General features: G+C 70.6%; 58 protein-coding genes and 1 riboswitch (2 of these 59 only partly in view). Of the genes, 27 read left to right on the forward strand and 31 right to left on the reverse strand.

Going from position 1 to position 55411, the window contains the following annotated elements; all coding sequences use genetic code 11:
• On the reverse strand, positions 1-70 hold the beginning of the coding sequence (locus O3W51_RS06000; RefSeq protein WP_138350940.1) for a Fur family transcriptional regulator. The gene continues 341 nt to the left of window position 1, outside the view; only the first 70 of its 411 coding nucleotides appear in the window; it begins with the start codon at positions 68-70; the stop codon falls past the left edge of the window.
• 140 nt (positions 71-210) lie between these two features.
• Here O3W51_RS06000 and O3W51_RS06005 point away from each other — a divergent pair, with 140 nt between their 5' ends.
• Positions 211-1671, forward strand: coding sequence for a catalase (locus O3W51_RS06005; RefSeq protein WP_269284326.1), 1461 nt, complete (start codon positions 211-213; stop codon positions 1669-1671).
• Between the two features lie 264 nt (positions 1672-1935).
• Here the strand turns inward: O3W51_RS06005 and O3W51_RS06010 are convergent, their stop codons facing one another.
• Together O3W51_RS06010 and hisN are read right to left on the reverse strand one after the other, a co-directional pair.
• Positions 1936-2346, reverse strand: a complete 411-nt coding sequence (locus O3W51_RS06010; protein WP_138350938.1) for a CBS domain-containing protein — start codon at positions 2344-2346, stop codon at positions 1936-1938.
• 102 nt (positions 2347-2448) lie between these two features.
• Positions 2449-3249, reverse strand: a complete 801-nt coding sequence (hisN, locus tag O3W51_RS06015; RefSeq protein WP_138350937.1) for a histidinol-phosphatase — start codon at positions 3247-3249, stop codon at positions 2449-2451.
• Positions 3250-3382: 133 nt separating this feature from the next.
• Here hisN and O3W51_RS06020 point away from each other — a divergent pair, with 133 nt between their 5' ends.
• Positions 3383-4063, forward strand: coding sequence for a TetR/AcrR family transcriptional regulator (locus O3W51_RS06020; protein ID WP_138350936.1), 681 nt, complete (start codon positions 3383-3385; stop codon positions 4061-4063).
• Positions 4064-4173: 110 nt separating this feature from the next.
• A complete protein-coding gene (locus O3W51_RS06025; RefSeq protein WP_269284332.1) occupies positions 4174-5760 on the forward strand; it encodes an MFS transporter in 1587 nt (528 codons plus the stop codon).
• A 58-nt stretch (positions 5761-5818) separates the two neighbouring features.
• Here the strand turns inward: O3W51_RS06025 and O3W51_RS06030 are convergent, their stop codons facing one another.
• The 4 genes from O3W51_RS06030 to O3W51_RS06045 all read right to left on the reverse strand — a co-directional run bounded on the left by O3W51_RS06030 (position 5819) and on the right by O3W51_RS06045 (position 9479).
• Positions 5819-6142, reverse strand: a complete 324-nt coding sequence (locus O3W51_RS06030; RefSeq protein ID WP_138351078.1) for a DMT family transporter — start codon at positions 6140-6142, stop codon at positions 5819-5821.
• A 161-nt stretch (positions 6143-6303) separates the two neighbouring features.
• A complete protein-coding gene (rsgA, locus tag O3W51_RS06035) occupies positions 6304-7308 on the reverse strand; it encodes a ribosome small subunit-dependent GTPase A (protein WP_138350934.1) in 1005 nt (334 codons plus the stop codon).
• Positions 7309-7315: 7 nt separating this feature from the next.
• Positions 7316-8653: a 3-phosphoshikimate 1-carboxyvinyltransferase gene (gene aroA, locus O3W51_RS06040; protein ID WP_138350933.1), complete on the reverse strand. Its 1338-nt coding sequence runs from the start codon at positions 8651-8653 to the stop codon at positions 7316-7318.
• A 112-nt stretch (positions 8654-8765) separates the two neighbouring features.
• A complete protein-coding gene (locus O3W51_RS06045) occupies positions 8766-9479 on the reverse strand; it encodes a M50 family metallopeptidase (protein WP_138350932.1) in 714 nt (237 codons plus the stop codon).
• 54 nt (positions 9480-9533) lie between these two features.
• Between O3W51_RS06045 and O3W51_RS06050 the strand changes: the two genes are divergently transcribed.
• The 9 genes from O3W51_RS06050 (at position 9534) to def (ending at position 17274) form a co-directional block, all read left to right on the forward strand.
• The gene (locus O3W51_RS06050; RefSeq protein ID WP_138350931.1) at positions 9534-10349 is read left to right on the forward strand and encodes an SOS response-associated peptidase; all 816 of its coding nucleotides are present in this window, start codon (positions 9534-9536) and stop codon (positions 10347-10349) included.
• A gap of 14 nt (positions 10350-10363) precedes the next feature.
• Positions 10364-11029, forward strand: coding sequence for an alpha/beta hydrolase family protein (locus tag O3W51_RS06055; RefSeq protein WP_138350930.1), 666 nt, complete (start codon positions 10364-10366; stop codon positions 11027-11029).
• A gap of 241 nt (positions 11030-11270) precedes the next feature.
• Positions 11271-11936 (forward strand): sigma-70 family RNA polymerase sigma factor, encoded by a 666-nt coding sequence (locus tag O3W51_RS06060; protein WP_187145327.1) that lies wholly within the window; start codon positions 11271-11273, stop codon positions 11934-11936.
• On the forward strand, positions 11933-12256 hold the full coding sequence (gene rsrA, locus O3W51_RS06065) for a mycothiol system anti-sigma-R factor (RefSeq protein ID WP_138350928.1): 324 nt from the start codon (positions 11933-11935) through the stop codon (positions 12254-12256). The genes O3W51_RS06060 and rsrA overlap by 4 nt, the downstream gene beginning before the upstream one ends.
• 207 nt (positions 12257-12463) lie before the next feature.
• Positions 12464-13864, forward strand: a complete 1401-nt coding sequence (locus O3W51_RS06070) for an HD-GYP domain-containing protein (protein ID WP_269284510.1) — start codon at positions 12464-12466, stop codon at positions 13862-13864.
• Positions 13861-15330, forward strand: a complete 1470-nt coding sequence (locus O3W51_RS06075) for an HD domain-containing protein (RefSeq protein WP_138350927.1) — start codon at positions 13861-13863, stop codon at positions 15328-15330. Before O3W51_RS06070 ends, O3W51_RS06075 begins: the two co-directional genes overlap by 4 nt.
• Before the next feature lie 89 nt (positions 15331-15419).
• Positions 15420-15542 (forward strand): biotin/lipoyl-binding protein, encoded by a 123-nt coding sequence (locus O3W51_RS06080; protein ID WP_269284347.1) that lies wholly within the window; start codon positions 15420-15422, stop codon positions 15540-15542.
• Positions 15543-15559: 17 nt separating this feature from the next.
• Positions 15560-16555, forward strand: a complete 996-nt coding sequence (locus O3W51_RS06085) for a tetratricopeptide repeat protein (protein WP_138350925.1) — start codon at positions 15560-15562, stop codon at positions 16553-16555.
• A 62-nt stretch (positions 16556-16617) separates the two neighbouring features.
• A complete protein-coding gene (gene def, locus O3W51_RS06090; RefSeq protein WP_198356993.1) occupies positions 16618-17274 on the forward strand; it encodes a peptide deformylase in 657 nt (218 codons plus the stop codon).
• Between the two features lie 89 nt (positions 17275-17363).
• Here the strand turns inward: def and O3W51_RS06095 are convergent, their stop codons facing one another.
• The 4 genes from O3W51_RS06095 to O3W51_RS06110 form a co-directional block, all read right to left on the reverse strand.
• Positions 17364-18395: a ribonucleotide-diphosphate reductase subunit beta gene (locus O3W51_RS06095; RefSeq protein WP_138350923.1), complete on the reverse strand. Its 1032-nt coding sequence runs from the start codon at positions 18393-18395 to the stop codon at positions 17364-17366.
• Complete coding sequence (locus O3W51_RS06100) at positions 18395-20752, reverse strand: ribonucleoside-diphosphate reductase subunit alpha (RefSeq protein WP_244809401.1); 2358 nt, start codon at positions 20750-20752, stop codon at positions 18395-18397. Before O3W51_RS06100 ends, O3W51_RS06095 begins: the two co-directional genes overlap by 1 nt.
• Positions 20753-20922: 170 nt before the next feature.
• Positions 20923-21000, reverse strand: a riboswitch (cobalamin riboswitch).
• 96 nt (positions 21001-21096) lie between these two features.
• A complete protein-coding gene (locus O3W51_RS06105; RefSeq protein WP_138350921.1) occupies positions 21097-21591 on the reverse strand; it encodes a GNAT family N-acetyltransferase in 495 nt (164 codons plus the stop codon).
• Positions 21592-21646: 55 nt separating this feature from the next.
• Positions 21647-21850: a hypothetical protein gene (locus O3W51_RS06110; RefSeq protein WP_138350920.1), complete on the reverse strand. Its 204-nt coding sequence runs from the start codon at positions 21848-21850 to the stop codon at positions 21647-21649.
• Between the two features lie 88 nt (positions 21851-21938).
• Here O3W51_RS06110 and O3W51_RS06115 point away from each other — a divergent pair, with 88 nt between their 5' ends.
• Positions 21939-22913 carry a helix-turn-helix domain-containing protein gene (locus O3W51_RS06115; RefSeq protein ID WP_138350919.1) on the forward strand — a complete coding sequence of 325 codons (975 nt, stop codon included), beginning with the start codon at positions 21939-21941 and terminating at the stop codon, positions 22911-22913.
• A 36-nt stretch (positions 22914-22949) separates the two neighbouring features.
• On the opposite strand, the gene mctP is transcribed toward O3W51_RS06115, so the two are convergent.
• The 3 genes from mctP to O3W51_RS06130 all read right to left on the reverse strand — a co-directional run bounded on the left by mctP (position 22950) and on the right by O3W51_RS06130 (position 25827).
• Positions 22950-24602, reverse strand: a complete 1653-nt coding sequence (gene mctP, locus O3W51_RS06120; protein WP_138350918.1) for a monocarboxylate uptake permease MctP — start codon at positions 24600-24602, stop codon at positions 22950-22952.
• Positions 24599-24865 carry a DUF3311 domain-containing protein gene (locus O3W51_RS06125; protein ID WP_138350917.1) on the reverse strand — a complete coding sequence of 89 codons (267 nt, stop codon included), beginning with the start codon at positions 24863-24865 and terminating at the stop codon, positions 24599-24601. The genes mctP and O3W51_RS06125 overlap by 4 nt, the downstream gene beginning before the upstream one ends.
• Before the next feature lie 179 nt (positions 24866-25044).
• Complete coding sequence (locus O3W51_RS06130; RefSeq protein WP_138351076.1) at positions 25045-25827, reverse strand: GntR family transcriptional regulator; 783 nt, start codon at positions 25825-25827, stop codon at positions 25045-25047.
• Positions 25828-26147: 320 nt separating this feature from the next.
• On the opposite strand from O3W51_RS06130, the gene O3W51_RS06135 reads away from it, so the two are divergent.
• From O3W51_RS06135 to O3W51_RS06160, 6 genes are all read left to right on the forward strand, one after another.
• On the forward strand, positions 26148-27443 hold the full coding sequence (locus O3W51_RS06135) for an extracellular solute-binding protein (RefSeq protein WP_138350916.1): 1296 nt from the start codon (positions 26148-26150) through the stop codon (positions 27441-27443).
• Between the two features lie 114 nt (positions 27444-27557).
• A complete protein-coding gene (locus O3W51_RS06140; RefSeq protein ID WP_138350915.1) occupies positions 27558-28565 on the forward strand; it encodes a carbohydrate ABC transporter permease in 1008 nt (335 codons plus the stop codon).
• Positions 28562-29416, forward strand: coding sequence for a carbohydrate ABC transporter permease (locus O3W51_RS06145; RefSeq protein WP_244809403.1), 855 nt, complete (start codon positions 28562-28564; stop codon positions 29414-29416). Before O3W51_RS06140 ends, O3W51_RS06145 begins: the two co-directional genes overlap by 4 nt.
• Positions 29413-30957 carry a glycoside hydrolase family 3 protein gene (locus tag O3W51_RS06150; RefSeq protein ID WP_138350914.1) on the forward strand — a complete coding sequence of 515 codons (1545 nt, stop codon included), beginning with the start codon at positions 29413-29415 and terminating at the stop codon, positions 30955-30957. The genes O3W51_RS06145 and O3W51_RS06150 overlap by 4 nt, the downstream gene beginning before the upstream one ends.
• 41 nt (positions 30958-30998) lie before the next feature.
• Positions 30999-32069 carry an SIS domain-containing protein gene (locus O3W51_RS06155; RefSeq protein ID WP_138350913.1) on the forward strand — a complete coding sequence of 357 codons (1071 nt, stop codon included), beginning with the start codon at positions 30999-31001 and terminating at the stop codon, positions 32067-32069.
• A gap of 429 nt (positions 32070-32498) precedes the next feature.
• Entirely contained in the window at positions 32499-33947 is a 1449-nt protein-coding gene (locus tag O3W51_RS06160; protein WP_138351074.1) for a sensor histidine kinase, read from the forward strand.
• Between the two features lie 131 nt (positions 33948-34078).
• On the opposite strand, the gene O3W51_RS06165 is transcribed toward O3W51_RS06160, so the two are convergent.
• Positions 34079-34336, reverse strand: coding sequence for a WhiB family transcriptional regulator (locus tag O3W51_RS06165; RefSeq protein WP_138350912.1), 258 nt, complete (start codon positions 34334-34336; stop codon positions 34079-34081).
• Between the two features lie 317 nt (positions 34337-34653).
• The gene (locus O3W51_RS06170; protein ID WP_138350911.1) at positions 34654-35622 is read right to left on the reverse strand and encodes a diacylglycerol/lipid kinase family protein; all 969 of its coding nucleotides are present in this window, start codon (positions 35620-35622) and stop codon (positions 34654-34656) included.
• A 48-nt stretch (positions 35623-35670) separates the two neighbouring features.
• On the opposite strand from O3W51_RS06170, the gene O3W51_RS06175 reads away from it, so the two are divergent.
• Positions 35671-36090, forward strand: coding sequence for a hypothetical protein (locus O3W51_RS06175; protein WP_244809405.1), 420 nt, complete (start codon positions 35671-35673; stop codon positions 36088-36090).
• 73 nt (positions 36091-36163) lie between these two features.
• Here the strand turns inward: O3W51_RS06175 and O3W51_RS06180 are convergent, their stop codons facing one another.
• The 5 genes from O3W51_RS06180 to O3W51_RS06200 form a co-directional block, all read right to left on the reverse strand.
• Positions 36164-37129: an RNA polymerase sigma factor SigF gene (locus O3W51_RS06180; RefSeq protein WP_232484647.1), complete on the reverse strand. Its 966-nt coding sequence runs from the start codon at positions 37127-37129 to the stop codon at positions 36164-36166.
• A 109-nt stretch (positions 37130-37238) separates the two neighbouring features.
• Positions 37239-37652 (reverse strand): anti-sigma regulatory factor, encoded by a 414-nt coding sequence (locus O3W51_RS06185; RefSeq protein WP_138350908.1) that lies wholly within the window; start codon positions 37650-37652, stop codon positions 37239-37241.
• A gap of 182 nt (positions 37653-37834) precedes the next feature.
• Positions 37835-38404 carry a GNAT family N-acetyltransferase gene (locus O3W51_RS06190; protein WP_138350907.1) on the reverse strand — a complete coding sequence of 190 codons (570 nt, stop codon included), beginning with the start codon at positions 38402-38404 and terminating at the stop codon, positions 37835-37837.
• Between the two features lie 9 nt (positions 38405-38413).
• On the reverse strand, positions 38414-39136 hold the full coding sequence (locus O3W51_RS06195) for an AAA family ATPase (RefSeq protein WP_269284369.1): 723 nt from the start codon (positions 39134-39136) through the stop codon (positions 38414-38416).
• A gap of 28 nt (positions 39137-39164) precedes the next feature.
• Positions 39165-40064 carry a 1-aminocyclopropane-1-carboxylate deaminase/D-cysteine desulfhydrase gene (locus tag O3W51_RS06200; RefSeq protein WP_244809407.1) on the reverse strand — a complete coding sequence of 300 codons (900 nt, stop codon included), beginning with the start codon at positions 40062-40064 and terminating at the stop codon, positions 39165-39167.
• Positions 40065-40193: 129 nt separating this feature from the next.
• Between O3W51_RS06200 and O3W51_RS06205 the strand changes: the two genes are divergently transcribed.
• Complete coding sequence (locus O3W51_RS06205) at positions 40194-41123, forward strand: MurR/RpiR family transcriptional regulator (RefSeq protein ID WP_244809409.1); 930 nt, start codon at positions 40194-40196, stop codon at positions 41121-41123.
• A gap of 113 nt (positions 41124-41236) precedes the next feature.
• Here the strand turns inward: O3W51_RS06205 and sodN are convergent, their stop codons facing one another.
• Entirely contained in the window at positions 41237-41632 is a 396-nt protein-coding gene (gene sodN, locus O3W51_RS06210) for a superoxide dismutase, Ni (protein ID WP_138350904.1), read from the reverse strand.
• Positions 41633-41772: 140 nt separating this feature from the next.
• On the opposite strand from sodN, the gene sodX reads away from it, so the two are divergent.
• Positions 41773-42195 (forward strand): nickel-type superoxide dismutase maturation protease, encoded by a 423-nt coding sequence (gene sodX / locus O3W51_RS06215; protein WP_138350903.1) that lies wholly within the window; start codon positions 41773-41775, stop codon positions 42193-42195.
• Here sodX and O3W51_RS06220 read toward each other — a convergent pair.
• Positions 42099-42728, reverse strand: a complete 630-nt coding sequence (locus O3W51_RS06220) for a CGNR zinc finger domain-containing protein (protein ID WP_138350902.1) — start codon at positions 42726-42728, stop codon at positions 42099-42101. The genes sodX and O3W51_RS06220 overlap by 97 nt on opposite strands.
• A gap of 79 nt (positions 42729-42807) precedes the next feature.
• Here O3W51_RS06220 and O3W51_RS06225 point away from each other — a divergent pair, with 79 nt between their 5' ends.
• On the forward strand, positions 42808-43593 hold the full coding sequence (locus tag O3W51_RS06225; protein ID WP_138350901.1) for a class I SAM-dependent methyltransferase: 786 nt from the start codon (positions 42808-42810) through the stop codon (positions 43591-43593).
• Positions 43594-43679: 86 nt separating this feature from the next.
• Here O3W51_RS06225 and O3W51_RS06230 read toward each other — a convergent pair whose 3' ends face one another.
• From O3W51_RS06230 to O3W51_RS06240, 3 genes are read right to left on the reverse strand one after another with little or no spacing between them, the layout of a single operon-like run.
• A complete protein-coding gene (locus tag O3W51_RS06230; RefSeq protein ID WP_138350900.1) occupies positions 43680-44447 on the reverse strand; it encodes an amino acid ABC transporter ATP-binding protein in 768 nt (255 codons plus the stop codon).
• Complete coding sequence (locus tag O3W51_RS06235; protein WP_138350899.1) at positions 44444-45400, reverse strand: amino acid ABC transporter permease; 957 nt, start codon at positions 45398-45400, stop codon at positions 44444-44446. The genes O3W51_RS06230 and O3W51_RS06235 overlap by 4 nt, the downstream gene beginning before the upstream one ends.
• A gap of 30 nt (positions 45401-45430) precedes the next feature.
• The gene (locus O3W51_RS06240) at positions 45431-46387 is read right to left on the reverse strand and encodes an ABC transporter substrate-binding protein (protein ID WP_138350898.1); all 957 of its coding nucleotides are present in this window, start codon (positions 46385-46387) and stop codon (positions 45431-45433) included.
• 506 nt (positions 46388-46893) lie between these two features.
• Here O3W51_RS06240 and O3W51_RS06245 point away from each other — a divergent pair.
• Entirely contained in the window at positions 46894-48090 is a 1197-nt protein-coding gene (locus O3W51_RS06245; protein WP_138350897.1) for an NAD(P)-dependent malic enzyme, read from the forward strand.
• Between the two features lie 80 nt (positions 48091-48170).
• Here O3W51_RS06245 and O3W51_RS06250 read toward each other — a convergent pair whose 3' ends face one another.
• Positions 48171-48911: a hypothetical protein gene (locus O3W51_RS06250; RefSeq protein ID WP_269284382.1), complete on the reverse strand. Its 741-nt coding sequence runs from the start codon at positions 48909-48911 to the stop codon at positions 48171-48173.
• Complete coding sequence (locus O3W51_RS06255) at positions 48908-49414, reverse strand: SigE family RNA polymerase sigma factor (protein ID WP_138350895.1); 507 nt, start codon at positions 49412-49414, stop codon at positions 48908-48910. The genes O3W51_RS06250 and O3W51_RS06255 overlap by 4 nt, the downstream gene beginning before the upstream one ends.
• Before the next feature lie 183 nt (positions 49415-49597).
• Between O3W51_RS06255 and O3W51_RS06260 the strand changes: the two genes are divergently transcribed.
• Positions 49598-50563, forward strand: a complete 966-nt coding sequence (locus O3W51_RS06260; protein WP_138350894.1) for a zinc-binding dehydrogenase — start codon at positions 49598-49600, stop codon at positions 50561-50563.
• A 59-nt stretch (positions 50564-50622) separates the two neighbouring features.
• On the opposite strand, the gene O3W51_RS06265 is transcribed toward O3W51_RS06260, so the two are convergent.
• The 3 genes from O3W51_RS06265 to O3W51_RS06275 all read right to left on the reverse strand — a co-directional run bounded on the left by O3W51_RS06265 (position 50623) and on the right by O3W51_RS06275 (position 52853).
• Entirely contained in the window at positions 50623-51615 is a 993-nt protein-coding gene (locus O3W51_RS06265) for a PadR family transcriptional regulator (protein WP_269284387.1), read from the reverse strand.
• Position 51616: 1 nt separating this feature from the next.
• Complete coding sequence (locus tag O3W51_RS06270; RefSeq protein ID WP_138350892.1) at positions 51617-52498, reverse strand: DUF4097 family beta strand repeat-containing protein; 882 nt, start codon at positions 52496-52498, stop codon at positions 51617-51619.
• A gap of 169 nt (positions 52499-52667) precedes the next feature.
• On the reverse strand, positions 52668-52853 hold the full coding sequence (locus tag O3W51_RS06275; protein WP_138350891.1) for a DUF6104 family protein: 186 nt from the start codon (positions 52851-52853) through the stop codon (positions 52668-52670).
• 169 nt (positions 52854-53022) lie between these two features.
• Between O3W51_RS06275 and O3W51_RS06280 the strand changes: the two genes are divergently transcribed.
• On the forward strand, positions 53023-55134 hold the full coding sequence (locus tag O3W51_RS06280; protein WP_244809410.1) for a VMAP-C domain-containing protein: 2112 nt from the start codon (positions 53023-53025) through the stop codon (positions 55132-55134).
• Between the two features lie 100 nt (positions 55135-55234).
• Positions 55235-55411 carry the beginning of an AAA family ATPase gene (locus O3W51_RS06285; RefSeq protein WP_269284399.1) on the forward strand. 873 nt of this gene lie beyond the right edge of the window, so the window shows 177 of its 1050 coding nt (coding positions 1-177); the start codon lies at positions 55235-55237; its stop codon lies beyond the right edge, outside the window.

Consider the following 55411-nt stretch of genomic DNA (forward strand, 5'->3'; position numbering starts at 1 on the left):
CGGCCACGACACGCCGCTGGGCGGTCAGCCGCCAGCCGCGTTCGCGCAGTCGTTCCAGAAGGTCACTCATACGCAGCAGCGTAACAGCGCTCGGTCCGGGGTCCGAATGAGTCCGGGGATGGTGCTCTTCTTGACTTAGACTCTGTCTATCGTAGGATCGATTCCGGCGACAGCCGAGGGACAGGTCGATCAGGATCCAGGGAGACGCACGTGACGGTTCAGGAAACGGGCCCGCTGACCACCGAGGCCGGAGCACCGGTGGCGGACAACCAGAACAGCCAGACGGCAGGTCCGGGCGGCCCGGTGCTGATCCAGGACCAGTCGCTGCTGGAGAAGCTCGCGCACTTCAACCGTGAGCGCATCCCGGAGCGCATCGTGCACGCCCGCGGCGCCGGCGCCTACGGCACCTTCACGCTGACGTGTGACGTCTCGGAGTGGACCCGGGCGGCGTTCCTGTCCGAGGTCGGCAAGCAGACCGAGACCTTCCTGCGGTTCTCCACCGTGGCGGGCAACCTGGGCTCGGCGGACGCGGTGCGCGACCCGCGCGGTTTCGCGCTGAAGTTCTACACCGAGGACGGCAACTACGACCTCGTCGGGAACAACACCCCCGTGTTCTTCATCAAGGACGCCATCAAGTTCCCCGACTTCATCCACACCCAGAAGCGCGATCCGTACACCGGCTCCCAGGAGGCGGACAACGTATGGGACTTCTGGGGCCTGAGCCCCGAGTCGACGCACCAGGTGACCTGGCTCTTCGGCGACCGCGGCATCCCGGCGACGCTGCGCAACATGAACGGCTACGGCTCGCACACCTACCAGTGGAACAACGCCGCGGGCGAGGTCTTCTGGGTCAAGTACCACTTCAAGACCGACCAGGGCATCAAGAACCTGACCACGGACGAGGCGAACCGGCTCTCGGGCATGGACCCCGACTCGCACCAGCGTGATCTGCGCGAGTCGATAGAGCGCGGCGACTTCCCGTCCTGGACGGTGCAGATCCAGGTCATGTCGGCGGCCGACGCGGCGAACTACCGCTTCAACCCGTTCGACCTCACCAAGGTGTGGCCGCACGCGGACTACCCGCCGATCGAGATCGGCAAGCTGGAGCTCAACCGCAACCCGGAGAACATCTTCGCCGAGGTCGAGCAGTCGATCTTCTCCCCGGCGCACTTCGTGCCCGGTATCGGCCCGTCCCCGGACAAGATGCTCCAGGGCCGGCTGTTCGCGTACGGCGACGCCCACCGCTACCGCGTCGGCATCAACGCCGACCACCTGCCGGTGAACCGCCCGCACGCCACCGAGGCACGCACCAACAGCCGTGACGGCTACCTGTACGACGGCCGTCACAAGGGCGCCAAGAACTACGAGCCGAACAGCTTCGGCGGCCCGCAGCAGACCAACGAGCCGCTGTGGCAGCCGCTCCCGGTCTCCGGTGCCACCGGCACCTCCGAGGCGCCCTCGCACGCCGAGGACGACGACTTCGTGCAGGCCGGAAACCTCTACCGCGCCATGTCCGAGGACGAGAAGGAGCGCCTGGTCGACAACCTGGCGCAGTTCATCTCCAAGGTCTCGCGCGACGACATCGCCGAGCGCGCGGTGAACAACTTCCGCCAGGCGGACCCCGACTACGGCAAGCGGCTGGAAGCCGCGGTCCAGGCCCTCCGCGGCTGACCGGACGCTTGTCGTAACGACCTGGGGGGCGAGGCGGAGTGGATTAGCGAGCGGCGTCATGCGGCTTCGCGTCCAAGGTGGAGGAGGGAGGCGACGCGGAGCGTCGTCGACCGACGACAACGCCGGAGGCGGAGTCGCAGGGCGTCGGGAGCCCGCTCCGTATCGCTCCCCAGGTCGTAAACCGAAGAGGCCGGACGCCATGGGGCTCCGGCCTCTTCGCCGTCCCCGGCCGGCGCGGCCGTGAACGCGGGTCGTGGGCGGGGGTCAGCCGGCCAGTGCGCTCTGCGCTCCGGCGGTGGCCCGGTCCGGGGCCCAGCAGCGGATGATGTCGCGGACCGACACGATCCCGACGGGGTCGCGGCCGTCCAGCACGATCAGATGCCGGAAACCGCCGTGCACCATGGCGGACGCGGCGTCCTCCAGGGTCCACTCGGGCGTCGCGAAGACGACGTCGGTGGTGGTGTGGTCGTGGGCGGTCTCGACGTCCGGGTTCAGGCCGGCGCCGATGGCGTTGAGGATGTCGCGCTCGGTGAGGATGCCGACTCCCCAGGTGTCGGAGTCGAGGACGACGGCCGCGCCGATGCGTCGGACGGCCATCAGGCGGGCGGCCTGGCGCAGTGTGTGGGCGGGTCCGATGGTCAGGACGACGGTGCTCATGGCGTCTCGGACGAGCATGGGCTACCCCTAGAGAATGCGTTCACAAGTTCACAAGCTCGGGCATTCTCATGTTCACATGCTCTGTCCGGCTCAGCAAGGGGAGGCGCGCCGCCGTTTCGTTCAGCCCGTGCGCCCCAGGTATCCCAGCAGCTCCTCGTGGAGGAGCCCGTTCGAGGCCGCCGCGTTCCCGCCGAACGGGCCGGGCTCGCCGTCCAGGCTGGTGTACCGGCCGCCGGCCTCCTGCACGATGACGGCGGGCGCCGCCATGTCCCACAGGCTCAGCTCCGGCTCGGCGCAGATGTCGACCGAGCCCTCGGCGACCATCATGTACGGCCAGAAATCGCCGTAGCCGCGGGTGCGCCAGCAGTTCCGGGACAGGTGCAGAAAGCCGTCGAGCCGGCCCTGCTCCTCCCAGCCGCTGAGCGAGGAGTACGCGAAGGACGCGTCCTCCAGCTTGTTGATCTTCGACACATGCAGCCGGGTGGCGGCCGACAGGCTGCGCCCGGTGTACGCGCCGCCGCCCTTCGAGGCCCACCAGCGCCGCCCGAGCGCCGGCGCGGAGACCACGCCCACCACACCCTCGTCACCCTGCTCGCCGCGCACCATCAGCGCGATGAGGGTCGCCCAGACGGGTACCCCGCGCACGTAGTTCTTGGTGCCGTCGATCGGGTCGACGATCCACCGGCGCGGGCCGTTGCCGTGGCTGCCGTACTCCTCGCCGAGCACCGCGTCCCGGGGCCGGGCGCGGCCCAACTGGCTGCGGATCAGCTCCTCCGCCGCTTTGTCGGCCTCGCTCACCGGCGTCATGTCGGGCTTGGTCTCGACCTTGAGGTCCAGAGCCTTGAAGCGCTCCATGGTGGTGGCGTCGGCGGCATCCGCGAGGATGTGGGCGAGGCGCAGGTCGTCGTTGAAGTCGGGCATAAGGCGAACAGTAGCGATCGCAACCGGCCGAGGTCACGCGGACGGTGCGCGGAGCCTTGACAGCGGTCTGCGACGCGTCAATTCTTTGCCCACGGCCGCTGTCCGGGACATATGCGGGCCCTTGGAGGCAATGATGCCTACTGCGCGGGAATCATTACTGGACGCGGCTCTGGCCGCACTGGGCGCCCGGCCCTGGGCGGCGGTGCGGATGGTCGATGTGGCGCTGTCGGCCGGGGTGTCCCGGCAGACCCTCTACAACGAGTTCAGCAGCAAGGAAGGCCTCGCCCGCGCGCTCGCGCGCCGCGAGGCCGACACGTTTCTGGCCGGGGTCGAGAACGCCCTGGCGGAAGCGGAACGGCAGGGCGCGGACGCGGGCGACTGCTTCGCCGCCGCCGCGGCCTGGACGCTGCACAGCGCGCGCCGCAGCCCACTGGTCCGCGCCACTCTGACGGGCTGCCGCAGCGAGCGGCTGCCGGCCGCGGCGGTCGCCGGGATCCCGCTCCAGCGCTCGCCGCATCCGACGCGTACCGCTGCCGCGCACGCTTCGCCGTCGTACGCCCCGGCGTCGCACACCCCGCCTCCGGCGCCGGAGGTCGCGCCCTCGCCCGCCGAAATCGTCACCGAGATCCGCAACCGGGCGGTCGGCGCGCTCGAACACGGCTACCCGAAGCTGGATCTGGCCGACATCGGCTGGGCGTGCGAGGCCGCGGTCCGGCTCACGCTCGCCTACGTCGTCGCCCCTTCGACCTCCGACGAGGACGCCTGCCTGCAGGTCGCGCGGCTGGTCCGCGGGCTGCTGGCACGCGGCTGGTGAGCCGCGGGCGGACCGGTCAGCGATCGGTGCGCGAACGGTCAGCGCCCCCTTGGAGTCTGTGAGCCAGGACGCCGCAGCGTCCGGCCCACACCACCCAGAGGGAGCACGACATGACGGGGACCGGTACGTCGAACGGCACGGCCTTGGCCGGCCGCAAGGAATGGACGGGCCTCGCGGTCCTCTTCCTGCCCACGCTCCTCATCTCGATGGACATCAGCGTGCTGTTCTTCGCGCTGCCGTTCATCAGTGAGGACCTGGCACCCAGCGGCACCCAGCAGCTGTGGATCATGGACATGTACGGCTTCGTCCTCGCCGGCATGCTGATCACGATGGGGGCGCTCGGCGACCGGATCGGCCGGCGCCGCCTGCTGCTCATCGGCGCCACCGCCTTCGGCGTCGCCTCCGTCGTCGCCGCCTACTCCGGCAGCGCCGAGGTGCTGATCGCCACTCGCGCGCTGCTCGGTCTCGGCGGCGCCACCCTCATGCCCTCGACGCTCGCGCTGATCCGCAACATGTTCCACGACGCCAGGCAGCGCAAGACCGCGATCTCCATCTGGACCGGCGCCATGGTCGGCGGCGCCACCGTCGGGCCGATCGTCGGCGGCTTCGTCCTGGAGCACTTCTGGTGGGGCGCCGCGTTCCTGATCAACGTGCCCGCCATGGTGCTGCTGCTGGTCCTCGCCCCGGCGCTGCTGCCCGAGTACCGCGCCCCCCGGGCCGGCCGGTTCGACGTGCTCAGCGCGTTCCTGTCGCTCGCCGCCGCCCTCCCGGTCATCTACGGGATCAAGCAGATGGCCGTGCACGGAGTCGGGCCGGTGCCCGCCCTGTCGGTCGTGGTGGGGCTGGCGGTGGCCTGGGTCTTCGTCCGCAGGCAGCGCACCTCGGCCAACCCGCTGATCGACGTCGAGCTGTTCCGGCAGCGCACGTTCAGCGCGTCCCTGCTGATCAACGTGCTGGCGATGTTCGCCTTCATCGGCGTCACGCTCTACACCAACCAGTATCTGCAACTCGTCCTCGGCAAGAGCCCGTTCCACGCGGCGCTGTGGTCCATGGCCGTCATGCCCGCCATCATGATCGCGATGACGGTCTCCGGCATCCTCGCCGACAAGGTGCGCCCCGCCTATCTGCTGGCCGCCGGGCTGCTGCTGACGACGGCCGGGGCCCTGGTGCTCACCCGGGTCCGGACGGACTCCGGCATCGCGGTCGTCCTGACCGGCGCCGCGCTGGTCGCCGCCGGGCTGCTGATGGGCAGCACCCTCACCGCCGACCTGATCCTGGCGGCGGCGCCGCCCGAGCGGGCCGGCTCCGCCTCCGCCCTGTCCGAGACCGGCAGCGAGTTCGGCGGCGCGCTCGGCATGGCGATCCTGGGCACCATCGGAACGGCCGTCTACCACGACCGGATGAGCGGTACACCGGCGGAGGCGCACGAGACCCTCGGCGGCGCGGTCGCCGCGGCAGCGCAGCTCCCCGGCAGGACCGGCACCGAACTGCTCGACACCGCACGGGAAGCGTTCACGGCGGGCGTCCACGCCGCCGCCTTCGGCGCCGCGATCGTCACGTTCACGGCCGCGGTCCTCGCGGTGGTCCTGCTCCGCCAGGTGCCGGCGTCCGCGCCGGCCGCCAAGGGCACGGAGAACGACGGGGATTCGGCCGGGGAGCCGGCCGGCGGGAACGCCTCGGAGGCGGTCGCGCGCTGAGTCCGCGCGACGAAGGTGAGGGGGCCGTCCGGCGACACCGCCGGACGGCCCCCTTCGGTCAGTGCGAGGAGCCCGACAGCTGCAGACCCACAACGCCCGCCAGGACCAGGCAGATTGAGACGATCTTGAGCGTCGAGACGATGTCGCCGAGGAAGACCATGCCGTAGATGGCGGTTCCCGAGGCGCCGATCCCCGTCCACACCGCGTACGCGGGACCGACGTCGAGCTTCTTCAGGGACAGGGTGAGCAGGCCGAAGCTCCCGAGGGCGAAGACCGCGAAGGCGATCGTCGGCCACAGACGGGTGAACCCGTGGGAGAGCTTGAGACAGACCGCGAAGCCGGTCTCCAGGATGCCTGCGACCACCACGAGCAGCCATGCCATCGAGGTGCCTCCCGTTCCGTCGCCCTGCCTGCCGTCCGAGGCGCTGCTGTCGGACTGATGGATCATCACACAGCATGCCCCGAAATGGCGGCAACGTTCCTCGGGTGAAGAGGCAAACGGGCGAACGGACGAACGAGAGCGCCGGGGACGATCGCCAGGGATCAGTCGCCCTCGCGGCGTTCACGGGTCGCGAGCAGCCGGCGCAGCGAGTCGAGCCGGGCCGGATCGGCGTGACCGGCGGCGACCCACGCGTCCAGCGCGCACTCGGGTTCGTCATGGCTGCAGCCGCGCGGGCACTCCTCGGTCCCGGCCACCAGCTCGGGGAAGGCCAGGATGACGCGCGACGGATCGATGTGGTGCAGGCCGAAGGAGCGCACGCCCGGGGTGTCCACGACCCAGCCGTCGGCGTCGCCGGGGAGCGGGAGGGCCAGCGCCGACGTGGTGGTGTGCCGGCCGCGGCCGGTGACGGCGTTGACGATGCCGGTGGCGCGCTGCCGCTCGACGAGCGCGTTCACCAGGGTGGTCTTGCCGACACCGCTGTGCCCGACGAACGCGGTGATCCGGCCCTTGAGACGCTCGCGGACCGCGTCCACCCCGCCGGTCAGGAAGTCGTCCCGGGTGGTGACCACATAGGAGACGCCCAGCGTCGCGTACGTCTCCAGCAGCGTGTCCGCCGACGCCAGATCGGACTTGGTCAGCACGAGCAGCGGCTCCAGGCCCGCGTCGTACGCCGCCACCAGACAGCGGTCGATCATGCGGGGGCGCGGCTCGGGATCGGCCAGCGCGGTGACGATCGCGAGCTGGTCGGCGTTGGCGACGACCACGCGCTCGTACGGATCGTCGTCGTCGGCGGTGCGCCGCAGCACGGACTTGCGCGGCTCGACCCGCACGATGCGCGCCAGGGTGTCCTTGCCGCCGCTCAGGTCGCCGACGACCGCGACGCGGTCGCCCACCACGGCGCTCTTGCGGCCCAGTTCGCGGGCCTTCATCGCGACGATGGTGCGGTCCTCGATCAGGACGTGCAGCCGGCCGCGGTCCACGGTGAGGACCATGCCCTCGGCCGCGTCCTCGTGCTTCGGCCGGATGTTGGTGCGGGGACGGTTGCCCTTGGTGTTCGGGCGGACCCGGATGTCGTCCTCGTCGGGGTTCTTGCCGTAGCGACGCATGGCGCGGTCAGCCCCGCCCCGCCGTGACGGGGGTCCCGAGCATCTCGGTCCACAGTTCAGGGAACTCCGGGAGCGTCTTGGCGGTGGTGGCGACGTTCTCCACCAGGACGCCGGGCACGGCCAGGCCGAGCACGGCCGCCGCCGTCGCCAGCCGGTGGTCCTCGTAGGTGTGGAAGACCCCGCCGCGCAGCGCGCGGGGCCGGATCCGCAGTCCGTCCTCGGTCTCGGTGGCGTCGCCGCCCAGACCGTTGATCTCGGTGACGAGCGCCGCGAGGCGGTCCGTCTCGTGCAGCCGCAGATGCGCGACCCCGGACAGCACGGACTCCGACCCGGCCAGCGCGGCGACCGCCGCGATGACGGGCGTCAGCTCGCCGACCTCGTGCAGGTCCGCGGTGATGCCCAGGATCCGGCCGGTGCCGGTGAACGTCAGCCCCTGCTCGGTCAGCTCGCACGCACCGCCCATGCGGGTGAAGATCTCCCGCAGGGCGTCGCCCGGCTGGGTGGTCCGCTCGGGCCAGTCCGGCACGGTGACCCGGCCGCCGGTGACCAGCGCCGCAGCCAGGAACGGCGCCGCGTTCGACAGGTCCGGCTCCACCGTCAGGTCCCGGCCGAGCAGCGCGCTCGGTGCTACCCGCCAGACGTTCGGCTCGCCGCCGTCCTGCGGGGCGTCCACCTTGGCGCCCGCGACCCGCAGCATGTCGATCGTCATGCGGATGTGGGGGAGGGAGGGGAGCGTGCGGCCGGTGTGCCGCAGCTCGAGACCCTGGTTGAAGCGCGGTCCCGAGAGCAGCAGCGCGCTCACGAACTGCGAGGACGACGAGGCGTCGACCTCCACCGGCCCGCCGGACAGCGAGCCGGCGCCCTGCACGGTCAGCGGCAGCGCGCCGCGTCCCTCGTCGTCGATCCGGGCGCCCAGCGTGCGCAGCGCGTCGATCACGCCCTGCAGCGGCCGCTCGTACGCCCGGGGGTCGCCCTCGAAGCGGACCGGGCCGTCGGCCAGCGCCGCGACCGGCGGCAGGAAGCGCATGACGGTGCCGGCGTTGCCGACGTCGATCCGCGCCGGGCCGTGCAGCCCGGCCGGGATGACCCGCCAGGCCTCACCGCCGCCGCCCGTGTTCACCTGCTCGTCGATCTGCACGCCCATGGCGCGCAGCGCGTCCGCCATCAGCACGGTGTCGCGGCTGCGCAGCGGGCGCCGGATCCAGCCGGGCTCGGAGGCGTGCGCGGCGAGCACCAGCGCGCGATTGGTGACCGATTTGGATCCGGGCACAGTGACCGTCGCGTCGACGGGGCCGGAGGCGACGGGGGCGGGCCAGAGAGCGGTGTGCGGGGAACTGTCGGTCATGGGCACCAAGCCTAGTGGCTGGCGGCGGCCCCGCCCGGAGTGCGGGAGCCGGGCAGGAGGCCGCGGAGGGCCGTTCCGGAGCCCGGCGAGGACCCCGTGGGGCCCACCGGCCTCACAGGCCGAGCAGCCAGCGCCCGCCACCGACGAGCGCGCAGACGGCCGTCGCGTAGAACAGCAGCAGCCACAGGCCCACCGGGGTGTGGGTCAGCCGGCCCAGCTGGTCCGCGTCCGAGGTGTTCGACCGTTCGCGTCTGCGGGTGCGCTGCAGCTCGAAGACCGGACGCGAGCCGCCGAGCAGCAGGAACCAGACGACGAGGTAGGCGAAGGCCGCCTGCACCTGCGGTCCGGTCAGCCAGGAGACCAGCAGGAACGCGGCACCGGTCACCACGACCGTGAGCGCCCCGTACGCGTTGCGGATCATGATCAGCATCGCCAGCAGCAGCGCGGTGGCCCCCCACAGCAGCGCGGTGATGTGCCCGGCGGCCAGCAGCGCGGCCCCGGCCAGGCCCAGCAGCGGCGGCGCGGTGTACCCGGCGGCGGCCGTCAGGATCATGCCGAGCCCCGAGGGCTTGCCGCGCGAGACGGTGAGGCCCGAGGTGTCCGAGTGCAGCCTGATGCCCTCCAGGCTGCGCCCGGTGAGCAGCGCGAGCAGGCCGTGGCCGCCCTCGTGCGCGATGGTGATCGCGTTGCGGCTCAGCCGCCATATGCCGTCCGGCAGCACGGCGGCCAGCGCTATCAGCGCCGTACCGCCGACCAGCCAGGCCGACGGATCGGGCTGGGTACCGACCACGCGGTCCCATAGTTCCGTGAAGCTCTTGATATCCATCGTTCCCCTGCAACGTGCGGCGCCATGTCGGAGTGCCGTGGCAGTCTGGCACTCATGTGTGGTCGATATGCGGCGAGCCGGCAACCCGAGGATCTGGCGGCTCTTTTCGAGGTCCAACAGCGGGAGCCGAAGGAGGAGTTGGCGCCGAACTGGAATGTGGCGCCGACGGATCCGGTGTGCGTCGTGCTGGAGCGTCCGCTGAAGGGCGCGGAGACCCCCGAGCCGGTACGGCAGCTGCGCAAGCTGCGCTGGGGGCTGGTGCCGTCATGGGCGAAGACCCCCGACGTCGGCGTGAAGATGATCAACGCACGGGCGGAGACGGTGCACGAGAAGCCGTCCTTCCGCCGCCCCTTCAGCGCCCGCCGCTGCCTCATACCCGCCGACGGCTACTACGAGTGGGTGACCGCGAAGGACGAGCGGCAGCTGGAGGAGCAGGGGAAGAAGAAGCGGGCGCGCAAGCAGCCGTACTTCGTGACCCCCGCGGACGGCTCGGTGATGGCGATGGCCGGGCTGTACGAGTTCTGGCGGGACCGGACGCTGCCCGACGACCACCCGCAGGCGTGGTGGTCCACCTGCACCGTCATCACGACGGAGGCGGAGCAGACCCCGCCCGCCGGATTCGCCGGCGAGGGACCGGCCTCCTTGGCCGCCGTCCACCCCCGGATGCCGCTGATGCTGGCCCCGGACCGCTGGGACGCCTGGCTGGATCCGGCCACCACCGATCCCGACGAGCTGCGCGGCCTGCTCGTGCCGCCGCCGGCCGGAACGGTGCGGTTGTATCCGGTCGGCACGGACGTGAGCAACGTCAGGAACAACGGGCCGCAGCTGACCGACGCGCTCGCCGCCCCCGCGGAGGAAACCCTTTTCTGACCGGGACCGGCAGGATGGGGCGGGTGATCGACACACCGGCGGGCGAGGCCCGCGTGACGTGGCATGACGGCGGGCGCGACGCGCGGGCGGTCCTCGCGCTGGGACACGGGGCAGGGGGCGGCATCGAGGCCCGCGACCTGGTCGCGCTGGCGGCCGCGCTGCCCGCCCTGGGCGTGACCGTGGCGCTGGTCGAGCAGCCGTGGCGGGTGGCGGGCAGGAAGGTGGCGCCCGCGCCGAAGACCCTGGACGTGGGCTGGCGCGCGCTGTGGCCCGTCCTGGCGGAGCCCGGCCTGCCGGTGATCGCGGGCGGCCGCAGCGCCGGGGCCCGGGTCGCCTGCCGCACGGCTGTGGAGCTGGGTGCTGCCGCCGTGCTGGCCCTGTCGTTCCCGCTGCATCCGCCGGGCCGGCCGGAGAAGTCCCGGGCCGCCGAGCTGCTGGGCTCCGGCGTTCCGACGCTGGTGGTGCAGGGCGGCCGGGATCCGTTCGGGCCGCCGGAGGAGTTCCCCGCCGGGACGGAGATCGTCGCGGTGCCGTACGCCGACCACGGCTTCGCCGTCCCGAAGAGGGCCGACCTCTCCCAGGAGGACGCACTCTCCGTGATCACGGACGGTGTCGGTGACTGGCTGTCCGCACTCGGACACACGTCCGTTCGCACACGGGCGCGGGAACGGCGGGAATGACGGCCGTGATCCGTGCGTTGTCCGGATCACCGGTACGAAAACGCAGAGTGAGGAAGGCAGCCGCATGGTTTCAGCCGCATGCCAGCCACGCGCAAACGCGAAGGCGAAGGCGCCCTACCTGGACTGGGCCCAGTGGCCTGCGACAGGCGGCAGGACCGGCACGCCCGGCACGCCGATCTCCAGCGGGATATCCTCCGAACCGAGCGGGTCCGGTTTTGGGCCCGTGACCGTTTTGGAGGAGGTGGTTCCGGTCACCGGCACCAACGACAGCACAGCGGGTGCTGCGGGCACGGCCGGCGAGGAAGCACAGGAGAGCTCCGCGGAGCGCAATGAGCGCTTCGAGCGTGACGCCCTCACCTTCCTCGACCAGATGTACTCGGCCGCGCTGCGGATGACCCGCAACCCCGCGGACGCCGAGGACCTGGTGCAGGAGACGTACGCGAAGGCGTACGCGTCCTTCCACCAGTTCCGTGAGGGAACGAACCTCAAGGCGTGGCTCTACCGCATTCTCACCAACAGCTTCATCAACTCCTACCGCAAGAAGCAGCGCGAGCCGCTGCGCAGCGGCTCGGAGGAGATCGAGGACTGGCAGCTCGCACGCGCCGAGTCGCACATGTCGACCGGCCTGCGTTCGGCCGAGTCCCAGGCGCTCGACCACCTGCCCGACTCCGATGTGAAGTCGGCGCTGCAGGCGATCCCCGAGGAATTCCGTATCGCCGTCTATCTCGCGGATGTCGAGGGCTTTGCGTACAAGGAGATCGCGGACATCATGGGGACACCCATCGGCACGGTGATGTCCCGACTGCACCGCGGGCGGCGCCAGCTGCGCTCGATGCTCGAGGACTACGCCCGTGAGCGCGGGCTCGTCCCGGCCGGCGCGGGAGACGAGAAGGGCTCAGGGACATGAGCTGCGGCAACGCACATGAGACGGACTGCTCCGAGGTACTCGACCACCTCTACGAGTACCTCGACGAGGAGATGTCCGACGACGCCTGCGCCAAGTTCAGGGAGCACTTCGACGAGTGCCACCCGTGCTTGGAGAAGTACGGCCTCGAGCAGGCGGTGAAGAAGCTCGTCAAGCGCTGCTGCGGCCATGACGACGTTCCCACCGACCTCCGGTCGAAGGTCATGATGCGGATCGAGCTGATCCGTTCCGGCGAGATCTCACCGGTGCCGGAACAGGCACCCGAGATCATCGCCGGGAGCGGAGCCGAAGCTCACCCGTAGGGGTGACTGACGACAGGCCCATTCCGCCCAAACCGCATATCGGTCTCCCGCCCGACGGGCGCGGCCCTATCCTCCGAGGATTCAACGGGGGTCGGGCCGCGCCCGTCGCAGGCACTGGGAGGCAAGGTGCTGGATTCGAGGATCCGGGCGGACGGCCTGCGGTCGGCGATCAGGGCGGACGGCCTGCGGTCGAGGATCCGGGTGAGTCTGCGGACCCTGCCGCCGGCGGCCCGCGGCTACATCGCCGTGGTGCTGCTCACCGCCTGCTTATGCGCGGCCCCGGCGTTGGACGGCCGGACGCCCTGGGCGACGGTCGCCGTCCTCGCCGTCCTGTACGCGGTCTGCGAGATCGGCTTTCTGCCCCCGGGACGCGGGACCCTGTCTGCCGCGGGCCGGGACCCCGGACGTGAGGCGCCCGCCGGGATCGGCTCGTTCTACCCCGTACTGCTCGCCGCGGCGCTGATGCAGCCGCCGTCCGCCGCCGCGCTCGTCGCCCTGCCGGGATCGCTGGCCGGCCGGGTCGGGCAGAGCCCGCGCTGGCTGCGGCGCTGCTGGCGCGCCGGCCAGCTCGCCGTCGCCACCTTCGCCGCCGGCCACGCGCAGCGGCTGCTGGGCGGCGAACGCGCCCTGGACGAACTCGACTTCCCTTACCTGCTGCTCCCGGCCGCCGCTGCCGCGCTCACCTTCTGCGTGGTGGCCACCACCCTCGTCGGCGGGGTGCTCGTCACCGCCGAGCGCTGCCCGCCGCGCGCCGCCTGGGGTACCCCGCTGCTGGGCTCGATCGCACCGCACCTGACCTACGGGATGGTCGGGCTGATGATGGCGGCGCTGTGGCGCGGCTCGTACGGGGCCTTCGCCGCCGTACTGGTGCTGCTCCCCATGCACATCTCCTGCTGGGTCTTCGCGCAGGTCCACCGCGAACACACCGCGCACCGGGCGACCGTCCGGGCCCTCGTGCAGGCCGTCGAGATCAAGGACCGCTACACGCGCGGCCACAGCGAACGCGTGGGCCGCGCCTCGGTGTTCATCGCCCGCGAGATCGGTATGGCCGAGGACCGGGTCGACGCGCTGCGCTTCGCCGGGATCCTGCACGACATCGGCAAGATCGGCGTCCCCACCCGGCTGTTGCGCAAGGACGGTCCGCTCACCCCCGAGGAGCGCCGGGTGATCGAACTGCACCCGGAGTACGGCCACGAGGTGGTGCGCGGCATCGCGTTCCTCGGCGAGGCGCGCGCCGCGATCCTGCACCACCACGAACGGATCGACGGCAGCGGCTACCCGTTCGGGCTGACCGGCGACCAGATCCCCGAGTTCGCCCGCGTCGTGGCCGTCGCCGACGCCTTCGACGCCATGACCTCCACCCGCAGCTACCGCCGGGCCAGGGGCGTCGACGAGGCGCTGGCCGAACTCCGCCGCTGCGCCGGGACCCAGTTCGACCCGGCCATGGTCAGCGGCCTCATCCACGCCCTCGACCGGCACGTCTGGACCCCCACCGCGACGGCCGACGTACCCGGCATGCCCACGCCGGGCGCCGCCGAGCCCGCCCTCCCGCTGCCGCGCGCCGCCGGCCGCACCGCCACCGGCGCAGCTCCGGACCGCCGGCCATGACGTCTCCCCGTGACGATCCCGCGGCCCGGCCACCCCGATGGCCCCCCGGCCGCAGGCTCCGGCACGGACGGCCCGGCCGGGCCGCGGCCCGCGCCGGAGCCCGCCCGCGTACCCCGCTCGTCGTGGGAGCGGCCTACGCGGCGACCGCGCTGCTCACCGCCGTGGCGATCGGCTGGACGGCGTGGGCCGGTGTCGCCGAGCCCGCGACGGCCACCGCCTTCGGAGCGCTGATCGCGGTGGGGGAGGCGGCCCGGATCCCGCTGCCCGGTGACCGCGAGGCGGCGCCGCTGGCCACCGCGGGCGCGCTGGCGTACGCGCTGCTCGGCGAGGCGGACGGTGTCCCGACCTCGCACGGAGTCCTGCAGGTCGTCGCGGTCGTCGTGGTGGCCGCCGCACTCGGCCGGCTGGCCAACGCGCTGCCCGGCCCCCGCACCGTCCGTGCGGCCCGCTGCACCCAGGACACCGCGGACCCGCGCTCCCTGGACAACGCAGCCCGCCGCGTCCTCGCCGTGGCCTTCGCCGCCACCTGTTTCCAGCCGCTCTACAACTCCGGCCTGCTGCAGCGCTTCTTCGACCCCGGTCCGCTCTACGCGCTGTTCCTGTTCGCGCTGCTCGCGCTCACCGCCCTGTGCGACGCGGTGCTGGCCGCCACCCTCGCCGCCGCCAGAACCGGCCACCCCTTCGCGCCCGTCCTGCGTGACGAGCTGCGGGCCCTGCCCACCATCGGCTCCGCCGTCTGCGCCGGCGGTGTCGTGATGGCCCTGGCGGTCGGCGTCGCCGGGCTGTGGGCGCTGCCCGTCTTCAGCCTTCCGCTGCTGCTCACCCAGGTCTCGTTCCGCCGCCATGCCGCGATCCGGGCCACCTACCGGCAGACGATCGCCTCCCTCGCACGCGCCACCGAGGTCGCCGGCTACACGCCCACGGGCCACGCCCGCCGGGTGACCGCCCTCAGCCGGGAGGTGGGCCGGGAACTGGGGATGGCGCAGCGTGAGCTGCTGCTCCTGGAGTACGCGGCCCTCATGCACGACATCGGCCAGCTCTCCCTGGTCGACCCCGTCCCCGGCGGCGCCACCGAGCCGCTGGAGCCCGAGGAGCGGCGCCGTATCGCGCTGCTGGGAGGTGTCGTGGTCCGCCAGACCGGCGTTCCGGCCGAGGTCGCGGTGATCGTCGAGTGCCAGGCCGACCCGTACCGCGAACAGCCCCTTGCCGGCCGGATCGTCCGCGCCGTCAACGCGTACGAGGACCTGACCGGCGGGACGGCGGCCCTGGACCGCCGTCTGGCGGCCGTGGAGCGGCTGCGGCTGTCCACCGCCCGGGACTACGATCCGGGCGTCGTGGACGCGCTGACCCGGGTTCTCGCCCGTGGCGGAGCGGCCCGGGCCGCCGGCGGGGAACCGGACGGTAATGAGCGGCGCCCGCGACCGGCATGGTTGGATGCGGCTGGGGATGGCAAGGAGGAGTGGTGAGGACCGGAATCCGGGCTGAGACTCCGGCCGATATGTGGAAGGTTGTCACTGAGCGGGGGAACAACCTGCGGGGGGACGGGAGCGTCGTCATGCTGGAGACCGTGGAGCAGGAAATCCCGGTACTCACCGAGATGCCGGGAATCGTCACCGGGCTGAAAGTGTCCGAGGGGGACGTGGTGCGGAAAGGCGACGTCCCGGCCGTGATCGGCTGAGCAGGCAGGCGGGAATCGTGAGGATCTTCGGCAGAGTGCGGCACCGGCCCTCCCCTACGTGGCGGCAGGCCACCGACCGCGCCTTCTCGCTCATCGGCGACGGGCGCTACGAGGACGCGGGCGCGCTGCTGACGCGCGCCGCCGACATGGAACCGTGGCTCTCCGAGTCCTGGTACAACCTCGCGCTGCTGCACAAGTTCCGCCACGACTGGGAGCAGGCCCGCACCGCCGGGCTGCGTGCCGTGGCCCTGCTGGACCGCGACTCCGGCGCCCCGGACTGGTGGAACCTCGGCATCGCCGCCACCGCCCTGCAGGACTGGCCGCTGGCCCGCCGCTCCTGGCAGGCGTACGGGCTGCGGCTGCCGTCCGGCTCCGCCGAGAGCGCCTCCGAGGAAGCGGTCCGGCTGGCGCTGGGCAGCGCCGCCGTAAGGCTGTCGCCGGAGGGCGAGGCCGAGGTCGTCTGGGGCCGCCGGCTGGATCCGGCCAGGATCGAGGTGCTGAGCATCCCGCTGCCGTCCTCGGGCCGCCGCTGGGGCGAGGTCGTGCTGCACGACGGCGTCCCGCACGGTGAGCGCGCCACCGCGGAGGGCTCCGCGAAGTCCGTGTACCCGGTGTTCGACGAGATCGAGCTGTGGGCGCCCTCGCCGGTGCCCACCTGGCTGGTCCTGCTGGAGGCCGCCACCGCGGCCGACCGGGACGCCCTGGAGCGGCTGGCCGCCGACGCCGGCTTCGCCGCCGAGGACTGGTCGTCCTCCGTGCGGCTGCTCTGCCGTACCTGCTCGGAGAGCCGGATGCCCACCGACGACGGCTCCGCGACCTCCCGCGACCCCCATGACCACGGTGAACCCGGCCACCCCGGCCACCTCAGCCACCACAGCGCGGGCTCCCTCTGGGTCCCCGAACGTGAGTGCGGGATAGCGGCGCCCGCCGCCCTCGTACGAGGCCTTCTCGACAGCTGGATCGCGGACAGCCCGGACACCCGGGACTGGCGTGATCTGGAGGAGGTCTGCTGACCTTGCGCGGCCCCGTACGCTTGACGGGTCTATGACGGAATTGGGAAGGCGTACGGCGGAACATGTCGCAGCAGGAAACCGAGAAGCAGCAGGACCGGCACGCGCACGAGCACGGTGAAGCGTCGGAGTTCTTCGACGACACCACGGACGCCGAGGCGCGCGAGCTGGCGTACCGCGAGCGCGGGACGGCCCGCCCGATCACCGTCGTGGGCAATCCGGTGCTCCACAAGGAGTGCCGCGACGTCACGGAGTTCGACGACGCGCTCGCCGCCCTCGTGGACGACATGTTCGCGAGCCAGAAGGCCGCCGAGGGCGTCGGCCTCGCCGCCAACCAGATCGGCGTCGACCTCAAGGTCTTCGTCTACGACTGCCCGGACGACGACGGCGTGCGCCACACCGGCGCCGTCTGCAACCCCGTCCTGGACGAGATCCCCGCCGACCGGCGCGTGCTCGACGACTCCAACGAGGGCTGCCTCTCGGTGCCCGGCGCCTACATGGAACTGGCCCGCCCGGACTACGCGATCGTCCGCGGCCAGGACCTCAAGGGCAACCCCATCGCCCTGGAGGGCACCGGCTACTTCGCCCGCTGCCTCCAGCACGAGACCGACCACCTGTACGGCTACCTGTACATCGACCGGCTCTCCAAGCGCGACCGCAAGGACGTGCTGCGCCAGATGGAAGAAGCCACCCCCAAGTTCGCCACGGTCCCCAACGCCTGACCGTCGCCTGCAGCACCACGCGTAAGGGCCCCGCTCATGGAGCGGGGCCCTTACGCGTTGCCGGCCGTGGTGGCCGGCCGTCGTGGTGACTAGAAGTCGTCGTCGAAGCCGACCGTGCCCTCGACCGCCACCTGGTAGGCGGAGGCGCGGCGTTCGAAGAAGTTGGTCAGTTCCTGGACGCCCTGGAGCTCCATGAAGGAGAACGGGTTCTCCGAACCGTAGACCGGCTTGATGCCGAGCCGGGCGAGGCGCTGGTCGGCGACGCACTGGAGGTACTCGCGCATCGACTCGGTGTTCATGCCGGGCAGGCCGTCACCGCAGAGGTCGCGGCCGAACTGGAGCTCCGCCTCGACGGCCTCGCGGATCATGTCGGTGATCTGCTGGTCGAGTTCCGCGTCGAAGAGGTCCGGCTCTTCCTCCCGGACGGTGTCGACGAACGCGAACGCCGCGTCCATGTGGCCGGTCTCGTCCCGGAAGACCCAGTTGGTGCCGGTCGCCAGTCCGTGCAGCAGGCCCCGCGAGCGGAACCAGTAGACGTAGGCGAAGGCGCCGTAGAAGAACAGCCCCTCGATGCAGGCCGCGAAGCAGATGAGGTTGAGCAGGAAGCGGCGCCGGTCGGACTTCGACTCCAGCCGGTCGATCTTCTCGACGGAGTCCATCCACTTGAAGCAGAACTGCGCCTTCTCGCGGATCGACGGGATGCTCTCGACCGCGTCGAACGCGGCGGCCCGGTCGTCCGGATCGGGGAGGTACGTGTCGAGCAGCGTCAGATAGAACTGGACGTGCACGGCCTCCTCGAAGAGCTGACGGGACAGGTAGAGCCGGGCCTCGGGCGAGTTGATGTGCTTGTAGAGCGTGAGCACGAGGTTGTTGGAGACGATCGAGTCACCGGTCGCGAAGAACGCGACGAGGCGGCCGATCATGTGCTGCTCGCCGGGGGAGAGCTTGGCGAGGTCGGCGACGTCGGAGTGGAGGTCGACCTCCTCGACGGACCAGGTGTTCTTGATCGCGTTGTGGTAGCGCTCGTAGAACTCCGGGTAGCGCATCGGACGCAGGGTCAGCTCGAAGCCCGGGTCGAGGAGGTGCTTCTCGTGCGTCGTCGTGTTGGTGGTGGTCGGCATTACTGGCAGGCCTCGCAGGACTCGGGGTTTTCCAGGGAGCAGGCGACGGCGTCGTCGTCGGTCGTCTGCTGGACGGGGATGGGCGCGGGCACGGCGGCGGCCGGTGCTGCCGCGGCGGCGCGGGCGATCCGGGTGGCCGGCCGGGACCGCAGGTAGTACGTGGTCTTCAGGCCCTGCTTCCAGGCGTACGCGTACATCGAGCTGAGCTTGCCGATGGTCGGCGAGGCCATGAAGAGGTTCAGCGACTGGCTCTGGTCGAGGTACGGGGTGCGTGCCGCGGCCATGTCGATCAGGGCGCGCTGCGGCAGCTCCCAGGCGGTGCGGTACAGGGCGCGCACCTCGGCCGGGATCCAGGTGAAGCCCTCGACGGAGCCGTTGGACTCGCGCAGCGCCTCGCGGGACTGGGCGTCCCAGACGCCGAGCTCCTTGAGCTCGTTCACCAGGTAGGAGTTGACCTGGAGGAACTCACCCGACAGCGTCTCGCGCTTGAAGAGGTTGGAGACCTGCGGCTCGATGCACTCGTAGACACCGGCGATCGAGGCGATCGTCGCGGTCGGCGCGATGGCCAGCAGCAGGGAGTTGCGCATGCCGGTCTTCGCGATCCGGGCGCGCAGCGCGTCCCAGCGCTCCGGCCAGAGCGACTCGGCGGTGTCGTAGTGGTCGGGGTGCAGCACGCCCTGGGCGGTACGGGTCTGCTCCCAGCCGGGGTGCGGGCCGTGCCGCTCGGCGAGGGTGGCGGACGCCTCGTAAGCGGCGAGCATGATCCGCTCCGAGATGCGGGTGGACAGCGTCCGCGCCTCGGCGCAGTCGAACGGCAGCCGCAGCTTGAAGAAGACGTCCTGCAGGCCCATCAGGCCCAGGCCGACCGGCCGCCAGCGGGAGTTCGACGCGCCGGCCTGGTCGGTCGGGTAGAAGTTGATGTCCACCACGCGGTCGAGGAAGGTGACGGCGGTGCGGACGGTGGCGTCGAGCTTCTCCCAGTCCATCTCGCCGTCGGTGCCCAGGTGCGCGGAGAGGTTCACCGAGCCGAGGTTGCAGACGGCGGTCTCGCCGTCGTCGGAGACCTCCAGGATCTCCGTGCACAGGTTCGAGGAGTGGACCACGTTGCCGGGCAGCGCCGTCTGGTTGGCGGTGCGGTTGGCGGAGTCCTTGAAGTTCAGCCAGCCGTTGCCGGTCTGCGCGAGGGTGCGCATCATCCGGGCGTAGAGCTGGCGGGCCGGGATGGTCTTGATGGCCAGACCGGCGGACTCGGCCTTGCGGTAGGCCTCGTCGAAGTCGCCGCCCCACAGGTCGACGAGCTCGGGTACGTCGGCGGGGGAGAACAGCGACCAGTCGGTGTCCGCGTCCACCCGGCGCATGAACTCGTCGGGGATCCAGTGCGCGAGGTTCAGGTTGTGCGTACGCCTGGCCTCCTCACCGGTGTTGTCGCGCAGCTCCAGGAACTCCTCGATGTCGGCGTGCCACGTCTCCAGGTAGACGGCGGCGGCGCCCTTGCGCCGGCCGCCCTGGTTGACGGCGGCGACGGACGCGTCGAGGGTGCGCAGGAACGGGACGATGCCGTTGGAGTGCCCGTTGGTGCCGCGGATCAGCGAGCCGCGGGAGCGGATCCGGCTGAACGGGATGCCGATGCCGCCGGCGTGCTTCGACAGCCGGGCGACCTGGTGGTAGCGGTCGTAGATGGAGTCCAGCTCGTCGAGCGGGGAGTCCAGCAGGTAGCAGGACGACATCTGCGGGTGCCGGGTACCGGAGTTGAAGAGCGTGGGGGAGCTGGGGAGGTAGGAGAGCGTGCTGGTCAGCGCGTAGAGCTCGCCGACCTCGACGAGGGCGCGCACCGAGTGGTCCGCGGCCAGACCGCAGGCGACGCGCAGCAGGAAGTGCTGCGGGGTCTCGATGACCTGGCGGGTGATCGGGTGCCGGAGCAGGTAGCGGCTGTGCAGGGTGCGCAGGCCGAAGTACTCGAGGCGGTCGTCGGCGGTGTCGTCGATCATCGCGTCCAGGCGGGCGGCGTGCAGCATGACGAACTCGGCCGTGGCGTCGGCGATCAGGCCTTCGCGGTGCCCGACGGCGATGGAGGCGGAGAAGGAGACGGCGCCCTGCCCCGCCGCCTCGTCGGCGACCGCGCGGGCCAGCAGCCGGGCCGCGAGCCGGCTGTACTGGGGGTCCTCGGAGATCAGTCCGGCGGCGGCCTCGGTGGCCAGCGCCCGCAGTTCGGCCTCGTCCGATCCGGCGTTGCGGCCGCGGAGGGCGGCAGCGGCGACCCGGCCGGGGTCGGTGTCGGGGAGGTCGACGGTCAGTTCCGTCAGGGTGTGCAGCAGGATGGTTCCTGCTGAGGCGGGGGCTGCGGGCGCGATGGTCACGTTGGTGCTCTCTCCCTCGAACGCGGCGACGGCGTCGCGAGGGGGGAGGAGCAGGCGCGTTCGGGCACACCGCATCAGGGCAGGGGTGTGCCATATCGCGTCCGCCGGCCCAACCCGCGAGGCCCGGACAACACTGCACCCGGAAGGCAGGACCGGATGCGCCGTCAGCAGGTGGCCGGACTGTGCGGGCGTGCGCAGGCACGACCGCTCACCGTTGCGGGGCAGTGCCGGATTCTCACCGGCTTCCCCTGCGTGGACAGCGGTCCTGAGCATACATCTAGTGGCGCCTCGCAGCGCTAACCCCAGATGTTGTGTCTGGTGTGGTGCGCGGTGGACGGTATGCGTTACAACGGGAGGGCGTACGTGAAGAGGTGGACGTCCGGAACGGGCGACCAGTCGCGGTCCGGCGTGCGCCGGAATCCGAGCCGTTCGTAGATGCGGTGGGCGCCGGTCATCGACTGCTGGGTGGACATCACCAGTTGCCGTACGCCGAGGGCACGGGCCCGTTCCACACACGCGAGGACGAGTGCCTCGCCGGTGCCGCGGCCGCGCGCGGCCGGGTCGACGGCCAGCATCCGGAACTCCGCCTCGCCGTCCCGGGCTATGTCGCCCCAGGGGCTGCCGGGAGGGGCGAACGTCACGCAGCCGAGCAGCGTGTCGTCCGCCGCGTCGACCGCGACGAGCACCTCCGCGGAGACGGCGCGGGCGCGGGCATCGCGCAGTTTCGGGGCGTACTGGCCGTCCGGCTGGGTGTGGCCGTCGGCGATGAAGGCGTCGGCGGTGATGCGGCCTGCCTCATCGAGCTCGTCCGCGCGCGCGGGGCGGATGATGATGTCCATCCCCGCAGTCTGCCGCATGGCCGGCGCCGGCCTTCGCGGAGTGCGGCGGGTGCATTCAGACGACCGGGCTGAAGGCGCCGCGGGTGGGCTCGGCCGACCTGAGGGCCGACGCCGACTGCTCCTCGTGACGCCGCTCCGCGGCCCTCGCGGCGCGGATCTGGCGGGAGATGCGGAGCTCGACGCGGAAGCCGATCAGGGCGGGCAGGGCGACGAGGAGGATCAGGGCGGTGGCGGCCAGGAGGCCGAGGAATGTGTTCATGCATCTATTTTCGGGCGGGCGGCCCCGCCACGGGAGTGGCAGGACTGACTCACTACCGCTAATTACTGCCAAGTGGGATGCTGGAACCATGCTGGAAAACGTGGCAGTGGTTCTGATGGACGGCGGACACGCCTTCGAACTGGGCGTTGTCTGTGAAGTCTTCGGCATCGACCGCAGTGAGCAGGGGCTGCCCGTCTACGACTTCGCCGTCGTCGGCATCGGGAAGCACCCCGTCCATCTGCACAACGGCATGGACGTCTCGACGCCGTACGGTGTCGACCGGCTGGAGGAGGCGGACCTCATCGCCGTCCCGGCCGGGTGCGACTACCCCGAGCGGGCGGAGTACCCGCCGGAGCTGCTGCGCGCGCTGCGCGGCGCCGTGGAGCGGGGCGGCCGGGTGCTCAGCGTGTGCTCGGGAGCGTTCGTGCTGGGCGCGGCCGGGCTGCTGGACGGCCGGAGCTGCACCACGCACTGGCGGCACACCGAGGCGCTGTCGCGCCGCTTCCCGCTCGCACAGGTCGAGGCGGACGTGCTGTACGTGGATGACGACCCGGTGATCACGTCGGCCGGCACGGCGGCGGGCATCGACGCCTGTCTGCACCTGGTCCGCAAGGAGCAGGGCAGCGCGGTGGCCACCGGCATCGCCCGGCGCATGGTCGTGCCGCCGCACCGGGAGGGCGGGCAGGCGCAGTACGTGGACCGGCCACTGCCGCGCGGCCGGTGCGACACCGTGGGCGCGGTGCTCAGCTGGATGGAGCGCCATCTGGACCGTGAGGTGACCGTCGAGGAGCTGGCCGCCCGCGCCCATATGTCGCCGCGCACGTTCGCCCGCCGCTTCCAGCAGGAGACGGGCACCACCCCGTACCGCTGGCTGCTGGGCCAGCGGGTGCTGCTGGCGCGCGAGTTGCTGGAGGGGACGGACGAGACGATGGAGGCGATCGCCACCCGCGCGGGCCTCGGCAGCGCGGCGACCCTGCGCCATCACTTCGCCCAGTGGGTGGGCACCACCCCGCAGGCCTACCGCCGGACGTTCCGGGACCCGGTGCCCGCGCGGAGCGCGTGACACCGGGTCCCGGGGAACCGCGGAGGAACCGGAAGCTCAGGAAACCACCAGTGGCAGTTCCTCCTTGGCGTCCGGCTCTCCGGTGCCCTTGACGCCCGGCTCACCGGAGTCGGCCGTGTAGTCGGAGGGCGAGGTCTCGTCGACGCCCTCGGGCGCCTTGAGCGCCTTGAGGACGAAGGTCAGGACGACCGCCACGACTATGTTGATCACGAAGGCCGTGAGGCCGATGTAGCCCTTCTCGCCGATGTACGGGATCAGGTCGGCGTTCCCGGCGAAGTGCGTCTGTGCCGGGGTGTGCTGCTCGTACGCCTTCCAGGTGCCGTAGACCATGCCCGCGGCCCAGCCGGCCAGTAGCGCCCAGCGGTGGAACCACCGGGTGAACAGCCCGCCGACGATGGCCGGGACGGTCTGCAGGATCCAGATGCCGCCCAGCAGCTGGAAGTTGATCGCGACCGTCTTGTCCATGGTGAGGACGAAGATCAGCGCGCCGACCTTCACCAGCAGCGACACCAGCTTGGAGACCTTGGTCTCCTGCGCGGGGGTCGCGTCGGGCTTGATGAAGTCCTTGTAGATGTTGCGGGTGAACAGGTTCGCCGCGGCGATCGACATGATGGCCGCGGGCACCAGCGCGCCGATGCCGATCGCGGCGAACGCCACCCCCGCGAACCAGTCAGGGAACATGTTCTCGAACAGCTGCGGGATCGCCGTCTGCGGGTTGTAGCCCTTCACCCCGACACCGACGCCGGCCGCCAGCGCCATGAAGCCGAGCATCGCCAGCAGGCCCAGCATCAGGGAGTACAGCGGCAGGATGGTGGTGTTGCGGCGGATGACGTTGCGGCTCTTGCCGGACAGCACCGCGGTCACCGAGTGCGGGTACAGGAACAGCGCCATGGCCGAGCCGAGCGCCAGGGTCGCGTACGCCCACTGCGCTTGCGGCCCGGAGACCAGCGAGCCCTTGGGCTTCCCGGTCGCCGGGTTGACGGTGGCGTACGCCTTGCCCGCCTTGTCGAAGATGTCGTCGAACCCGCCCAGTTTGTACGGGATGTAGATGATCGCCACCGCGATGACGATGTAGATCAGCGCGTCCTTGACGAACGCGATCATCGCGGGCGCGCGCAGCCCCGAGGAGTACGTGTACGCCGCGAGCACCCCGAACGCGATCAGCAGCGGCAGGTCCTTCATGAACCAGCTGGAGTTCTCGCCGCCGCCCACGCCCATCACGTCCAGGACCGCCTGGATCCCGACGAGTTGCAGCGCGATGTACGGCATCGTGGCGAGGATGCCGGTGACGGCCATCGCCAGCGACAGGCCCTTGGAGCCGAAGCGGCCGCGGATGAAGTCCGAGGACGTGACGTAGCCGTGCTTGTGGGAGATCGACCAGAGCCGCGGCAGGAAGAGGAAGACCAGGGGGTACGTGATGATCGTGTACGGCACCGCGAAGAAGCCGGCCGCGCCCGCCGCGTAGATCGCCGCCGGGACGGCGACGAAGGTGTACGCCGTGTAGAGGTCGCCGCCGAGCAGGAACCAGGTGATCCAGGTGCCGAAGCTCCGGCCGCCCAGGCCCCATTCGTCCAGGCTCAGCGCGTTGTCGGCGCGCCGCCAGCGGGCCGCCAGGAAGCCGAGGACGGTGACCGCCACGAAGAAGAAGATGAAGACGCCGAGCGCCACACCGTTGACTCCACCGGTCATGACGCGGCTCCCTTGCGTGCGCGTTCCTCACGGCGGACCAGGAGGTAGGCGATCGTGGTCAGTCCGGCCGAGATGAAGACCCAGGCCATCTGGTACCAGTAGAAGAACGGGATGCCGATGAACTCCGGCGTCAGACGCGCGTAGGAGCTGACCCACAGCATCGCGACCAACGGGATGACCAGGCATACACCGGCCACCACACGCGAAGGTGTGACGACCGGTGTGCGGTTGGGCGTGGGTGATGTTTCCGGTGGTGCTGACATCTTCTCGGCTCCGTCCCCTAGAGCGAATCTCCTGCGTAATGCGCAGGAAATCTAGGGCAGCACTCCGCCACACGTCACTAGCGGTCCGCATATCGGTACGGACTCGATTCCGGACGAGAGGGGAATCGGGTGGATCGGAGCCGGTTCGGCCGGAATGCGGCCCGGCGGTCGGTCGGTGGTCAGTCGGTGGGGCGGCTCAGCCTGGCGACGAACTTGTACCGGTCGCCGCGGTAGACGGAACGCACCCATTCGACCGGTTCGCCCGTGGTGTCGATGGAGTGCCGGGACAGCATGAGCATCGGCAGACCGACGTCCGTGCCGAGCAGGCCGGCCTCCCGGGGTGTGGCCAGCGAGGTCTCGATGGTCTCCTCGGCCTCGGCCAGCCGTACGTCGTAGACCTCCGCCAGCGCCGTGTACAGAGAGGTGTACTTGGCGAGGCTGCGGCGCAGCGCGGGGAAGCGCTTCGCCGACAGATGGGTGATCTCGATGGCCATCGGCTCGCTGTTGGCGAGCCGCAGCCGCTCGATGCGCAGGACCCGGCCGCCGGTCTTCATGTCGAGGAGGCCGGCGAGCCGGTCGTCCGCGGTGATGTAGCCGATGTCCAGGAGCTGTGATGTGGGCTCCAGGCCCTGGGCGCGCATGTCCTCCGTGTACGAGGTGAGTTGCAGTGCCTGGGAGACCTTCGGCTTGGCGACGAAGGTGCCCTTGCCCTGGATGCGTTCGAGGCGCCCCTCGACGACCAGTTCCTGCAGGGCCTGCCGCACGGTGGTGCGGGAGGTGTCGAATTCCGCCGCGAGCGTGCGCTCGGGCGGGACCGGTGTGCCGGGCGGCATCGTCTGCGTGATGTCCAGCAGATGTCGCTTGAGGCGGTAGTACTTGGGCACACGTGCGGTGCGCCCGGCGGCGCCCGCCGTCTCCGGCACGTCCGATGCCGGCGTGCCGCCGCCCCCGTCGCTGTCCATGACGTCTACTCCCGACTGCTGTCGTGCTGCCGTCACCGGCTCCTCCGTCTATCGCGGCTCACATGGTGGCACGGGCTGCTGTGGTGCAGGGAGGCGATGGCAGGTGACGTCCCCCTCAGGTGTCGGTCCGATAACAGACCTAACAGCGCTTCTTATACACCCTTGACACCCCTAAAGGTCTAGGCCAAGCTGCGCTCACTGGTCTAAACCATTAAAGACCAATCCCAGACCCACAAGCAGGACGCGGCATTTGCCGTGTCTCGCGGCAGCCGACTTTTCGGGCGGTGGGGGGTGGTTTCGGGCATCCTGAGGAGGGTGGCATGAAGCGCAAGCTCATCGCGGCAATCGGTGTCGCGACCATGATCGCGGGCGTCGCAGCGTGTGGCAGCGACAAGAAGGACGACACGGCCGCGAAGCCGGCGGACCGCAAGGACACCGTGACCGTCTGGCTCATGAGTGACGCCCAGAGCACCTGGCCGGAGCTGGTCAAGAGCGTCAACGACCAGTTCAAGGCGAAGTACCCGAACGTCACCGTGAAGGTGCAGTACCAGCAGTGGAGCGACAAGGTCCAGAAGCTGGACGCCGCGCTCTCCGGCTCTAGCGCCCCGGATGTCGTCGAGCTCGGCAACACCGAGACCATGACGTACATCCTCAACGGTGCCCTCGCCGAGGTCGACAAGACCAAGTTCGAGAATTCGGCCACCTGGATCAAGGGCCTCGAGGACACCTGCTCGTACCAGGGCAAGCTCTACTGCGTGCCGTACTACGCCGGTGCCCGTGTGGCGATCTACAACGCCGATGTCTTCAAGGCCGCCACCGGCTCCGCCGACCTGCCGAAGACCGAGACCGACCTGACCGCCGCGCTGGACAAGATCGCGGCCGCGAAGGGCGCCGACAAGGCGTACTCGCCGCTCTACCTGCCGGGCGAGTACTGGTACGCGGCCATGTCCTACGTCAAGGCGTACGGCGGCCAGATCGCCAAGTACGACGGCGGCAAGTGGACCGGCACCCTGTCCTCCCCGGAGGCCCAGGAAGGTCTGAAGCACTTCATCGAGCTGGTCAACAAGTACAACCACGGTGACAAGACCAAGGACGAGGCGGACCACGCCGCGGTCATGGCCCAGGAGAAGACCGCGCTGATCTACGGCAACGGCTGGGAGTCCGGCAGCGTCGTCGACACCAAGGCGCCCGGCAACCCGAAGCTGAAGGACGCCATCAAGACGGCCGGTATGCCCGGCCCGAACGGCAAGGCGCTGCCGTCCTTCATCGGTGGCTCGGACCTCGCCGTCGTCGGCAAGTCCAAGGTGCAGGACCTCGCCAAGGAGTGGATCGCCAGCTTCACCAGCGAGAAGTCCGAGGCCGTACTGGCCAGCAAGAAGATCCTCCCGAACAACACCAAGCAGCTCGAGCCGCTGAAGTCGGACCCGGCCACCGCGCCGATCGCCAACGCGGTGCCCGACGCCTGGTTCACCCCGATCGCTCCGGGCTGGGCCACGATCGAGAAGCAGAACATCCTCAAGAACATGCTGCTCGACATCATCAAGGGCAAGTCCATCGCCGACGCCACCAAGGCGGCCGACGACAAGATCAACTCGCTGATCAACAACGCCTCCTGATCCCAGGCCTCGCCCGTGGGGGGCGGGGAAACAGGCGCTGCGAGCGCGGACGGTCCACGGATGTGGGCCGTCCGCCTCCGCACCCGGCATGGACGACGAAGAAAGGTCAGCGAGATGAGTGCCGCCGACACGCATGCCACCGAGCCGCTGGAGCGGGGTCTCGTGAAGAGCCCGCCGCCGGCTCAGGACCGGCCCGCATCCGGGCGGGGGGCCCGCCGCCGGCCGGCCACCCGGCAGAACAGAACCCTGCCGTACTTGCTGATCACTCCGGCCCTGGTGGTCATGGCGGGCGTGCTCGGCTGGCCGCTGATCGACACCGTGGTGCTGTCCTTCCAGGACATGCGGCGCAACAACCTGTGGGGCGGCACGACACCGCCGTGGGTCGGTCTCGACCAGTACACGACGATCCTCGGCGACTCCGAGTTCTGGCATGTGTTCATCCGCACGGTCGTCTTCGTCGTCGTCTGTGTCTTCTTCACCATGTTGCTCGGGCTGCTCATAGCCATGCTGCTGCAACGGGTGTCGCCCTGGCTCCGGGTGATGATCACCAGCGCGATGGTCGCCGTCTGGGCGATGCCGCTGCTGGTCTCCACCTCGGTCTTCAAGTTCATGTTCGACTCGGACTACGGGCTGGTCAACGAGCTGCTCAGCAAGCTCCCCGGGGTCGACTACGCCGGCCACAACTGGTTCCTCAACCCCACCTCGGGGCTGGCGATCATCGCCGCCCTGGTGGTCTGGGCGGCCATCCCGTTCATCGCCATCAGCCTGCACTCGGCGCTCACCCAGGTGCCCAAGGAGCTGGAGGAGGCGGCCAGGATCGACGGCGCCAGCGGCTTCGGCATCTTCCGGTTCGTCACCTTCCCGGTGATCAAGCCGGTCTTCGTCATGACCACGACGCTGTCGATCATCTGGGACTTCGGTGTGCTCGGCCAGGTGCTGCTGATGCGCAACAACCACCCGGAGCCGGACTACCAGCTGCTGGGCCTCTACTCCTTCACCCAGGCGTTCACCAGTAACTCCTTCAGCACGGGTGCCGCGATCTCCATCATCACCGTGGTGATGCTGTCCGGCGTCTCCGTCTACTACCTGCGCCAGCTGATGAAGATCGGAGAGGTCGAGTGACTACCGCCGCCAAGGTCACCTACAAGAGCAAGAAGAAGAACCGCACCGGCTGGAACATCCTCGGCCTGCTCACCTTCGTGGTCATGGGCTTCCCGGTCTACTGGATGGTCATCACCGCGCTCCGGCCCAGCACCGAGATCCTCAGCTACCACCAGAAGCTCTGGCCGAGCTCGATCACGTTCGACCAGTTCCACCGGGCGATGGACATGCCCAACTTCTGGGACAACGTGAAGAGCAGCGTGATCATCTCGCTGTTCAGCGTCATCATCGCCATCGGCGTCGGGCTGCTCGCCGCCTACGCGCTGGGCCGCTTCCACTTCTGGGGCCGCCGCGGGCTGATGATCACGCTGCTGCTGATCCAGATGATCCCCGGCACCTCGATGCTGATCCCCATCTACATCCAGCTCAACGACATGGGCGGGCTGAACCAGTACTGGGGCGTCATCGTCGTGTACGCGGCGACGACGCTGCCCTTCTCGGTGTGGATGCTGCGCGGATTCATCGTCAACATCCCCAAGGAGCTGGAGGAGTCGGCCATGGTCGACGGCTGCAGCCAGATGGCCGCCTTCCGCCGCGTGGTCTTCCCGCTGCTGGCACCCGGCCTGGTCGCCGCCTCGATCTACGCCCTGATGACGGCCTGGAACGAATACCTTTTCGCTTACGTCCTCCTCCAGGACAACGACAAGTACACACTCAGCATTTGGCTGCTGAACTTCACCGGTCAGCGCGGCACCGACTTCGGCGCGCTGATGGCGGGCTCCATCCTGGTGGCCCTGCCCGTGGTGATCTTCTTCGTCATGGTCCAGCGCAAGGTCGCTTCCGGTCTGACCGCCGGGGCGGTGAAGGGATGACCGTCATTTCTACCGACTCCGCCCCCGACACCCTCATCCGGGACGCGCTCGCCGTCCTGCAGCCGGGATTCATCGGGACCACCGCACCCGAGTGGCTGCTGCTCCGGCTCGCCGAAGGCCTCGGCTCCGTGGCGCTGTTCGCCCGGAACATCGAATCGCCCGAGCAGCTGTCCGCGCTCACCGCGCAGTTGCGCGCGGTACGGGCGGACGTGCTGGTCGCGGCCGACGAGGAGGGCGGTGACGTCACCCGCCTCGAAGCGCGGACCGGCTCGTCCTTCCCCGGCAACCTCGCGCTCGGCGCGGTCGACGACGCGGACCTGACGCAGGAGGTGGCGGCGGAGCTCGGCCGCCGGCTCGGCACCTGCGGGGTCAACTTCAACTGGGCGCCGTCCGCGGACGTCAACTCCGACCCCGGCAACCCGGTGATCGGCGTACGGTCCTTCGGCTCGGACCCGCACCTCGTCGCACGCAACACCGCCGCGTACATCACCGGTCTGCAGTCCGCCGGGGTGGCGGCCTGCACCAAGCACTTCCCCGGCCACGGCGACACGGCCGTCGACTCGCACCACTCGATGCCCAACATCGAGGTCGGCCTGCAGACCCTGCAGGACCGTGAACTGGTGCCGTTCCGGGCCGCCGTCGCAGCCGGGACCAAGGCCGTGATGAGCGCCCACATCCTGGTGCCGGCCCTCGACCCGGACCGGCCCGCCACGCTCAGCCCCAGCGCGCTCAACGGGCTGCTGCGCGCGCCCGCCGCGGAGGGCGGCCTCGGTTACGACGGACTCATCGTCACCGACGGCATCGAGATGCAGGCCATCGCGGCGACGTACGGCATCGAGCGCGGCACCGTCATGGCGCTGCTGGCCGGTGCCGACGCCATCTGTGTCGGCGGAGGTCTCGCCGACGAGGAGACCGTGCTGCGGCTCCGCGACGCCATCGTGCGTGCGGTGCGCGACGGCGATCTGCCCGAGGAGCGGCTTGCCGACGCCGCCGCCCGGGTGCGGTCGCTCGCGGCATGGACGGCCGAGCGGTCGGGTGCGGCGGAGGGGACCGCACCCGACCCCGAGGTCGGCCTCATCGCGGCCCGCCGGGCCGTGCGGGTGACCCGTACGGAGGAGTACGTACCGATCGCGACCGCGCCGTACGTGGCCGCCTTCACCCCGGTCGCGAACATCGCGGTCGGCGCCGAGACGCCCTGGGGGGTGGCCGCGGAACTGGAGCGGCTGCTGCCCGGCACCGTGACCGGCACCTTCCGCGCGGCGGACGCCGAGGCCGGCGGGGCGGACGCCCTCTGCGCGAAAGTGCTGCAGTCCGCGTCCGACCGTAGGATCGTCGCAGTGGTCCGCGACGTGCACCGCCACGCGTGGATGGCCGACGCTCTGGACGCCCTGCTCGCCGCCCGGCCCGACACGGTCGTGGTGGAGATGGGGGTGCCCCAGGCGCCGCCCTCCGGCGCGCTGCACATCGCGACCCATGGCGCTGCCCGTGTGTGCGGGCGAGCAGCCGCGGAGGTCATCGCCGGCAAGGAAGCCGGGCTCTGACCGGCGCGGAGGAGATTCGCAACAGCCTGGAGGCCCACCGCATGTCCGCCCCGACGCCGGACCGGAAGATTCTGATACCGGGCCGGATCATGTCCGGCGAGATGGCCGAGCAGCCCGCCGTACTGCGGCGCATCCTGGAGCGGGGTGCGCCGCGGATCCGCGCGGTCGCCGCGAAGGTCGCGGCGCGCAACCCGCGCTTCGTGCTGCTCACCGCCCGCGGTACGTCCGACAACGCGGCGCTGTACGCGAAGTACCTGATCGAGGTGCTGCTCGGGAAGCCCGCGGGGCTGACCTCGATGTCGACCACCACCGCGTACGGCGCGACGCCGGACCTCACGGACTGCCTGGTCATCACCGTCAGCCAGTCCGGTGGCTCGCCCGACCTGGTGGCCTCCACCCGGGCGGCCCGCGAGGCCGGTGCGATCACCGTCGCGGTGACGAACAACCCGGAGTCCCCGCTCGCCGAGGTCTCCGAGTTCCACATCGACGTGCTGGCAGGACCGGAGAAGGCGCTCCCGGCGACCAAGACGTACACCGCCGAGCTGCTGGCCCTGTACCTGTTCGTGGAGGGCCTGCGCGGTGGTGACGGCTCCGCCGCCGAGGTGCTGCCGGAACTGGCCGAGGGGATCCTGGCGCGCGGCGCCGAGGTCAAGGCGCTGGCCGGCCGCTACCGCTTCGCGGAGCGCATGGTCATCACCTCCCGCGGCTACGGCTACCCGACCGCGCGGGAGGCCGCGCTGAAGCTGATGGAGACCAGCTACATCCCGGCCCTGGCGTACTCGGGCGCGGATCTGCTGCACGGCCCGCTGGCCATGGTCGACAACATCTCGCCGGTGATCGCCATCGTCACCGAGGGCAGGGGCGGAGAGGCCCTCCAGCCGGTCCTGGACCGGCTGCGCGGCCGGGGCGCGGACCTGGTGGTCATCGGCCCCCAGGCCCAGGTGGACGCCGCCTCAGCGGGCTTCGCCCTGCCGACGAAGGGGGTCGCCGAGGAGGTCCAGCCGATCCTGGAGATCCTGCCGCTGCAGATGCTGGCCTACGAGGTCACCATCGCCCGCGGCCAGGACCCGGACGCCCCGCGCGCCCTCGCCAAGGTGACGGAAACGCACTGACCGCGGCCCCGGCCGTGTGGAACGGGAAAGGCCCCGTCGCGTGCTGCGACGGGGCCTTCCGCGTGTGAGCGGGGAGGGAGCGGGCCCCGGCGGGAACGGGGCCGGTGCCCGGAAAACGCCACGGGCCGCGGCGCCGGGAAGGGACCCTCAGCCCTTCCAGCACCGCAGCCCGGAGCTGCTGTCGACGCCGTGGCCGACGGGGTGTGCGGTTCCCCGTGGCCCGTTAGGGCCGACCGGTGAGGCCACGGCGTAGTCAGGGCAGAGAACGCCTGGCCTCGATCCACCCTCCTGTGCGGGGAGGATGGAGGTCTGTTCGGTCCATTGTGGACTAGACCATTCGTCCTTGTCCATGGAATCGCGGCCATCGGTGGAAAAAAGGCCCGGCACGGATGGCGCGAATTGGCCTGTACGCTCGCAGACGTGCCCTCCATGAACGACCTCGTACGCCAGCACACCGGCCTCGACGACTCCGATCTCGAATGGCTCCACCTGCTGGTCTCCGAGTGGCAGCTGCTCTCCGACCTGTCCTTCGCCGACCTCGTCCTGTGGGTGCCCACCCTGGACGGCACACGCTATGTCTCGGTCGCCCAGATGCGGCCGAACACCGGACCGACCTCGTACCAGGACGACATGGTCGGCCATCTGGTGCCGCGCGGCCGCCGTCCCATGCTGGACGCGGCGCTGGACGAGGGCCGGATCGTCCGTGAGGGCGACCCCGAATGGCGTGACGAGGTCCCGGTCCGGGTCGAGTCGATCCCGGTCCGCCGCGAGGGCCGGGTGCTGGGCGTGATCGCCCGCAACACCAACCTGCTGACCGTCCGCACCCCCAGCCGGCTCGAGCTCACCTATCTGCAGAGCGCCTCGGACCTGGCGCAGATGATCGCCGCCGGCTCCTTCCCGTTCCCCGCCGAGCAGGTCGACATGGACGCGGCGCCGCGCGCCGGCGACGGTCTGATCCGGCTCGACGCGGACGGCATCGTGCAGTACGCCAGTCCCAACGCGCTCTCCGCGTACCACCGGCTGGGCCTCGCCGCCGACATCGTCGGACTGCACCTCGGCGCGACCACCGCCGAACTCGCCCCCGCCCGCGGCCCGGTGGACGAGGCGATGGTCAAACTCGCCAGCGGCTGGGCGCCTCGTGAGGCCGAGGTCGAGGGTGGCGACGGCGTCATCCAGCTGCGCACCATCCCGCTGCGGCCCAAGGGCACCCACATCGGCTCACTCGTCCTGCTGCGCGATGTCACCGAGCTGCGGCGCCGCGAACGCGAGTTGATGACCAAGGACGCCACCATCCGGGAGATCCACCACCGGGTGAAGAACAATCTGCAGACCGTCGCCGCACTGCTGCGGCTGCAGGCCCGCCGGATGGATTCCGACAAGGCGCGCGAGGCGCTGGAGGAAGCGGTCCGCCGGGTCGGCTCGATCGCGATCGTGCACGAGACGCTCTCCCAGAACCTGGACGAGCGCGTCGAGTTCGACGACATCGCCGACCGGGTGCTCTCGATGGTCGCCGAGATCTCACCCGGCCGCGTCACGGCCCGCCGCACCGGGCGCTTCGGCATCCTGACCGCCGAGGTCGCCACCCCGCTGGCGATGGTTCTCACCGAACTGCTGCAGAACGCGCTGGAGCACGGCTTCGGCCCGGGGGAGAGCGGCACGGTCGAGGTGGGGGCGACGGCCGGCCGCGACAAGCTGATCATCACCGTCCAGGACAACGGCCGCGGGCTGCCGGAGGGCTTCAACCCGCAGCGCGCCGGAAATCTGGGACTGCAGATCGTCCGCACCCTGGTGGTCGGCGAACTGTCCGGCACGTTCGACATGGTCCCGGCGCCGGAGGGCGGCACCAGGGTCGTGCTGGAACTTCCGGCCGAGGCGTAATTCCGGTGCCGGTGGTCGGGGGAGAACAGCAGTAAGCCCCGACCGCCAGGCGGTCGGGGCTTACCGGATGCTGTGTGCTGCGCGTACGAATTCGGGTGCTGCGCGCTGCGGCTCGGGGGTAAAGCGGGGCGTCAGACGCTGGCGTTGCGGGCCCTGTTGCGGGCGGCGCGGCGCTTCATTGCGCGACGCTCGTCCTCGCTGAGGCCACCCCAGACGCCTGCGTCCTGGCCGCTCTCCAGCGCCCACTGCAGGCACTGCTCCATGACGGGGCAGCGGCGGCAGACGGCCTTGGCTTCCTCGATCTGCAGCAGCGCAGGACCGGTGTTGCCGATGGGGAAGAAGAGTTCCGGGTCTTCCTCGCGGCAAACGGCGCGATGACGCCAGTCCATGGCTGCTCCAACTCCTTTGTGACAAGCACGTTGCTTGTGAATGTGAACGCTTTCACGAATCCCCTCACAGGGCACGGCACTACGCCCAGTTACCTGGTGCAGTCCCGCTGGTGTGAGGTGGTGGATTCGGGCTCTCAAGGGACTCCGGTTGTTGGCCGTCCCGATCGCCATGTAGAGACTCGCAAACCTGGGCTGCGGATACAACCCCTTCAGGAAAGTTTTTTTTGATTCCTCGGTGTCGCCTGCATCACAGCCGTACTTCCATGGGGTGCAGGGCAGCCTAAACGTTCGAGTAAAAGGACTTTGGGCTCTTCCGCTTACACAATCACACGCAGTGCACGGCGTACGCCTGTGAAGGTTGCGCTGGTTCGCAGCCCCAGGTGGTCGCCGTCCACCTGGAACGGGAGTGGAGCCTGCGAATGCAAGGTGAAGTCCGTCAGGTCGTGGACGGACGCCACATGCTTACCGTGCGGGCCTCGATCGGGGGTCGAACGCAGCAGTTGCGTGGCGTAACGCATCGCTGACGTCGTCGACATCTTCGAGACTCCGAGCAGGTCGAGGCCGGTGTCGAAGGAGGCCTCGGGGGACGCGTACACCGGACGATTGCCCAGGTAGGTCCAGGGAGCGGTGTTGCAGACTATGGCCAGCACCAGCCCGGTGACCGGGTCCTCGTCCGGGCGCTCCAGCGTGATCGAACCGCCCCGCCGGTGCGTCTCCGCCAGGAACTGGCGCATCACCTGGCGCATGTAGAGCGCGTGCGTCGAGCGCTTCCCTTGATCCCGCTGCTGTTCGACCCGGCCGACCACGCCGGCGTCGAAACCCAGCCCGGCGCAGAAGGTGAACCAGCGCGAGGGCACTCCCTCGTCCTCCGTACCGGGCGTGCCGCTCACCAGTCCCAGGCCGACCGTGCGCGACGACTGGTCGTGCAGGGCGTCCAGCAGTGCCCCGGTCGCCTCGACGGCGTCATTGGGCAGTCCCAGGGCGCGCGCGAAGACATTGGTCGAGCCGCCGGGGACCACGGCCAGCTGCGGCAGCCGGTCGGGATCGGGTCCGTTGTGCAGCAGTCCGTTGACCACTTCGTTGACCGTGCCGTCACCGCCCAGCGCGACGACCAGTTCGATCTCGCCGCCCTCGGCGGCCTGCCGGGCGAGATCCCGGGCGTGGCCGCGGTACTCGGTGGCGGCCACTTCCAGCTTCAGATCGCTGGCGAGTGCGTGGGCCAGAACGTCACGGACCCGCGCACTGGTGGTGGTGGCAGCAGGGTTGACCACGAGAAGTGCGCGCATGAGGGGAAGCGTACCTACCCATAAGTACACCGGGCTACGCTGGCCGGTGTGAGCCAGATCCCCCCGACCCCGTCACCCAAACCGCGCCGGCTGACCGCCGCCGCGGGCCTCGCGGCCCTCGAAGGGCTCGCCCTCGCGGCCTGCGGGCTCGTGCTGCTGGTGCTGGCGCTGACCGGTCACTCCGACAACGTCCGCAACGCCGTGGTGGGTGCGCTCACCGTTCTCGCCCTCGGCGCGATCCCGCTGGCGGCGGCGTACGGGCTGCTGCACGCCCGGCGCTGGAGCCGCGGCCCCGCGCTGATCATCCAGCTGCTGGCGCTGCCGGTGGCCTGGACGCTCGTGCACGGCGCGGCGGCGCTCGTCGCGGCCGGCGTCGCGCTGGCCCTCATGGCGCTGGCCGGGCTGGTCCTGCTCGTCCACCCCGCCACGACCGCCGCCCTGGGGATCGGCGACCGCAGCCAGGCCTAGGTCTCCGCGGCCTGAGTTTCTACGCCCTGGGCCTGCCGGACGCCTCAGGAAGCTGTCCGGCAGGCGTCATGGGCTACTCCTCGACGAGGAGCTTCTCGCGGAGCTGCATGAGAGTGCGGGCCAGCAGCCGGGAGACGTGCATCTGGGAGATGCCGACCTCGATGGCGATCTGCGACTGGGTCATGTTGCCGAAGAACCGCAGCATGAGGATCTTCTTCTCCCGGGGCGGCAGCGACTCCAGGAGCGGTTTGAGCGATTCCCGGTACTCGACGCCTTCGAGCGCCTCGTCCATGGCCCCGAGGGTGTCCGCGACGGCCGGGGAGTCGTCGTCGGTGTCCGGAACGTCGAGGGACAGGGTGCTGTAGGCGTTCGCGGATTCGAGGCCCTCCAGCACCTCCTCCTCCGTGATCTTGAGCTGGACCGCCAGCTCGTGCACGGTCGGCGCCCGGCCGAAGCGCTGGGAGAGCTCTCCGGTGGCGGTGGTCAGGGCCAGCCGCAGCTCCTGGAGCCTGCGGGGGACGCGGACCGCCCAGCCCTTGTCCCTGAAGTGACGTTTGATCTCGCCGACGACCGTGGGGGTCGCGTACGTGGAGAACTCCACGCCGCGGTCCACGTCGAAGCGGTCGACGGACTTGATCAGACCGATGGTGGCGACCTGGGTGAGGTCGTCCAGCGGCTCCCCGCGGTTGCGGAAACGCCGCGCCAGGTGCTCCACCAGGGGCAGGTGCATACGCACCAGCCGATTGCGCAGCTCGGCGCGTTCCGGTGAGCCGTCCGGGAGCTTGCTCAGCTCCACGAAGAGCGCTCGGGCGCCGGCCCGGTCATGCGGGTCGTGCTGCTCTTGCTGGTCCATGGGATCCGCCTGCTCCGCCGCGTCCATTCCATCCGTACGGGACCCGGGGTGCTGCCGCGCCGCATACCGCCCGACCGCCCCGGCGGGCGACGCCTGGGCGGGTACGGCGGCACGGCCCCGCACCGCGGGCGTGCTGCTGTCCGCCGGGGGTCCGGGAGCTGCCTCCCGGGAAAGATCAGCACTCATGGCGTTTCCCCGTTCCGTGCACGGTTGTACCGTTACCGGCCCTTCGGGGGACCGGGACACGCTGACCTGCTTCGGGTCCGCGCCTGCGGGCTGCCTGCATCTGGGGACCTCACGACTGTCCGGGGCCGGCACCGCGCTTCTTGTGCAGGCTGATGCTGACGGTCTTGTCCTCCGCGACCGTGGCATCCACCTCGCCCGCCAGTGCGGAGAGCACTGTCCAGGCGAAGGTGTCCCGCTCCGGAGCGCGACCATCGGTCGTGGGCGCCGAAACTCTCACCCACAGAGCGTCTCCGACGAGTCGGAAGACGCAACTCAATACGCTGCCGGGAACGGCCTGCTGCAGCAGGATCGCGCACGCCTCGTCCACGGCGATGCGCAGGTCTTCGATCTCGTCGAGGGTGAAGTCCAGCCGTGCCGCGAGTCCGGCCGTAGCCGTACGCAACACCGACAGATAGGCCCCCGCCGCGGGCAGCCGGACCTCAACGAAGTCCTTCGTCCCGGGCTCGCCTGCGATCTGGGACACCCTCACCTCCAAGGTGGCACACAGTGATTGCTCTGGTTCGCCAGCGACGCTATCGCGATCTGTGCCCTGATGTCGCCCGGACGGAGCACTGCCGCCGCCATGGGTGAGCCCTGGCCCGACACCCCACGACTGTCACCCATGGTAAGCGTATGGGTACGCAACGTGGCTAGGGGTGTGCGGTCTCAATTCGAAAGAGATGTCGCATCGTTGCCCACGCCCGGGTGGACTGCCAGGTCGGCGAGGGTGCGGAGCGGTTCGCCGGTCAGTCGTTGCACGGTCCAGCCGTCCTGTCCGAAGGCGCCGATGGAGCGGTAGAAGCCGATCGCGGGATCGTTCCAGTCCAGTACTGCCCATTCGAAGCGCTCGTAGCCGCGTGTGACGCAGATCGAGGCCAGTTCGGCCAGGAGTGCCTTGCCGTGGCCGCCGCCGCGCGCTTCGGGCTTTACGTACAGATCCTCCAGGTACACCCCGTGTGTGCCCGTCCAGGTGGAGAAATTCCGGAACCACAGGGCGAATCCCACCGTGCGGTCCCCGGATGAATCACCGGATACGTCCTCGGGGCCGGCTGCGGGCGCGTCCGTGGAATCGTCCTCCGCGATCAGGGCGAAGATCGCCGGGTGCTCGCAGAAAAGGGCGTCGTGCAGTTGCTCCGGCGTCGCGCGGGCTTCCGCCAGCGCCTTTTCGTACTCCGCGAGTTCGCGGATCATGGCGTGGATCGCCGGGACGTCGGCGGGGGTGGCGGCTCGGATCATGAGCCCAGGTTACGTCCCGATGATGTGGCGCAGGTAAGCGTTGGGATCGGTCAGATACCGGCGCCAGTGGTCGACGATCGCCAGGTCCTCCCAGCGCGCGGAATGCGCTCCGTCCTCGCCGATCTCGAGGATCGTGGCGCCCGGGGTCGCGGTCAGCAGCGGTGAGTGAGTGGCGCAGATCACCTGGGCGCCGGTGCCGGCGAGCTCGTGCATCAGGCCCACCAGGTGCAGACAGGACGTGAAGGAGAGCGCCGCCTCCGGCTCGTCCATCACGTACAGGCCGGGCTGCCGGAACATCTCGCGGAAGGCCGTCAGGAAGCCCTCTCCGTGGCTCATGGTGTGCACGGCGACGTCCTCGCGCTCCAGGGCGTCCAGGGCGGTCTCCGCGCGCAGGAAGAAGCCCTTGCGGCGGGTGCGGGGGCCGTCGAGCATGCGGCGGCCGGACCGGGTGGCGTCGAAGCGGATCCGCTGGCCCAGATCGGGCTTCTCGCGGTTGCTCGCGTACTTGTATCCGGCCCGGCCGCCGTACGAGTCCAGGCCGAAGCCCTCCGCGAGCGCCTCGACGAGGGTGGACTTGCCGGAGCCGTTCTCGCCGACGAGGAAGGTGATCGGGGAGGTGAAGCGCAGCCCGCCGTCGAGCAGCTGGGCGACGGCGGGGACCCGCCAGGGCCAGACGCCGGGCGGGAACTCGTCGGTGGCGGGAACATGCGCGTAGGCGCGTTCGATCAGCACGCGTTGTCCGTCCTCATCCGGTCATGCCTCATCCGGTCACGACGGCCGCGAGGCGGGTGCCGGGGGAGAAGGCCCCCTCGTCCGCCAGGGTGAACAGGCCGTGCAGCATCTTCGCCACGTAGACGCGGTCCGGGACCAGGCCGTGCCGGACGGCGAAGTCCGCCGCGAAGGCGTCCAGGCCGGGGGTGGTGCGGGCGTACCCGCCGTGGTGGAAGCGCTCGTCGAGCGTCCAGTCGCCGGTCCGCCCGCCGAACGCGTCCTCCTGCAGCCGCTGGACGGCGGCGCCGAGGAAGCCGCCCTTGAGGACCGGGAAGCCGATCGCGCGCTGGCCGCCGGGCGCCAGCCCCGCGGCCAGCCCGGCCAGCGTGCCCCCGGTGCCGCAGGCCACCGCGACGACGTCCGCCTCGCCGCGCAGCTCCCGGCCCAGCTCGGCACAGCCCTGGGCCGCCAGCGCGTTGCTGCCGCCCTCGGGCACCACGTAGCAGCGGCCGAAGCGCTCCCGCAGCTCTTCGGCGACGTCCGGCTCGGCCTTGCGGCGGTACGTGGTCCGGTCGACGAAGGCCAGCCGCATGCCGTCGGCCGCGGCGCGGGCCAGCGAGTCGTTCAGCGGGCGCCGGGCCAGCTCGTCGCCGCGTACGACGCCGATGGTCGTGAAGCCGAGCAGCCGTCCGGCGGCCGCGGTCGCGCGCAGATGGTTGGAGTAGGCGCCGCCGAACGTCAGCAGGGTGTCGTGGCCGGCGTCCGCGGCGGCCTGGAGGTTGAGCCGCAGCTTGCGCCATTTGTTGCCCGGCAGGTCCGGATGGATCAGATCGTCCCGCTTCAGCAGCAACCGGACGCCGTGCCGCGCGAGCCGGGCGTCCTCGATCGCGACCAGCGGTGAGGGCAGCCGGGGTCGCAGCGCGTCGAGCGGCAGGCCGGTGGCGGTCACCTCGTCATTGTCACCCGCACGGGTGAGGTCGGCAGCCCGCGGGTCGCAAACCGCCGCAATGGCCTCACAAGTCCCCCGGGCCGCGGAAGAAGCTCCCGAAAAGGGCCGCCCCCGGTGCATTCTTCTCCCGTGAAGACGGACGGCACGAACGGCACAGACCTCTCCGGCGGCCCGGGCCTGGAGCGGGAGCGGGAATCCCCGGCCGGGCCCGGCGACGGGCTCGCCGCGACGGTACGCGGGCTGCTGCCCTCGCTGACACCCGCCTCCGCGCGCATCGCCCGGCTGATCGTCGAGGACCCGGCCCAGGTCGCCCGCAGCACGATCTCCGAACTGAGCGCGCTGGCCGGCACCAGCGACTCGTCGATCGTCAGGACCGCCAGGGCGCTGGGCTTCTCCGGCTACCCCGAGCTCCGGCTGGCGCTGGCCGCCTCGGCCGCCCGGCAGCCCCCGCGCTCGACCCTGACCTCGGGGATCACCCGGCAGGACTCACCCGCGGAAGTGATGGCCAAGCTGGTGCACACCGAGTCCCAGGCCGTCCTGGAGACCGAGACCCAGCTCGATCCGGGGCAGTTGCTGGGCGCCGTGCTCGCGGTCTGCGGCGACGGCCAGCTGCACATCGCCGGCGTCGGCGCGTCCGGGCTGGTCGCGCAGGACCTGCACCAGAAGCTGCAGCGCATAGGACGGCCCTGCCACGCACACGGCGACTCCCAGTCCGCGCTGACCAGCGCGGTGCTGCTCGGCCCCGGTGACGTCTTCCTCGCCGTGTCGCACTCCGGCGAGAGCCGCGACGTCCTGGAGCCGCTGCGCCGGGCCGCCGCGGAGGGCGCGACCACCGTCGTCATCACCAACCACCCGCAGTCGTCGGCCGCCCGGCTGGCCGACTTCGTCCTGGCGTCGGCGGGCCGCGAGACGACCTTCCGGCCCGGCGCGATGGCCAGCCGGATCAGCCAACTGGTCGTCGTCGACTGCCTCTTCGTCTGCGTGGCGCAGCGCACCTACGAGAAGTCCGACCACGCCCTGCGCGTCACCCATCAGGCCCTGGAGAGCGACCGCGCCTGAACACCCGGGCCCGGAACGCGAGAACGCCCGTACCCGGTACGCGAACGCGGACCGGGTACGGGCGAATGGTCTGTGACCGTGGTGTTGTCACAGGCCGAGGGCCCCGGTGGAGCTCAGGCCTTCTTGGTCTCCCAGAAGATGGTGTCGATCTGGGCGATCAGCTCGAGGAGCTTCTCGCCGGTCTTCGGGTCGTTCGACGCCTTGGCAGCACTGCCTGCCTTGAGGGCGTCGTTGATGAGCTGGTGCAGCTCCGGGTACTTCTCGAAGTGCGGCGGCTTGAAGTAGTCGCTCCACAGCACCGAGATGTGGTGCTTGGCGAGCTCCGCGCGCTGCTCCTTGATGATGATGGCGCGGGTCCGGAAGTCCGGGTCCTCGTTGGCCTGGTACTTCTCCTGGACGGCCTTGACCGACTCGGCCTCGATGCGGGCCTGGGCCGGGTCGTATACGCCGCAGGGCAGGTCGCAGTGGGCGCTGACCTTAACCTTGGGCGCGAACAGGCGAGAGAACATGGCTGTCCTTCCTTGTGATCGTCTTTCCAGGTGGGAGATTACTCCCTGGGAGAGTCGTTTTCTCGGGTGCCCCATGTGGCTTAGGACAAAAGTCTGGTGTCACCCTGGGGCTGGTGGAGGAAGGGACGAGGAGGCGCAGCATGCGGGAACGGCGGGTCCGACCGGTCTACGCGGTCGAGGTGACCGGTCCTTCGATGGTCCCGACGCTCTACGAGGGCGATCGGCTGTTCGTGCGAAACGTCAACGGCCCGGCGGACGTCCGGGAGGGTGACGTCGTGGTCCTGCGGCACCCGCTGCAGCAGGACCTGCTCATCGTGAAGCGGGCGGTCGAGCGCCGTGAGGGCGGCTGGTGGGTGCTCGCCGACAATCCCTTCGGGCCGATCGCGGACAGCAGCGTATTCGGCACGGTGCCGGACGAGTTGGTGCTCGCCCGGGCCCTGGTGCGGTTCCGGCCGCCCCGGGAGCTTCAGAGGTCGGTGGCCGGGGTGCTGTCGTGGGCGGCGTCCTGTGTGCGGCCGCTGAGCGCGGACCGTTCGTTCTCCAGGCGCTTGCGGGCGCGGTAGGCCGCCACGTTCGCGCGGGTCGCGCAGCGGTCGGAGCAGTAGCGGCGGGATCTGTTGGTCGATGTGTCGACATAGGCGTTGCGGCAGGGGGCCGCCTCGCAGATGCCCAGCCGGTCCACGCCCAGTTCGGTCAGCTGGAAGGCCAGCCCCATGCAGGCGGTGGCGGCGTATCCCGCGGTGGCGGTGGCGGCGTGGTCGGCGAGGTGCATGTGCCAGTCGGGCCGGCCGGTCTCGTCGAGGTGTTCGTGCCCGGAGATCTGCGGGCTGACCGGGAACTCCAGCAGCAGCGCGTTGAGCAGGTCCACGGCGCGTACCTCGTCGCCCTCGTCGGCGGCCTCGAAGACCCCGCGCAGCCGGGTGCGTACGGCGCGCAGCCGGGGCACGTCGGCGTCGGTGCTGCGCGCGGCGGCCTGGGTGCTGGCGCCGAAGAGCGCGCGGACGGCGTCGACGCCGGTGAGGTCGTCCGTCCCGCGTTCCGGCTCCTCGCTGTTCACCAGGCGCACGGCGTAGTCCGAGTAATAGGCCAGTTCCACTTGTGATCCTTACGCGTGCGTTCTAGGCTCAGTAATGGTCGAGGTAGCTATCAGGGTATTACGAACGGGGGAGACGGCGATGACGGGTACACCGGCGGCACCGACGGCACCCGCGGTGCGCACCGCGGACTGGCAGAGCTGGCAGAAGAGCTGGGACCGCCAGCAGGAGTGGTACCTGCCGGACCGCGAGGAGCGGTTCCGGGTGATGCTGGACATGGTCGAGGCATTGGTCGGGCCCGCGCCCAAGGTGCTGGACCTCGCGTGCGGCACGGGCAGTATCTCGGACCGCGTGCTGCGGCGCTTCCCCGAGGCGCGATCCACCGGCGTCGACCTCGATCCGGCCCTGCTGACCATCGCCCGGGGGCACTTCGAGGGCGAGTCGCGGATCGAGTTCGTCACCGCCGATCTGCGCGACCCGCGGTGGACCGACCGGCTCCCGCACCGGGAGTACGACGCCGTCCTCACCGCGACGGCGCTGCACTGGCTGCGGACGGATCCGCTGCGCGAGCTGTACGGCCGGGTCGCCGGCGTCCTGCGGCCCGGCGGGGTCTTCATGAACGCCGACCACGCGCCCGACGAATCCACGCCCCGGATCAACGAGGCGGAGCGGGCGCTGCGGCACGCGCGCATGGCGCGGGAGAAGGCGGAGGGCGTGCTGGACTGGACCGAGTGGTGGGACCTGGCCCGCCAGGACGAGCTGCTGGCCGGACCGGTCGCCGAGCGCTACGAGATCTTCGGCTCGCACGCCGACGGCGAGCCGCACTCCGTCGAATGGCACGCCCAGGCGCTCCGCGACGCCGGCTTCGCCGAGGCCCGCGCCGTCTGGCGCTCGGTCCCCGACGCGCTGGTGCTCGGCCTGAAATAACGCGCGGAACAACGCGCGCCGCCCCGGACAGGAGAAGGCCGGACGGCCGGGCTCGCGGCCCGGCCGTCCGGCCTCGTCCGTTCGGGTCACAGCACCTTGGACAGGAACGCCTTGGTGCGGTCGTGCTGCGGGTTGTTCAGGACGTCACGGGGGTTCCCCGCCTCGACGACGATGCCGTCGTCCATGAAGACCAGCGCGTCGCCCACCTCGCGGGCGAAGCCCATCTCATGGGTGACGACGATCATCGTCATGCCGTCCTCGGCGAGCCCGCGCATGACGTCGAGGACGTCACCGACGAGCTCCGGGTCGAGCGCGGAGGTCGGCTCGTCGAAGAGCATCAGCTTCGGCTCCATCGCCAGCGCGCGGGCGATGGCCACCCGCTGCTGCTGTCCGCCGGACAGCTGCGAGGGGTAGTTGGCCGCCTTGTCGGCCAGGCCGACCCGGTCGAGCAGCCGCTCCGCGCGGGCCCGGGCGGTCGCCTTCGACTCGCCCTTGACCTGCATCGGGGCTTCCATGACGTTCTCGATCGCCGTCATGTGCGGGAAGAGGTTGAAGCGCTGGAACACCATGCCGATGTCCCGCCGCTTCGCCGCGACCTCGCTGTCCTTCAGCTCGTAGAGCTTGTCGCCCTTCTGCCGGTAGCCGACCAGCTCGCCGTCCACCCACAGGCGGCCGGCGTTGATCTGCTCCAGGTGGTTGATGCACCGCAGGAAGGTGGACTTGCCCGAGCCGGACGGGCCGACGAGGCAGAACACCTCGCGCGGCGCGACCTCCAGCTCGATCCCCTTGAGGATGTGCGCCAGGCCGAACGACTTGTGGACGGCCTCGGCCTTGACCATGGGCTGAACGGTCATCGGGCCACCTCCGGACGGCGCAACGTGCTGAGATTCGCCTTGATCTTCTGCCACGGGGTGAGCGGCAGACTGCGCAGCGAGCCCCGGGCGAAGCGGCGTTCCAGGTAGTACTGGCCGACGCTGAACACGCTGGTCAGGGCGAGGTACCAGATGGACGCGACGAAGAACATCTCCATGGTCGCGAAGGAACTCGCGGCGATGTCCTGCGCGCTGCGCAGCAGGTCCTGGTACTGGACGGCGACGACCAGCGAGGACGTCTTGAGCATGTTGATGAACTCGTTGCCGCTCGGCGGGATGATCACCCGCATGGCCTGCGGCAGCACCACGCGGCGCATGGTCTGGCCCTGCTTCATGCCCAGGGCGTGCGACGCCTCGGTCTGGCCCTCGTCGACCGACTGGATGCCGGCCCGCACGATCTCGGCCATGTAGGCGCCCTCGTTCAGACCGAGCCCCAGCAGGGCGGCCACGAACGGGGTCATGACGTCGACCATGTTGTTCTTGTAGATCGGGCCGAGGTTCAGGACCGGGAAGATCAGCGCCAGGTTGAACCAGATGAGCAGCTGTACATAGACCGGGGTGCCGCGGAAGAACCAGATGTAGAGCCAGGCGACGCCGCCTGTCACCGGGTTCTTGGAGAGCCGCATGACGGCGAAGAGCACACCGAGCAGCAGCCCCATCAGCATCGACAGGACGCTGATGAGGATGGTGTGCCACATACCGGTCAGGATGGAGTGGTCGAACAGCTTCTCCGGCACGGTCGCCCAGCGCACATCGCCCTGGGAGAACGAGAACACCAGTGCGGCCAGCACGGCCACGACGACGACCGCACTGATCCAGCGCCCGTAATGGCGTACGGGGATCGCCCGGATGGCCTCCGCGGGGACCGCGGTGGCGGTCCCGGCGGACCCGCTCGACGGAGCGTCAGCGGGTTCCTTATCGAATTTGTCAGTCACTGCGACTGCCCTTCAGTGGAGCGCGTGGGGTCAGGAGCCGCCGTTGATCGCGGCCTTGGTGATCGCGCCGTCGCCGGCGCCCCACTTGTCGAGGGCTGCCTTGTAGCTGCCGTCGGCGATGATCGCGTCCATCGCCAGCTTGATCGCGTCGCGCAGCTGCGTGTTGCTCTTGTCCACGGCGATGCCGAACGGTCCGGCGTCGGACTTGTTGGCCACCGACTCGAAGTCGTTGCCGCCGCCCGCGGTCTTGGCGATGTACGCGGCGACCGGGGAGTCGTTCAGGTCGGCGACCGCTCCGCCGGCCTTGACGCGGGTCTGGGCCTCGGCGTCGGTCGGGAAGGACTCGATGGACAGCGCTCCCTTGCCGTCCGTCGTGCACTTCTTGGAGAGGTCCTTGGCGGCCGCCTCGAAGGTCGTACCGCGCTGGACGGCCAGCTTCTTGCCGCACAGGTCGTCGACGGAGGTGATGTGCTCCGGGTTGCCCTTCTTGACCAGGATGCCGGTGCTCGCGGTGAAGTAGTCGACGAAGTCGACGCCCTTACCGGTCTTCTGCCCCTTGTCGTCCAGGCCCTCCTGGCGGGCCTTGGTGTCGCTGACGGAGGACATGACGACGCCGTAGCGGCCGGTCTGCATCGCGGCCAGGAGGCCGTCGAAGGTGCCGCTGGTGAACTTGAACGTCACGCCGAGCTGCTTGCCGAGCGCCGCGGCGATGTCGGGGTCGACGCCGACGATGGTGCCGTTCTGCTTCAGCTCCATCGGGGCGTACGTGGCGTCGGTGCCGACCTCGATGACACCGGCGTCCTGGAACTTCTTGGGCAGCTTGTTGAAGAGCGGAGCACTGTTCGACTTCGTCGAGGTGTCGGGGCCGCTGTCCTTCTTGGTCTGGTCGCCACAGCCGCTGAGCAGCAGGGTGCCCGCGACCGCGATCGCGCCGACCGCTGTGATCCGAGATGTGGCGGCCGAGCGACGGGTGGTGCGTGCGGTCATTGCTGGTTCCTCCTGCGGAATGTGGGCGGAGTGGGGAAGACGGTGGGTGGGGATCCCCTATTCGAGTGTCGCCACCCGGTGTGATGTGCGCATCTTGCCATCCGGACAGACCCAGTCAGTGGTCCAGTTGTGTCAAAATCGGATAACGGGCGATCCCCGGGCTCTCACCGGGCCGGCACACCAAGGCCGGACCACGGTGGGGCCACGCCGACCAGTCGCACACAGTATCCGCGGTTACTCCCCATTCGGGCCTTTTTGCCGCGCTGTATGCCGTTATTTCCGATTCGCCTCCTTCTGGCGGAACCGAATAGGACTCGTCAGCGGAATCGGTCTTCCGGTAGAACGGATCCTTACCCCTCATCCCGGGGCCCATGGCATGCGTGCGGCATGCCTGGCGCCGGTGCCTTCAGGACCACTCAAGTGCCTGGGTGTACCGATGCCGAGCCCGCCTATCTCCATTTCTGGAGGTAGTACCCTCGAAACCAAATCAGACAAAGGGGTCAATTGTGGCAGCGGAGATCGTCAATCCTCGGACCGATACGGACACGTTTCCCATCGATCCGGTCTTCGCCCTGCACCGTGGCGGAAAGATGGAGGTGGCCGCGACCGTGCCGGTGCGCGATGCGGACGATCTGTCCCTCGCCTACACGCCGGGTGTCGCGAAGGTCTGCACGGCCATTGCCGAGCAGCCCGATCTGGTGAACGACTACACCTGGAAGTCCAACGTCGTGGCCGTGGTCACGGACGGCACCGCGGTGCTCGGACTCGGTGACATCGGCCCGGAAGCCTCCCTGCCGGTGATGGAGGGCAAGGCGATCCTCTTCAAGCAGTTCGGCGGGGTCAACGCGGTCCCCATCGCGCTGGCCTGCACGGACGTGGACGAGATCGTCGAAACCGTGGTGCGGATGGCGCCGTCCTTCGGCGGCGTCAACCTGGAGGACATCTCCGCCCCCCGCTGCTTCGAGATCGAGCGGAAGCTGCAGGAGCGCCTCGACATCCCGGTCTTCCACGACGACCAGCACGGCACCGCCGTCGTGACGCTCGCCGCGCTGCGCAACGCCGCCAAGCTCACCAACCGGTCGCTGGGCCAGCTGCGCGCGGTGATCTCGGGCGCGGGAGCGGCCGGGGTCGCGATCGCCAAGATCCTCATCGAGGCGGGAATCGGCGATGTCGCCGTCACCGACCGCAAGGGGATCGTGCACGGCGGCCGTGACGACCTGAACTCCGTCAAGCGCGAGCTGGCCACGTACACCAATAAGGCTGGTCTTTCCGGTTCGCTGGAGACCGCCCTGGACGGAGCCGACGTCTTCATCGGCGTGTCCGGCGGAACCGTGCGCGAGGAGGCGGTGGCCACCATGGCCAAGGGCGCCTTCATCTTCGCCATGGCCAACCCGACGCCGGAGATCCACCCGGATGTCGCACACAAGTACGCCGCCGTCGTCGCCACCGGCCGCAGCGACTTCCCGAACCAGATCAACAACGTCCTGGCGTTCCCGGGCATCTTCGCCGGCGCCCTCCAGGTGCGCGCCTCGCGCATCACCGAGGGCATGAAGATCGCCGCCGCCGAGGCGCTGGCCGCCGTCGTCGCCGACGAGCTCAGCGCCGACTGCGTCATCCCGTCGCCCTTCGACGAGCGGGTCGCCCCGGCGGTCACCGCCGCGGTCGCGGCCGCCGCCCGCGCGGAGGGCGTCGCCCGCCGCTGACCGCCCTCCGGGCGGGTTGTCGCAGGACAGGAATGACGGCGGGGCGGGACCCCTGGGGGGCCGCCCCGCCGTCGCCGGTGTCAGGACTTGGGCAGCGGTACGAGCAGCTCCGGGCGCAGCGCGAGATCGCGGAGCTGCGCCATGGTCAACGGTGGCGCGGCCATCCAGGCGGGGTCGGAGCGACGGCCGGACAGCGAGTCGCCGGCGTTGACCTGGATGAACATCGTCCGGCCGTCGGGAAGGCCCAGGCCGGCGCAGTATCCCGCGACGCTCTTCGTGCCGTCGTCGTACAACTGAATGCCGGGCACGATGCGCCAGGTCCACAACGTGCGGCCGCCGCTCAGTTCCACCTTCCCGCAGTCCGCCGTCCAGCGCTTCGTGTCGAATTCGGCACAGACGTCGTGCGCCCCTGACCCGTCCGGAGCGAAATTGTGGATCGAGATCTCGCCGTACTTCCCGCCCTTGGCCACCAGGTACATCCCGTCGCCGATCGCGACGTCCTTGCCGCTACCGGGCTTGCTGTTCAGTGCGATCCGGCCCACCTCCGGCGGGAGCAGCTCCCTGAGCAGCGCGGTCTGCGTCGGCCCGCTGTACCCGGCGGCGATCTGCCCCCGCCGTGCGTCCACCGCACCCGGCAGCAGCAGGCCGGCGGTCACCGCGCCGGCGAGAGCCAGCGCGGAAACGGCGATCCGGGCCCGCCGGCGCCGCCGCCGTATGCTCCGGGCCTGGGCGAAGATCCGCTCGCTCGTACCGTTCGGCACGGGGACGACACCGTCGACGGCCCGCCGCAACAGCTCTCTGACCGCTTGGTCCTGGTTCATACCCGCTCCTCCCGCATCTCGGCGCGCAGCGCCGCCATCCCGCGTGCCGTATGGCTCTTGACGGTGTTCTCACGCATGCCGAGCGCCTCGGCGGTGGCCTCGACGCTCAGGTCCTCCCAGTACCGCAGGACGAGCACGGCGCGCTGCCGCGGCGTGAGCCGGGAGAGTGCGACGCGGACGGCCACACCGGTGTCGGTGTCGGTCTCCGGGCCGATCCGCTCGGGGAGTTCGCCGTAGGGCTGCTCGCGGTGCCAGAAGCGGCGGCGGGAGGCGATGAAGGTGTTGACCAGCGTCTTGCGGGCGTAGGCCTCGACATTGTCGAGGCGCTCCAGCCGGCGCCAGCCCAGGATGACCTTCACCAGTGTCGTCTGGACGAGGTCGTCGGCCTCGTCGCTGTTGCCGCACAGCAGGAACGCGCTCCGGAAGAGCGCGAACCGTCTGCCGGCGACGAACGCGTGCAACGCGTCGTCGTCGCCTCCGCCGGCGCTGCCGTCCTGCCGCATGTCGTCCCCTCCCCGTGCCGCGTGGGCGGATCGCCCGTCACTGTGTCAGTGCGCTGGGAGGCCCGGGAGGTTGCACCAAGGGCAGGGGGTGACGTGTCCGGGGGCGACGGGATCAGGGTGACGTATGTCGCTTCGTACGGCGGGGTCTTCACCGGATGTCGATCGCGCCGATAGTTTCTGGGCATGTTCGCTGCCTATGCCGCACGTATCGACCGTGACCAGCCGCTGAACGGCCTGGAGCTGGGGGAACGCCCGGAGCCGGAACGCCGGGAGGGGTGGACGACGGTCACGGTGCGGGCCGCGTCGCTCAACCACCACGACCTGTGGTCGCTGCGCGGGGTGGGGCTCGGGCAGGAGCGGCTGCCGATGATCCTCGGCTGTGACGCGGCGGGTGTCGACGAGAACGGCAACGAGGTCGTCCTGCACTCCGTCATCGGCCAGTCCGGGCACGGCGTCGGACCGGACGAGCCGCGTTCGATCCTCACCGAGCGGTACCAGGGGACGTTCGCCGAGCGGGTGTCGGTGCCGGCCTGGAACGTGCTGCCGAAGCCCGCCGAGCTCTCCTTCGAGGAGGCGGCCTGTCTGCCGACCGCGTGGCTGACCGCGTACCGGATGCTCTTCACCAACGCGGGCGTGCGGCCGGGCGATTCCGTCCTGGTGCAGGGCGCGGGCGGCGGGGTGGCGACGGCGGCGATCGTGCTGGCGAAGGCGGCCGGACTGCGGGTGTTCGCGACGAGCCGGGACAAGGCCAAGCGTGAGCGCGCGGTGGAGCTGGGCGCGGAGGAGGCCTTCGAGCCGGGCGCGCGGCTGCCGCGGCGGGTCGACGCGGTGATCGAGACGGTGGGCGCCGCCACCTGGTCGCATTCGGTGAAGTCGCTCAGGCCCGGCGGCACGCTGGTGATCTCGGGCGCCACGAGCGGCTCGAACCCGCCGGCCGCCGAACTCACCCGGATCTTCTTCCTGGAGCTGAAGGTCGTCGGCTCGACGATGGGCACCAAGGACGAGCTGGAGGATCTGCTCAGCTTCTGCGCGGCCACCGGTGTCCGGCCGGTGATCGACTCCGTACTGCCGCTCGAACGGGCCCGCGAGGGCTTCGAGAAGATGGCGGGCGGCGAGCTGTTCGGAAAGATCGTGCTGACGACGGGCTGACGACGGGCCGACGGACAGCGGGCTCCGACCAGTCGGAGCCCGCTGTCCGTGTCCCCGCGTCAGTCCTTGCGGCCGCGCAGCACAGCGCCGATCTGGGCAGCCGCCGTCGACAGATGGCGGCGGGTCTCGCGCAGCTGACCGGCGTCCACGCCCCGGTCGCGGGCCGCGTCACGGATGTCGTCGCGAAAACGGTCCAGGAGGCGTTCCAGCTCGCGGCCCGGGTCGGCGACGGCGTCCTCGGAGTCGTTCTCCCTGGCCCAGTCGGGCGCGTCCGCCGGCACCTCGGCCGAGGCGGCGTCCGCGTCAGCGGTGCTGCTCGTCGCGCCGTCCGGATCGGTCTTCAGGTAGCCGGGCCAGGCGGTCGAGATATGGCCGGTGGCCCGGCCCAGCGCGCCCAGTTCGCGGTTGAGTTCGGCGAGGCCCTCCTTGAGGCCGCCCTGCCAGTCGCCCTCGCGGACGTGGGACTGCACCTGCTCCTGCACCTGCTTGGCGATCCGCTGCACCTCGACCCGGGCGAAGTCCTGCGCCTCCTTGGCCTGGAGGCGGGCGTTGCGCGCATCCTCCTTGGCCCGGCGGCTCTCCTCCTTGGCGCGGCGGGCCTGGTCCTTCCACTCCTGCTTCATGGCGCGGAAGTCGGTGCCGACACCGTTGCCCGCGGGGGAGTTGCGAGCCTCCTGCGCCGCGGCCCGGATCTCCCGGCGCAGATCACCGGCGGCGCCGCGGACGTCCTCGCGGATCTCGGCGGCCAGCGTCGAGACCGATTCGCGGATCTCGTTCTCCAGGTCGGCGATCTCGTCGGCCCTGGCGGCCAGTTCGGCGCGGCCGGCGTCGGAGATGGAGTACACCTTGCGGCCGCCCTCGGTGCTGTGGGTGACCAGGCCCTCCTTCTCCAGCTTGGCCAGCCGCGGGTAGACGGTGCCGGCGGAGGGCGCGTAGAGGCCGTGGAAACGCTCCTCCAGCAGCCGGATGACCTCGTAGCCGTGGCGCGGGGCCTCGTCCAGGAGCTTGAGGAGGTACAGCCGCAGGCGGCCGTGGGCGAAGACGGGGGCCATGTCAGATGTCCTTCCGGAGTGAGGGGGTCCCGTCGGTCAGCGCGCCGGCCGGCTCGTCGTCGACCGGTGGGCGGCGCAGCAGCGCGATGGCGCCGGAGACGGTGGTGGCCTTCAGATGGGCGCCGCCGGTGCCGACCCGTCCGGTGATGCGCTTGGCGCCCCACTGGCCGGTGACCCGCAGGTCCTCGAAGGCGCAGGACACGGCGCCGCTGGCGGTGTTGGCGTCGACCTCGGCGTTCGCGGGATCCGGGATGCGGATGGCGATCTCGCCGGAGACGGTGTTCAGCCGGACGTCGGCGCCCGGGGGCGTCTCGACGGGGGCCAGGTCGAGCACCATGTTGCCGCTGACGGAGTCGGCCTTGATGCGGGCGCCGCTGCCCTCGACGACGGTCAGGTCGCCGGAGACGGTGTTGATGTGCAGGTCGCCGGAGACCGCCTGGGCCTCGACGTTGCCCGAGATGGTGTTGGCGCTGACCGAGCCGGCCACGCCGACCAGGGTGACGTCCCCGTTGACCCCGCGTACCTGGGTGGCTTCGGAGATGCCGGAGATCACCGCGCTGGCGCCGACCACGCCGACCTCGACGCGGGTGCGCTGCGGCACGGCGAGCGAGACGACCGCGTGCCGCTCCCAGCCCTTGCCGCCGAGCCACTTGAGGAAGCCCTTCCAGGGCAGGTCGTCATAGCCGACGGTGAGGACGCCGCCCTTGAGGCTGACGAGCAGCGGCGGTCCGTCGAGCTCACTGACCTCCAGCCGGGCCGGGCCCTCCTCGACACCGACGACGTTCACCGCGCCGCCGACGATGCGCACGCGCACCGTGTCGACCTGCGCGTCGAAGACGAGCTTGTGTGGTTCCGTCACGGTCCATTCCGACGTGCCGCTCATGTCGACCCTCCTCGGTGGTACGTCAGGCAACGCAACATATCGCGTCTCTTGATAGACACGATATATCGCGTACTGGAGAAGTCAAGCGGCCTGTTCCGCGGTCCTGAGCCGTACTCGAGCCGTCCCCGAGCGGTGTCGACGGGCGCCGGTGCGGCGCCCGCGCGGGCCGTCACTCCTCGTCGTCGTCCTCGTCGTCCAGCCGGGCCAGCCAGGTGGCCAGCCGCTCCACGGGGATCTCGAAGTCGGGATTGAGGTCGACGAACTCGCGCAGCCGGGAGGCGAGCCACTCGAAGGTGACCTCCTCCTCGCCGCGCCGGCTCTCCAGCTCCTCGATACCGCGATCGGTGAAGTACACGGGATGCTCCATAGCTCCAAGCAGGGGTCACCGGTGCACACGGACACCGCGGCACGGGGACGGTGGGACATTCCAGGCAAGGATAGGCAGCATTCCGACACTCCCTCGCGCGGGTCCTCGCAGGCCGCTAGCCTTTCGTTACTGCTGGCCGAACGGGGGGTGGCGCGGCGTGACAGGGGGGTATGGGGGCGCACAGGACGCACAGGACGAGGACTCGGATCCCTTCGAGACCCTGGCGCCCCTGGTGAGAGCCGCCACCGTACGTGTTCATGCCCCTCCGTCCGGGTATGCCCCGGACGGGTCCGGCGGTCCGTCCGCCGGGGACGTCGCCGTCCGCCCATGGGGCAGCGGCTTCTTCGTCGCCCCCAACTGGGTGCTCACCTGCGCCCATGTGGCGCTCCGGGGCGAGGGAGGCGCGGTGGTTGACGGTGGGCGCGAGGTCGGCATCACCTTCGACGGGCGCACGGTCCGCGGCCGCGTCGAATGGGCCGAACCGGCGGCGAATCCCGGACCGGGGTTGTGGCCCGCCCCCGACCTGGCGCTGATCCGGCTGCTGGAACCGGTGCCGCACGCCTGTGTCTGGCTCACCGAGCGCACCTCGAAGGTCTTCACCCGCAAGGAAGTCGCCTTCTTCGGCTGCATGGAGGTGGACGGCGAGGTCGAGGACGTCAGCGGCCGGTGCACGATCCGCGGCGAGCTGGGCAAGGACGGCAAGCTCCGCCTCGGCAACGAGGACGAGATCCCGTCGGGCGCCTCCGGCGGCCCGGTCGTCGACCTCGCCCGTGGCGAGGTGATCGGCGTGCTCAAGGCCCGGCGCGGCGGCCAGGACGGCGGACTGGCCATATCCGTCGTGCAGTTACGCGGGCTGCCGCTGCCGCAGGGGCCGGTCGGCGCCGAGTCCGACGACCTCTTCCAGCGGGTGGTGCACGCCCACGACCGGCATCATGCCGACCGCCACCGGCGCGCCGACACCAACGTCACGACCTGGACCGACGCCCACAACCTGATGGGCGCCACCCCCGGGCGCGCCCTTTCGCCCGGGATGCGCACCGAACTGCTCGGACTGCTCGCCGAACTCCCGCCACCGGTCAGCACATTGAGCCTGCTGGCGACGGTCAACGAACTGCGCGGCCAGCCCTGCGAGAACCTGCCGCTGGCGCCGCGCGGCTGGCGCGACGGGCTCGGGCTGCTCTACGAACTGCGGCGCGGGCAGAGCGAGTTGGAGACGGTGCTGCGCTACTGCGTCCATGCGGCGACGGCGGAGCGCCCGTACGAGGCGGCGCACGGCGCCGAGCGGCGGCTGTGGAACTGGGCGGCGGCCGTCGCCGCGAGCGAACGGGACCTGTCGCGCGGCTTCCGCAACGAGCTGGGCCGCGAATGGCTCGCCCGGGTCAACGACCGCAGGACGGACCCCGGCCCGTCCGGTGTGCGGGTCCCGGGCGCCGGCGGTCCGCCCGCCCGTGAGGCGGTCTCGCACCCCTCGGTGCTGCTGGAGATCGACCGCCGCGGCTGGGAACGGGACAGCTACGACTGGCGGATCGCCATCGTGGACGCGGCGGGCGACGTCCGGCCGGTGGCCGAGGGTGCGGAAGGCACCCGCCTCGGCGAACTGCCGGTGCGGCTGAGCGCCCCGCTCGCCGAGGCGTTCCGCCGCTGCGACGAGCCGGACCGCCGGGCGGTCCTGCAGGTGGCGGTGGTCAGAGCGCTGCTCGAACTGCCGGTGGAGACCTGGCGGATACCGGCGGACGGGACGACGCTGGGGGAGCAGCGTCCGGTCGTGGTGCGCCGGGCCGACCCGGAGTACGACCCGGACGAGGTCGGCGAGGACGCGGCCCTGCGGAGGGCTCGCTGGAAGCGGGTGCAGGCCGGGCCGATGGAACCGGTGGTGCTGGACTGCGACGCCGGGGAGCCGGGGCCGGTCCCCTCGGACGACGAACTGCGCTCCCGTGGCCTGTACTCGGTGCCCGCGCTGTGCCGGGCCTCGGACGCCGAGGACGGCCCCGCGAACCTGCGCCGGGTCACCAACGCCGGGTACGGAGTGGTCCTCTGGCGCCGCGAACGGGCCGAACGGGACCTGGTGTGCACCGATTTCCACCGGGGGGTGGAACACGCGGTCGCCGCCGCCGCGCAGGCGGACCGGCTGCCGGAGGCGGTGCGTAAGCTGCGTGCCGATCTCGCCCGCCGCGAGCCCGAGGCCTACATCTCCAAGGGACTGATCCTGCTGTACGACGACCCGACCCGCCCGCTGCCCGGCACCGATCAGCCGCTGGAGACGCCATGACCGGCCGAACACACCCCTTATGTTCCGCCCCCACTCCGTGGGACGGTCGATACGTGGTCTGCGCTCCTGCCATCGACGTACGAGCGACGAGGAGCATGTAGTGCCTGACATCAACGCGCGGCCCGACGGGAATGCCGGGACCGACGGCAACGAAGAGAACGAGTGGCTGATCTACCGGGGTGCCGGGGAGCCGCACGACGGGATCAGCGCGCTGCCCGATCCGCCGCCGTGGCGGGATTTCGACGGCGGCCCCCTCGTCGAGCCCGGCCCCGGCACG

The sequence above is a fragment of the Streptomyces sp. H39-C1 genome (genome assembly GCF_027158125.1).
Lineage (GTDB): Bacteria > Actinomycetota > Actinomycetes > Streptomycetales > Streptomycetaceae > Actinacidiphila > Actinacidiphila fildesensis.

Excerpts from the sequence above, each read along its gene's own strand:
- O3W51_RS06010 (WP_138350938.1), bottom strand. The coding sequence starts at position 2,346 with ATGCTCGTCCGAGACGCCATGAGCACCGTCGTCCTGACCATCGGACCC.
- hisN (WP_138350937.1), bottom strand. The coding sequence starts at position 3,249 with ATGCCCGACTTCAACGACGACCTGCGCCTCGCCCACATCCTCGCGGAT.
- O3W51_RS06020 (WP_138350936.1), top strand. The coding sequence starts at position 3,383 with ATGCCTACTGCGCGGGAATCATTACTGGACGCGGCTCTGGCCGCACTG.
- O3W51_RS06025 (WP_269284332.1), top strand. The coding sequence starts at position 4,174 with ATGACGGGGACCGGTACGTCGAACGGCACGGCCTTGGCCGGCCGCAAG.
- O3W51_RS06030 (WP_138351078.1), bottom strand. The coding sequence starts at position 6,142 with ATGGCATGGCTGCTCGTGGTGGTCGCAGGCATCCTGGAGACCGGCTTC.
- rsgA (WP_138350934.1), bottom strand. The coding sequence starts at position 7,308 with ATGCGTCGCTACGGCAAGAACCCCGACGAGGACGACATCCGGGTCCGC.
- aroA (WP_138350933.1), bottom strand. The coding sequence starts at position 8,653 with ATGACCGACAGTTCCCCGCACACCGCTCTCTGGCCCGCCCCCGTCGCC.
- O3W51_RS06045 (WP_138350932.1), bottom strand. The coding sequence starts at position 9,479 with ATGGATATCAAGAGCTTCACGGAACTATGGGACCGCGTGGTCGGTACC.
- O3W51_RS06050 (WP_138350931.1), top strand. The coding sequence starts at position 9,534 with ATGTGTGGTCGATATGCGGCGAGCCGGCAACCCGAGGATCTGGCGGCT.
- O3W51_RS06055 (WP_138350930.1), top strand. The coding sequence starts at position 10,364 with ATGGGGCGGGTGATCGACACACCGGCGGGCGAGGCCCGCGTGACGTGG.
- rsrA (WP_138350928.1), top strand. The coding sequence starts at position 11,933 with ATGAGCTGCGGCAACGCACATGAGACGGACTGCTCCGAGGTACTCGAC.
- O3W51_RS06075 (WP_138350927.1), top strand. The coding sequence starts at position 13,861 with ATGACGTCTCCCCGTGACGATCCCGCGGCCCGGCCACCCCGATGGCCC.
- O3W51_RS06080 (WP_269284347.1), top strand. The coding sequence starts at position 15,420 with ATGCTGGAGACCGTGGAGCAGGAAATCCCGGTACTCACCGAGATGCCG.
- def (WP_198356993.1), top strand. The coding sequence starts at position 16,618 with ATGTCGCAGCAGGAAACCGAGAAGCAGCAGGACCGGCACGCGCACGAG.
- O3W51_RS06095 (WP_138350923.1), bottom strand. The coding sequence starts at position 18,395 with ATGCCGACCACCACCAACACGACGACGCACGAGAAGCACCTCCTCGAC.
- O3W51_RS06105 (WP_138350921.1), bottom strand. The coding sequence starts at position 21,591 with ATGGACATCATCATCCGCCCCGCGCGCGCGGACGAGCTCGATGAGGCA.
- O3W51_RS06110 (WP_138350920.1), bottom strand. The coding sequence starts at position 21,850 with ATGAACACATTCCTCGGCCTCCTGGCCGCCACCGCCCTGATCCTCCTC.
- O3W51_RS06115 (WP_138350919.1), top strand. The coding sequence starts at position 21,939 with ATGCTGGAAAACGTGGCAGTGGTTCTGATGGACGGCGGACACGCCTTC.
- mctP (WP_138350918.1), bottom strand. The coding sequence starts at position 24,602 with ATGACCGGTGGAGTCAACGGTGTGGCGCTCGGCGTCTTCATCTTCTTC.
- O3W51_RS06125 (WP_138350917.1), bottom strand. The coding sequence starts at position 24,865 with ATGTCAGCACCACCGGAAACATCACCCACGCCCAACCGCACACCGGTC.
- O3W51_RS06130 (WP_138351076.1), bottom strand. The coding sequence starts at position 25,827 with ATGGACAGCGACGGGGGCGGCGGCACGCCGGCATCGGACGTGCCGGAG.
- O3W51_RS06135 (WP_138350916.1), top strand. The coding sequence starts at position 26,148 with ATGAAGCGCAAGCTCATCGCGGCAATCGGTGTCGCGACCATGATCGCG.
- O3W51_RS06140 (WP_138350915.1), top strand. The coding sequence starts at position 27,558 with ATGAGTGCCGCCGACACGCATGCCACCGAGCCGCTGGAGCGGGGTCTC.
- O3W51_RS06150 (WP_138350914.1), top strand. The coding sequence starts at position 29,413 with ATGACCGTCATTTCTACCGACTCCGCCCCCGACACCCTCATCCGGGAC.
- O3W51_RS06155 (WP_138350913.1), top strand. The coding sequence starts at position 30,999 with ATGTCCGCCCCGACGCCGGACCGGAAGATTCTGATACCGGGCCGGATC.
- O3W51_RS06160 (WP_138351074.1), top strand. The coding sequence starts at position 32,499 with ATGAACGACCTCGTACGCCAGCACACCGGCCTCGACGACTCCGATCTC.
- O3W51_RS06165 (WP_138350912.1), bottom strand. The coding sequence starts at position 34,336 with ATGGACTGGCGTCATCGCGCCGTTTGCCGCGAGGAAGACCCGGAACTC.
- O3W51_RS06170 (WP_138350911.1), bottom strand. The coding sequence starts at position 35,622 with ATGCGCGCACTTCTCGTGGTCAACCCTGCTGCCACCACCACCAGTGCG.
- O3W51_RS06180 (WP_232484647.1), bottom strand. The coding sequence starts at position 37,129 with ATGAGTGCTGATCTTTCCCGGGAGGCAGCTCCCGGACCCCCGGCGGAC.
- O3W51_RS06190 (WP_138350907.1), bottom strand. The coding sequence starts at position 38,404 with ATGATCCGAGCCGCCACCCCCGCCGACGTCCCGGCGATCCACGCCATG.
- sodN (WP_138350904.1), bottom strand. The coding sequence starts at position 41,632 with ATGTTCTCTCGCCTGTTCGCGCCCAAGGTTAAGGTCAGCGCCCACTGC.
- sodX (WP_138350903.1), top strand. The coding sequence starts at position 41,773 with ATGCGGGAACGGCGGGTCCGACCGGTCTACGCGGTCGAGGTGACCGGT.
- O3W51_RS06225 (WP_138350901.1), top strand. The coding sequence starts at position 42,808 with ATGACGGGTACACCGGCGGCACCGACGGCACCCGCGGTGCGCACCGCG.
- O3W51_RS06230 (WP_138350900.1), bottom strand. The coding sequence starts at position 44,447 with ATGACCGTTCAGCCCATGGTCAAGGCCGAGGCCGTCCACAAGTCGTTC.
- O3W51_RS06240 (WP_138350898.1), bottom strand. The coding sequence starts at position 46,387 with ATGACCGCACGCACCACCCGTCGCTCGGCCGCCACATCTCGGATCACA.
- O3W51_RS06250 (WP_269284382.1), bottom strand. The coding sequence starts at position 48,911 with ATGAACCAGGACCAAGCGGTCAGAGAGCTGTTGCGGCGGGCCGTCGAC.
- O3W51_RS06255 (WP_138350895.1), bottom strand. The coding sequence starts at position 49,414 with ATGCGGCAGGACGGCAGCGCCGGCGGAGGCGACGACGACGCGTTGCAC.
- O3W51_RS06260 (WP_138350894.1), top strand. The coding sequence starts at position 49,598 with ATGTTCGCTGCCTATGCCGCACGTATCGACCGTGACCAGCCGCTGAAC.
- O3W51_RS06265 (WP_269284387.1), bottom strand. The coding sequence starts at position 51,615 with ATGGCCCCCGTCTTCGCCCACGGCCGCCTGCGGCTGTACCTCCTCAAG.
- O3W51_RS06270 (WP_138350892.1), bottom strand. The coding sequence starts at position 52,498 with ATGAGCGGCACGTCGGAATGGACCGTGACGGAACCACACAAGCTCGTC.